This window comes from Brevibacterium sp. HMSC07C04 (assembly GCF_001815905.1).
Classification (GTDB): Bacteria; Actinomycetota; Actinomycetes; order Actinomycetales; family Brevibacteriaceae; genus Brevibacterium.
This window is the reverse complement of the sequence record NZ_KV823267.1, coordinates 1-53,946: the sequence shown is the minus strand read 5'-3', so window position 1 is coordinate 53,946 and position 53,946 is coordinate 1. Positions and strand designations below refer to the sequence as shown.

The 53,946-nt window shown below is 62.8% G+C and carries 48 protein-coding genes, 2 tRNA genes and 1 pseudogene; 29 read left to right on the top strand and 22 right to left on the bottom strand.

The genetic code is table 11. The annotated features are described in order from the left end of the window. Positions 1–185: 185 nt before the first annotated feature. Positions 186–1,109, top strand: coding sequence for a siderophore-interacting protein (locus HMPREF3162_RS07435; RefSeq protein WP_070574804.1), 924 nt, complete (start codon positions 186–188; stop codon positions 1,107–1,109). Here HMPREF3162_RS07435 and HMPREF3162_RS07430 read toward each other — a convergent pair. Genes HMPREF3162_RS07430 through HMPREF3162_RS07415 form a run of 4 tightly spaced genes read right to left on the bottom strand, consistent with a single transcriptional unit; the run spans position 1,106 to position 4,970 of the window. Next, entirely contained in the window at positions 1,106–1,900 is a 795-nt protein-coding gene (locus HMPREF3162_RS07430) for an ABC transporter ATP-binding protein (protein ID WP_070574802.1), read from the bottom strand. The genes HMPREF3162_RS07435 and HMPREF3162_RS07430 overlap by 4 nt on opposite strands. Continuing rightward, positions 1,897–2,940, bottom strand: coding sequence for a FecCD family ABC transporter permease (locus HMPREF3162_RS07425; RefSeq protein WP_070575334.1), 1,044 nt, complete (start codon positions 2,938–2,940; stop codon positions 1,897–1,899). The genes HMPREF3162_RS07430 and HMPREF3162_RS07425 overlap by 4 nt, the downstream gene beginning before the upstream one ends. 5 nt (positions 2,941–2,945) lie before the next feature. Continuing rightward, positions 2,946–3,977 (bottom strand): FecCD family ABC transporter permease, encoded by a 1,032-nt coding sequence (locus HMPREF3162_RS07420; RefSeq protein WP_141759564.1) that lies wholly within the window; start codon positions 3,975–3,977, stop codon positions 2,946–2,948. A gap of 36 nt (positions 3,978–4,013) precedes the next feature. Beyond that, entirely contained in the window at positions 4,014–4,970 is a 957-nt protein-coding gene (locus tag HMPREF3162_RS07415) for an iron-siderophore ABC transporter substrate-binding protein (RefSeq protein ID WP_016421885.1), read from the bottom strand. Between the two features lie 853 nt (positions 4,971–5,823). On the opposite strand from HMPREF3162_RS07415, the pseudogene HMPREF3162_RS07410 reads away from it, so the two are divergent. The 4 genes and pseudogenes from HMPREF3162_RS07410 to HMPREF3162_RS07395 all read left to right on the top strand — a co-directional run. Beyond that, positions 5,824–6,203: pseudogene (locus tag HMPREF3162_RS07410) on the top strand (helix-turn-helix domain-containing protein); the annotation flags it as partial. 98 nt (positions 6,204–6,301) lie between these two features. After that, a tRNA-Thr gene (locus tag HMPREF3162_RS07405) sits at positions 6,302–6,374 on the top strand. Positions 6,375–6,446: 72 nt separating this feature from the next. Further along, complete coding sequence (locus HMPREF3162_RS07400) at positions 6,447–7,916, top strand: NCS2 family permease (protein ID WP_062020561.1); 1,470 nt, start codon at positions 6,447–6,449, stop codon at positions 7,914–7,916. Between the two features lie 146 nt (positions 7,917–8,062). Further along, positions 8,063–9,013, top strand: coding sequence for an SPFH domain-containing protein (locus HMPREF3162_RS07395; RefSeq protein ID WP_070574792.1), 951 nt, complete (start codon positions 8,063–8,065; stop codon positions 9,011–9,013). 122 nt (positions 9,014–9,135) lie between these two features. Here the strand turns inward: HMPREF3162_RS07395 and HMPREF3162_RS07390 are convergent, their stop codons facing one another. Together HMPREF3162_RS07390 and HMPREF3162_RS07385 are read right to left on the bottom strand one after the other, a co-directional pair. After that, positions 9,136–10,101, bottom strand: coding sequence for an SGNH/GDSL hydrolase family protein (locus HMPREF3162_RS07390; protein ID WP_070574788.1), 966 nt, complete (start codon positions 10,099–10,101; stop codon positions 9,136–9,138). Then, positions 10,098–11,168, bottom strand: coding sequence for a ketopantoate reductase family protein (locus tag HMPREF3162_RS07385; RefSeq protein ID WP_070574786.1), 1,071 nt, complete (start codon positions 11,166–11,168; stop codon positions 10,098–10,100). The genes HMPREF3162_RS07390 and HMPREF3162_RS07385 overlap by 4 nt, the downstream gene beginning before the upstream one ends. 22 nt (positions 11,169–11,190) lie before the next feature. On the opposite strand from HMPREF3162_RS07385, the gene HMPREF3162_RS07380 reads away from it, so the two are divergent. Next, entirely contained in the window at positions 11,191–13,260 is a 2,070-nt protein-coding gene (locus tag HMPREF3162_RS07380; protein WP_070574784.1) for a threonine/serine exporter family protein, read from the top strand. A gap of 14 nt (positions 13,261–13,274) precedes the next feature. Here HMPREF3162_RS07380 and HMPREF3162_RS07375 read toward each other — a convergent pair whose 3' ends face one another. Further along, positions 13,275–13,946 carry a uracil-DNA glycosylase gene (locus HMPREF3162_RS07375; protein WP_070574781.1) on the bottom strand — a complete coding sequence of 224 codons (672 nt, stop codon included), beginning with the start codon at positions 13,944–13,946 and terminating at the stop codon, positions 13,275–13,277. A gap of 164 nt (positions 13,947–14,110) precedes the next feature. On the opposite strand from HMPREF3162_RS07375, the gene HMPREF3162_RS07370 reads away from it, so the two are divergent. Next, positions 14,111–15,586 carry an aldehyde dehydrogenase family protein gene (locus tag HMPREF3162_RS07370; RefSeq protein WP_070574780.1) on the top strand — a complete coding sequence of 492 codons (1,476 nt, stop codon included), beginning with the start codon at positions 14,111–14,113 and terminating at the stop codon, positions 15,584–15,586. A gap of 156 nt (positions 15,587–15,742) precedes the next feature. Here the strand turns inward: HMPREF3162_RS07370 and HMPREF3162_RS07365 are convergent, their stop codons facing one another. Then, positions 15,743–16,024 (bottom strand): hypothetical protein, encoded by a 282-nt coding sequence (locus HMPREF3162_RS07365; protein ID WP_070574777.1) that lies wholly within the window; start codon positions 16,022–16,024, stop codon positions 15,743–15,745. Between the two features lie 216 nt (positions 16,025–16,240). On the opposite strand from HMPREF3162_RS07365, the gene HMPREF3162_RS07360 reads away from it, so the two are divergent. From HMPREF3162_RS07360 to groL, 4 genes are all read left to right on the top strand, one after another. Next, positions 16,241–16,492, top strand: a complete 252-nt coding sequence (locus tag HMPREF3162_RS07360; protein ID WP_070574775.1) for a DUF3263 domain-containing protein — start codon at positions 16,241–16,243, stop codon at positions 16,490–16,492. After that, entirely contained in the window at positions 16,492–17,145 is a 654-nt protein-coding gene (locus tag HMPREF3162_RS07355) for a LytR C-terminal domain-containing protein (RefSeq protein ID WP_070574773.1), read from the top strand. Before HMPREF3162_RS07360 ends, HMPREF3162_RS07355 begins: the two co-directional genes overlap by 1 nt. An 82-nt stretch (positions 17,146–17,227) precedes the next feature. Further along, positions 17,228–17,434 carry a cold-shock protein gene (locus tag HMPREF3162_RS07350; protein WP_070574771.1) on the top strand — a complete coding sequence of 69 codons (207 nt, stop codon included), beginning with the start codon at positions 17,228–17,230 and terminating at the stop codon, positions 17,432–17,434. 292 nt (positions 17,435–17,726) lie between these two features. Further along, on the top strand, positions 17,727–19,358 hold the full coding sequence (groL, locus tag HMPREF3162_RS07345) for a chaperonin GroEL (protein WP_070777482.1): 1,632 nt from the start codon (positions 17,727–17,729) through the stop codon (positions 19,356–19,358). A gap of 200 nt (positions 19,359–19,558) precedes the next feature. Here the strand turns inward: groL and HMPREF3162_RS07340 are convergent, their stop codons facing one another. Then, the gene (locus tag HMPREF3162_RS07340) at positions 19,559–20,290 is read right to left on the bottom strand and encodes a TetR/AcrR family transcriptional regulator (RefSeq protein ID WP_226829338.1); all 732 of its coding nucleotides are present in this window, start codon (positions 20,288–20,290) and stop codon (positions 19,559–19,561) included. Between HMPREF3162_RS07340 and HMPREF3162_RS07335 the strand changes: the two genes are divergently transcribed. The 3 genes from HMPREF3162_RS07335 (at position 20,239) to HMPREF3162_RS07325 (ending at position 22,648) form a co-directional block, all read left to right on the top strand. Further along, the gene (locus HMPREF3162_RS07335; protein WP_070574765.1) at positions 20,239–21,435 is read left to right on the top strand and encodes an MFS transporter; all 1,197 of its coding nucleotides are present in this window, start codon (positions 20,239–20,241) and stop codon (positions 21,433–21,435) included. The genes HMPREF3162_RS07340 and HMPREF3162_RS07335 overlap by 52 nt on opposite strands. A 144-nt stretch (positions 21,436–21,579) precedes the next feature. Further along, positions 21,580–22,398 (top strand): hypothetical protein, encoded by an 819-nt coding sequence (locus HMPREF3162_RS07330; protein ID WP_070777480.1) that lies wholly within the window; start codon positions 21,580–21,582, stop codon positions 22,396–22,398. A gap of 31 nt (positions 22,399–22,429) precedes the next feature. Then, positions 22,430–22,648, top strand: coding sequence for an RNA-binding S4 domain-containing protein (locus HMPREF3162_RS07325; protein WP_070777479.1), 219 nt, complete (start codon positions 22,430–22,432; stop codon positions 22,646–22,648). 66 nt (positions 22,649–22,714) lie between these two features. Here the strand turns inward: HMPREF3162_RS07325 and HMPREF3162_RS07320 are convergent, their stop codons facing one another. The 8 genes from HMPREF3162_RS07320 to HMPREF3162_RS07285 all read right to left on the bottom strand — a co-directional run bounded on the left by HMPREF3162_RS07320 (position 22,715) and on the right by HMPREF3162_RS07285 (position 31,887). Next, entirely contained in the window at positions 22,715–23,290 is a 576-nt protein-coding gene (locus HMPREF3162_RS07320) for a PspA-associated protein PspAB (protein WP_070777477.1), read from the bottom strand. A 6-nt stretch (positions 23,291–23,296) separates the two neighbouring features. Continuing rightward, on the bottom strand, positions 23,297–24,199 hold the full coding sequence (htpX, locus tag HMPREF3162_RS07315; RefSeq protein WP_070574758.1) for a zinc metalloprotease HtpX: 903 nt from the start codon (positions 24,197–24,199) through the stop codon (positions 23,297–23,299). A 55-nt stretch (positions 24,200–24,254) separates the two neighbouring features. Continuing rightward, positions 24,255–25,052, bottom strand: coding sequence for a PspA/IM30 family protein (locus HMPREF3162_RS07310; RefSeq protein ID WP_070574756.1), 798 nt, complete (start codon positions 25,050–25,052; stop codon positions 24,255–24,257). A gap of 150 nt (positions 25,053–25,202) precedes the next feature. Continuing rightward, positions 25,203–25,493 (bottom strand): WXG100 family type VII secretion target, encoded by a 291-nt coding sequence (locus HMPREF3162_RS07305; RefSeq protein WP_070574754.1) that lies wholly within the window; start codon positions 25,491–25,493, stop codon positions 25,203–25,205. Between the two features lie 154 nt (positions 25,494–25,647). Next, positions 25,648–26,847, bottom strand: coding sequence for a S1C family serine protease (locus HMPREF3162_RS07300; RefSeq protein ID WP_070777476.1), 1,200 nt, complete (start codon positions 26,845–26,847; stop codon positions 25,648–25,650). 521 nt (positions 26,848–27,368) lie between these two features. Continuing rightward, the gene (locus tag HMPREF3162_RS07295; protein ID WP_070777474.1) at positions 27,369–29,246 is read right to left on the bottom strand and encodes an ATP-binding protein; all 1,878 of its coding nucleotides are present in this window, start codon (positions 29,244–29,246) and stop codon (positions 27,369–27,371) included. A 63-nt stretch (positions 29,247–29,309) separates the two neighbouring features. Continuing rightward, complete coding sequence (locus tag HMPREF3162_RS07290; protein WP_070574750.1) at positions 29,310–30,080, bottom strand: response regulator transcription factor; 771 nt, start codon at positions 30,078–30,080, stop codon at positions 29,310–29,312. A gap of 193 nt (positions 30,081–30,273) precedes the next feature. Beyond that, positions 30,274–31,887: an FMN-binding glutamate synthase family protein gene (locus HMPREF3162_RS07285; RefSeq protein WP_070777473.1), complete on the bottom strand. Its 1,614-nt coding sequence runs from the start codon at positions 31,885–31,887 to the stop codon at positions 30,274–30,276. A gap of 153 nt (positions 31,888–32,040) precedes the next feature. Between HMPREF3162_RS07285 and HMPREF3162_RS07280 the strand changes: the two genes are divergently transcribed. Further along, positions 32,041–33,030, top strand: a complete 990-nt coding sequence (locus tag HMPREF3162_RS07280; RefSeq protein ID WP_226829340.1) for an EamA family transporter — start codon at positions 32,041–32,043, stop codon at positions 33,028–33,030. A 36-nt stretch (positions 33,031–33,066) separates the two neighbouring features. On the opposite strand, the gene HMPREF3162_RS07275 is transcribed toward HMPREF3162_RS07280, so the two are convergent. Next, positions 33,067–34,797, bottom strand: coding sequence for a DNA repair helicase XPB (locus tag HMPREF3162_RS07275; protein WP_070777471.1), 1,731 nt, complete (start codon positions 34,795–34,797; stop codon positions 33,067–33,069). Next, entirely contained in the window at positions 34,794–36,950 is a 2,157-nt protein-coding gene (locus HMPREF3162_RS07270) for a helicase-associated domain-containing protein (RefSeq protein ID WP_070777469.1), read from the bottom strand. Before HMPREF3162_RS07270 ends, HMPREF3162_RS07275 begins: the two co-directional genes overlap by 4 nt. 88 nt (positions 36,951–37,038) lie before the next feature. On the opposite strand from HMPREF3162_RS07270, the gene HMPREF3162_RS07265 reads away from it, so the two are divergent. The 4 genes from HMPREF3162_RS07265 to HMPREF3162_RS07250 all read left to right on the top strand — a co-directional run bounded on the left by HMPREF3162_RS07265 (position 37,039) and on the right by HMPREF3162_RS07250 (position 39,133). Then, entirely contained in the window at positions 37,039–37,260 is a 222-nt protein-coding gene (locus HMPREF3162_RS07265) for an LPXTG cell wall anchor domain-containing protein (RefSeq protein WP_070777467.1), read from the top strand. Between the two features lie 160 nt (positions 37,261–37,420). Continuing rightward, positions 37,421–37,789 carry a cold-shock protein gene (locus tag HMPREF3162_RS07260; RefSeq protein ID WP_070574741.1) on the top strand — a complete coding sequence of 123 codons (369 nt, stop codon included), beginning with the start codon at positions 37,421–37,423 and terminating at the stop codon, positions 37,787–37,789. Then, positions 37,789–38,637, top strand: coding sequence for a DUF3027 domain-containing protein (locus tag HMPREF3162_RS07255; protein ID WP_070777465.1), 849 nt, complete (start codon positions 37,789–37,791; stop codon positions 38,635–38,637). Before HMPREF3162_RS07260 ends, HMPREF3162_RS07255 begins: the two co-directional genes overlap by 1 nt. After that, positions 38,624–39,133: a DUF456 domain-containing protein gene (locus HMPREF3162_RS07250; protein WP_070777463.1), complete on the top strand. Its 510-nt coding sequence runs from the start codon at positions 38,624–38,626 to the stop codon at positions 39,131–39,133. Before HMPREF3162_RS07255 ends, HMPREF3162_RS07250 begins: the two co-directional genes overlap by 14 nt. 280 nt (positions 39,134–39,413) lie before the next feature. Here the strand turns inward: HMPREF3162_RS07250 and serC are convergent, their stop codons facing one another. Beyond that, positions 39,414–40,532, bottom strand: a complete 1,119-nt coding sequence (serC, locus tag HMPREF3162_RS07245) for a phosphoserine transaminase (RefSeq protein WP_141759561.1) — start codon at positions 40,530–40,532, stop codon at positions 39,414–39,416. A gap of 77 nt (positions 40,533–40,609) precedes the next feature. Between serC and pdxH the strand changes: the two genes are divergently transcribed. The 6 genes from pdxH (at position 40,610) to HMPREF3162_RS07215 (ending at position 45,843) form a co-directional block, all read left to right on the top strand. Beyond that, positions 40,610–41,284, top strand: coding sequence for a pyridoxamine 5'-phosphate oxidase (gene pdxH, locus HMPREF3162_RS07240; protein ID WP_070574728.1), 675 nt, complete (start codon positions 40,610–40,612; stop codon positions 41,282–41,284). An 81-nt stretch (positions 41,285–41,365) separates the two neighbouring features. Next, positions 41,366–42,037 (top strand): metal-dependent transcriptional regulator, encoded by a 672-nt coding sequence (locus HMPREF3162_RS07235; RefSeq protein ID WP_070574724.1) that lies wholly within the window; start codon positions 41,366–41,368, stop codon positions 42,035–42,037. Positions 42,038–42,199: 162 nt separating this feature from the next. After that, positions 42,200–43,048: a C40 family peptidase gene (locus HMPREF3162_RS07230; protein ID WP_070575326.1), complete on the top strand. Its 849-nt coding sequence runs from the start codon at positions 42,200–42,202 to the stop codon at positions 43,046–43,048. A 184-nt stretch (positions 43,049–43,232) separates the two neighbouring features. Continuing rightward, positions 43,233–44,045 (top strand): C40 family peptidase, encoded by an 813-nt coding sequence (locus HMPREF3162_RS07225; RefSeq protein ID WP_070574723.1) that lies wholly within the window; start codon positions 43,233–43,235, stop codon positions 44,043–44,045. 185 nt (positions 44,046–44,230) lie between these two features. Beyond that, positions 44,231–44,749: an HNH endonuclease gene (locus HMPREF3162_RS07220; protein ID WP_070575323.1), complete on the top strand. Its 519-nt coding sequence runs from the start codon at positions 44,231–44,233 to the stop codon at positions 44,747–44,749. A gap of 89 nt (positions 44,750–44,838) precedes the next feature. Next, a complete protein-coding gene (locus HMPREF3162_RS07215; protein WP_070777459.1) occupies positions 44,839–45,843 on the top strand; it encodes a universal stress protein in 1,005 nt (334 codons plus the stop codon). Positions 45,844–45,889: 46 nt separating this feature from the next. On the opposite strand, the gene HMPREF3162_RS12140 is transcribed toward HMPREF3162_RS07215, so the two are convergent. Beyond that, on the bottom strand, positions 45,890–45,976 hold the full coding sequence (locus tag HMPREF3162_RS12140; RefSeq protein ID WP_370919393.1) for a hypothetical protein: 87 nt from the start codon (positions 45,974–45,976) through the stop codon (positions 45,890–45,892). On the opposite strand from HMPREF3162_RS12140, the gene HMPREF3162_RS07210 reads away from it, so the two are divergent. Continuing rightward, positions 45,951–47,426, top strand: a complete 1,476-nt coding sequence (locus HMPREF3162_RS07210) for a polysaccharide deacetylase family protein (protein ID WP_070574719.1) — start codon at positions 45,951–45,953, stop codon at positions 47,424–47,426. The genes HMPREF3162_RS12140 and HMPREF3162_RS07210 overlap by 26 nt on opposite strands. Before the next feature lie 104 nt (positions 47,427–47,530). On the opposite strand, the gene HMPREF3162_RS07205 is transcribed toward HMPREF3162_RS07210, so the two are convergent. Beyond that, positions 47,531–47,603, bottom strand: a tRNA-Arg gene (locus HMPREF3162_RS07205). A 163-nt stretch (positions 47,604–47,766) separates the two neighbouring features. Here HMPREF3162_RS07205 and HMPREF3162_RS07200 point away from each other — a divergent pair. From HMPREF3162_RS07200 to HMPREF3162_RS07190, 3 genes are all read left to right on the top strand, one after another. After that, complete coding sequence (locus HMPREF3162_RS07200; protein ID WP_083304170.1) at positions 47,767–48,975, top strand: YkvI family membrane protein; 1,209 nt, start codon at positions 47,767–47,769, stop codon at positions 48,973–48,975. 88 nt (positions 48,976–49,063) lie between these two features. Further along, a complete protein-coding gene (locus HMPREF3162_RS07195; protein ID WP_070574717.1) occupies positions 49,064–53,623 on the top strand; it encodes a DUF4011 domain-containing protein in 4,560 nt (1,519 codons plus the stop codon). Between the two features lie 7 nt (positions 53,624–53,630). After that, positions 53,631–53,855 (top strand): hypothetical protein, encoded by a 225-nt coding sequence (locus tag HMPREF3162_RS07190; RefSeq protein ID WP_176745908.1) that lies wholly within the window; start codon positions 53,631–53,633, stop codon positions 53,853–53,855. Positions 53,856–53,946 lie beyond the last annotated feature (91 nt).

The window sequence follows — 53,946 nt, the reverse complement described above, 5'->3', positions numbered from 1 at the left end:
CTAATAGGGTGTCCACTAAACGTGGGTAACCTCAGCAATATCGAAATCAGACCCTTGAAGCCCTCACCGCCTAGAATTAAACCAGTCCAACTTTCGGGGGCCAGTTCACCTCGGATCCCCGCGGGGCTTTTTCTGCCCCTCACCCTTTCACTTTTGCTTTAGGTAAGGGTAAGTTAACTCCCACTATGACCTCGAACCCAGTTACCCTGAACACTCCGACGAGCACTTCCGCCTACCGCGCGGCCTTTTCTGACCACCTACTCTTGGCCGCCCCTTCTGAACCGCACCATCGAATCATCCGCGCCACTGTTTATGACGTCAGCGCCCCGGCAGAAAACCTGCAGAGGATTGTCATCCGCTCCCCCGAGCTAGTCGGCTTTCAGCTTTCCGGCCCGGACGAATTCTTTGGCCTCTTTATGCCGGCTAAGCCCGGCGAGAATCTCCATTTACCACTCCACGGAGGTGGCGCCAATATCCGCGCAAGCGTTACAGCCATGCCGGAGACCCAACGCCCAAATTTACGTTGGTACACCGTACGCTCACTCGATCCCGAGTGCGGACAGATAACTTTCGACGTGGCGACACATGGCGTCAAAAATCCAAAGGATGAGCACGTCGGACCAGGGCTCGCCTGGGCTCTTGCAACTCGTGTTGGCGACCAGGTAGGCATCTGGACATGCCAGGGCCTCTGGCACCGCGCGCAAAGTTCACAAACACTTATCGCAGACCCATCTGCCGTACCTTCCGTTCGCGCCATTTTGGATTACGCGGATGCGTTTACCCCGGAACAGTTGCGCGACATACACCTCGTAGTGGTCGCCGAGAACCATGGTGACCTCGAGCCATCCCTCGTCGCCGACTGGGAGAGCAAGCTGGGCAGCCTAGAAGTGCTGTTTAGCGCTACAACGGACTTCAGCACGGCAGTGATGTCCCACCTACAGCAACTGGACCGTGCCGAACACCCCGCAACACAGTCGAAGTACGTCTGGGTCGCGGGTGAAGGACAGCTCTGCAAGGAAGTACGGCGCCACGCAATTCACACCTGGGGCCTCAATAGCGAATCCGTGCAGTGGTGCCCCTATTGGTTCCTAGGCAGGGCACGGCCTTAATTAGCCACAATCCCTCGCGGCACAATAATCGGAGCCATACCGCGGGGATCTTCCCACACCTCGGCATTCAGGCCATATGCCTCGCGCAACACATCCACCGTCAGAGCCTCCTTTGGAGAACCCTCGGCGATCTTTTCCCCTTCCTTCATGACGATCATCTCGTCGCTAAAAGTTCCCGCCAGGCCAAGATCATGAAGTACGGTAATCACCGTCTTGCCCTCTTGAGCGAGCTCCCGCACGATACTTAGAATCTCTATCGCATGTGCCGGATCTAGGTAGGTAGTCGGTTCGTCCAACAGCACAATTGGCGTATCCTGCGCCAACACCATCGCCATCCAGACCCGCTGCCGCTGGCCGCCAGAAAGCTCCGCCACGTCGCGGGCAACAAGATGGTCAACCTTCGTCTTCTTCAGCGCCTCGCGCACTTTTTCTTTATCTTCTGACGCCGTCGCTCCCGCACCCCAGAGCGATCGACGATAAGGGTGCCGTCCGCGCTCCACAAGTTCTCCAACGGTCAATCCCGCCGGACACAGCGGGTGTTGTGGCAAAAGCGCAATTAGTTGGGCGGCTTCGCGCGACCGCAAACTATGCACGTCCTTTTTCTCTACAAGAACCCGTCCTTCGGCGGGAGCAAGCAGCCGAGAAAGCGTCTTGAGCAACGTCGACTTGCCACAACCATTGGGGCCTAAGAGCGTGGTGACCTTCCCGGGCTCTGCAGTGAAAGACACGTCCTTAACAATGCTTGGGCCGTCGTTGTAGCCCACGGTGACGTGATCAGCTTGAACGTTCATTGAACCATTCCTTTCAGAGTTCCGCGACGGGCCGCCAACCACACAAGCAACACCAACGCGGGGCCACCGATGATGGCGGTAACCAAACCCACAGGGGATGTAAATGGCAGTGCGCCCGCCACGACGGCGCACGCAGCTAATAGAGCAGCGCCTGCAAAAGTAGAGCACAACGGATGGGGCGTGGGCGTTCCGGCCACCAGCTTGGCCAGCTGAGGAGCCAATAGTGCCACGAATCCAATTGGGCCGACAAAGGAAACCACCACCGCGACAATGCCCGTTGCGGCAATGAGCAAAATAGCGCGCACCCTCGTGACATTTACCCCAAGTGTGGACGCGGTGGCGTCATCATGAGAAAGAAGAGGGACATCGCGCGTAACACAGAGGCCTAAAACTACGAAGGGCAACAGGCCCAACACCATAGGCAACAAAGCTTCCATACGCACAAAGCCGGTAGACCCAGCGAGCCAAGTTTGGGCATCCGTGGCACGAGTTAAGTCAGCCCGGAGCAGGAGATACTGCACTAAAGACTGCGTGAGGAAAGACAGTGCCAGGCCGATGACCACTACGCGCTGCGACGTCCCGAAGCCACCGAGTAGAACGAGCAAACCAACGATCACTAGTGCGCCAAGCAAAGCGAGTGCAGCACGCCACCAGAACGTCGGCACCCCCTCACTCCATGCAGGGCGGGTAACTACGGTGCCCGCCACAACCAAAACCGCCGCGCCGCCGGATACACCGAGAATGTCCGGGCTGGCCAGCGGATTGCGGGCCATGGTCTGAGTCCACGCACCTGCCAGCCCTAGAGCCGCGCCGACCAGAACGGTAGCGATTGCTACAGGCAGGCGGAGATCCCACACCACGTTGATTGCTTGCTGTGTGCCCCCACCGGTGAGAACCTCGATGACTTCCATCGGGCTGAGCTTCACCGCTCCTTGCCCCAGGATTAAGCAGTAACAAAGAGCCGCTATGAGGGCGAACCCTGCCGAAGCCGCCAGGACGCGTCTGCTTCGTGAACGCTTAAGACTACGGATAGACGTCATATCGCTCATATCGTCAGCTCCGAGTCATTCGAGGTCGGTGAACTCTTCTTACGTCGCACCGCCAGAATCATCACTGGGGCACCGACAATAGCTAAGACAATGGACATTTCCAGCTCGTTAGGCTGCAGGACGAAGCGGCCCACAATATCGGCTAGCAACACAGCCGCGCCACCAACAATGCCGGTCGGCAGCAAGAGGCGAGTCAGGGACGGGCCGGTAAACGGGCGTAGTAGGTGTGGCACGGCGAAGCCCACGAATGTCACAAGCCCCACAGTGGCTGTCGCCGAGCCGGCGAGGATGATCACCGCTGCGGCAGCCAACAAGCGGGTTCTCGTGGGCGAGCTGCCAAGGGAACGGGCGGAGTCCTCTCCCATCGCAAGTAGATCCAGCGGGCGTGCTGCAAGCGCACCACATAGAGCACCTAGTGCTAGACCTAAAGCAGCTAAGGCCACGTCTTCCATACCCCGCCCAGCCGTAGAGCCAACGGTCCAGCGGCGGAGCCCTTCCAGGGTGTCGGAAGAATAGAGGCTCAGCATATTCGTGGCTGCTTGCAGGGCGAAGGTAACTCCCACGCCCACGAGTACCAGAGTTAGCGGGTTACGCGATACGCGGGAAATCAACAGCACGATTAAGGCAGCGACGGCCGCCCCGACGAGCCCTACAAGTGTCCGCTCCCCGACCGTCGTTGCCCAGCCCAAGGTCAGTGCCGCAGCGACTGCGAAACTTGCTCCAGCGTTCACGCCGATAATGCCGGGATCTGCCAGGGGGTTGCGGGTCCAGCTCTGAGCAATGGCACCCGCCATAGCCAGGGCTGCGCCTGTGATCACAGCCAAGAGGGTGCGCGGAACGCGCAAGTCCCAAATGATGCCGGACTGTTCAGCATTGATGCCGGATTGCGTAGATGGGTGCGGACCATGCATGAGGATGCTGGTCACTTCGCCAATGGAAAGATCTTTGGAACCCAAGTACAGGGAGGCAAGCAGCAGCAAAGCCAAGCCAACGAGTGCGGCCGAAGTAATCAAACGCCGGGAAAACACCAAAGAATGTCGAGTCCTTGAAACGGACACTTTCAATTAAATTGCGTCAGAGAACTTGTCGACTGCCCAGGGGATGGTCAATGGGTTTGGCATACTCATTGCATTGCCCACGTTTTCGTCCATCCAGCGGACCTTGCCTTCGCGAACAACGTCCAGCTTGCTGAATGTTGGATCCTTCTTCAAGGTATCGGCGGCACCCTGGTAATCAAGGATGAAGAGGTAATCGACGTTGTTGAGGTCGCTGTAGTTCTCAGGTGCGATGTCGCGGTAGAACTCGCCCCCGTTACCTTCGAGCTCCTTCGGGATCTCGAAGCCCAGACTCTTGATAAACTGCCCGCGACCGTCACCGGAGGTGTACAGGCCGATCTTTCCCTGATAAGGCATGACGATAGCCGCACGCTTGCCTTTGAGCTCAGGGTGCTGCTGTTGGAAATCATCGAAGGCCTTCTGCGTTTCTTCGACGAGTTTGTCGCCTTCTTCTTGCTTGTCTACAGCGCCGGCGATCTGGTTGACCTGATCCCGCCAGGGGATCTGCCAGTCCGTGGCACCGTCTGGCTTAACGGTGGTTGGGGCGATGTCATTAAGCGCCTTCTTCGCCTGCGCGTCTACGGCAGAGTTCACCGCAATGATCTTGTCCGGATCAGCGGCGGAGATCTTCTCCAGGATTTCAGCAGTGAATCCGTTGGCAGTACCGTAAACCACTTCAGGCTTGTTGTCGCCGAGCTTTTCGGTAGCCCATGGGCCGACGCCAGACGCATCAACATCTCCCTCAGCACCCCAGGGCGCTACGAGGACTGGTTGGATGCCTAGAGCGAGCAAGGTATCGCTGTCTCCCAGGCCAACTGCGGCGATGCGCTCGTCCCCGGTGCCCTCATTTTTTGACGCCGCCGCGTCGTCGCCTCGGGAGCAACCAGACAGAACAAGAGTGGATGCTGCCAAGACAGCGGCGGTCTTCAGCGCCGCTCGACGGGTCAGCGAATTGTTTCGAAACATGTGAAATCCTAACGCGTAAGGAACTCTTTGAAACGCTGTAAAGTACCCGTAGCCCCAAGAGACTGATGGCCTCTTTCGGCTACGGCCAACACAGCAATCGGGTCGATACTACACAGGTAAGGCTAACCACACAATAGGCTACCCTAAGTTAGTCCGCTTCCTGCTCGGCCGCTACCGACTCCATCGCCACCTTGGCCACCGTCGCCACGCTGGCCACCCTGGCTCTCAGTGCCGAGATGCTCGCGCTATTGCAACTCGTGGCACCAACTGTCGGAAAAGTTGCACTTCGAAGGTCGAAATGTCGCTAGAACGGGAATCTGTCAACACAGGCGCGCCTCCGAATTTTGCGACAATTCCCTGACCTGCAGTTTTGCGGAGCTGCAAATCAGTGTCTTTAACGCATTCCCGTTCTAGCGACATTCACCCCTGCTAGCGCCCCAAATACGGCGCCGTCGGCCACGCATTCCCGGTCTAGCGACATCTGCACATCCTCACGCCGCCAAATAGGGCGCCGGCGCCTCCCGTGACGCAATCCCCCCAGCACTGCGCTCGCACAATCTCACATTTCGCTGGCGCTGCAGCCAAGCGGAAAGCGTGGGCGCCAATAAGAAAAAATAGGCCCCCTACCGCAACAAATGTGAACTGCTCCCCATTAGTTGGACTGAGAAATCAGTTACCGACTAGTGGGGAGTAGTTGTCATTGAGAGCACGAAGTTCGCTAAGTCAGCATCAGCGCGAGCAATTGGTCGAACTATTTGAGCAAGGCATGGGTTATACAGCCGCTGCCAATGCCCTTGGTGTCTCCAAGTATGCCGCCCGTATGCTCTATCGTCGGTTTAAGCTGCATGGCAGGCTATGTCTTGTGGAGAAACCGACAAAGCAGCAGTACTCGTTTGAAATCAAGAAGGAAGTTGTCCAACGCTACCTTGCCGGCGAGACAAGAATGGATCTTGCCCGCGAGTTTGGCCTGTCATCAGACCAGCTCGTCAAAGATTGGACCAGGACATGGCGTACAGGCGGCGATGACGCGTTGAAACCGAAGCCGAAGGGCAGGCCCAAAGGCTCGGCTGCACCGAAGCGGCTTACAGAAGAAGACAAGCTGTGCCGTCAGATTGCGCGGTTGGAAGCGGAAAACGCGTATCTAAAAAAATTGCGGGACTTGAGGAATCAGGGACGCGCCTGAAAGTCCAGGCGATTGTCATCCTCAAGTCGCACCATCGTCTGCAATACCTTTTTGCGGGTAACCCCAGCCGCAGACCGCACGCACACTGATTTGGGCTGTGTGGGCTGTTGGACTAAACTGCTCACGATCGGAGGGAGTCCCTCCGTCCGCCTCCTTAGCTCAGTTGGTAGAGCACCGCTCTTGTAAAGCGAAGGTCGTCAGTTCGAGTCTGACAGGGGGCTCAGCTTCTTCGGGAAGCACCTCAGCACGAGGTGCTTCCCGTTTCTGTTTTGAGTCTCACCTAGACTTCCCGTGTGACGAACGCAGCAGACAGCAGACTCAGCGGCCTTGACCGCTTCTTCAAAATCACTCAGCGCGGCTCCACTGTGGGCACCGAAATCAGGGGTGGTCTGACGACCTTCCTGGCAATGGCCTACATCATCGTGCTCAACCCGATCCTCATCGGTGCGGCCGCTGATTCGACGGGTGCGTTCCTCGGCGGGGGAGACACTCCCAACCTGGCCGCGGTGGCTGCTGCGACATCGCTCATTTCGGGTCTTCTCACCCTGCTTATGGGCCTGGTGGGCAATTTCCCCATGGCGGTGTCCTCAGCTTTGGGCATGAGCGCGTTCATGGCGTTCGGGGTTGTTGTCATTCCAGGTATGACGTGGGCCGATGCGATGGGCCTGGTGGTCATTGAAGGCATTATTCTTCTTCTGCTGGTGGTCACCGGTTTCCGCACCGCGATCTTCAACGCGGTGCCAGGCCAGCTGAAATCCGCAATCGGTGTGGGCATCGGCTTCTTCATTGCGCTCATCGGCATGATCAACGCCGGCTTCATCAGCAACTCCGGCGGCACAGCGCTTGAACTGGGCCAGGGCGGGTCGATTGCCAGCTGGCCGGTGCTGCTGTTCACGGTCGCGCTTCTGCTGCTGTTCGTCCTCTACGCATGGGGCGTGCGCGCCGCGATCCTCTACACGATCCTCATTGCCACCGTCATCGCGTTCGCACTCGAAGCGGTGTTCAACCTGGGACCGAAGACCGGAGCTGACGGCGAGGTCGCCAACCCGGGCGGATGGGGTCTGACGGTGCCGAAGATCGAAGGCGGCTGGTTCCATTCGCCAGACCTGTCGATCCTCGGTTCGTTCAACCTGCTGGGCTCATTCCAGTCGGTTGGCATCATCACCGCTGTTCTCGTGGTGTTCACCCTGCTGCTGACGAACTTCTTCGACCTGCTGGGCACCATGATGGCCGTCGGCACGCAGGCGAAACTCGTTGACGAGTCCGGTCAGGTAGAAGGCGCCAAGCGGATCATGGTGGCCGATGCTCTCGGTGCCATCGTCGGCGGTCTGGGCGGAACCTCGTCGAATTCCGGCTTCGTCGAATCGACCGTGGGTGTTGGCTCTGGTGCTCGCACCGGTCTGGCGAATGTTGTGACCGGTGCGCTGTTCCTGCTGACGGTGTTCCTCGCTCCTCTGGCCGCACTCATCCCCTCCGAGGCGGCAGCGCCGACACTGGTCTTCGTCGGCTTCCTCATGATGCAGCAGGTTGTGCGCATCAACTGGACGGACATTGAGATTGCAGTCCCCGCGTTCCTCACGATCGTTCTCATGCCGTTTTCGTACTCGATCACCAACGGCATCGGTGCGGGCTTCGTGTCCTACGTCGTGCTCAAGGCCGCACGCGGCAAGTTCCGCGAAGTGCACCCGCTCATGTACCTCACTGCCGCACTGTTCATCGTGTACTTCGCATCCGGGCCGATCCAAGCGCTCGTGGCCGGCTGACAGGTCACCGCCCCCAGCTGGCGTTGCCCACAGCGCCGGTTCGGCACCTCGGCGAGTGACACCTGGTCGAACTCGCAGTTCTTTTCGGTGTGAGGCGGCTCCTATAGAGTGTTGCCGTCATCGGAAAACACCATGAGGACGCAGATATGGAACCCCTGTACATTCTGATTCCGCTCATCCCCGTCATCATCATCGTGGTGCTGCTGTTCCTGCTGTTCGGCGGGCTGCGCACATCGATCTTCTTCACCGTCAAAACGCAGGAGCGCGTCATCGTCGAGCGCTTCGGCAAGTACCGCAAAGTCTGCGAACCGGGCCTGAACATGAAGGCGCCGTTCGTCGACACGACCACCAAGCCGATTTCGCTGCGCGTGCACCAGCTCGAAGTCAACATCGAAACCAAAACCCAGGACAACGTGTTCGTCATGGTGCCGGTTGCGGTGCAGTACGTGATCGGCGAAAACCAGGTTGTTGACGCCTACTACCGCCTGTCGAACCCGGAAGAGCAGATCCGCTCCTACGTCTTCGACACCGTCCGTTCGGCACTGTCGACCCTGACCCTGGACTCGGCCTTCGAATCGAAGGACGACATCGCCACCTCGGTCGAACAGCGACTGTCGACATCGATGGCCGCTTACGGCTTCCGGATTGTCAACACGCTCGTGACTGACATCAGCCCGGACTCGCGTGTGCGCGATTCGATGAACTCGATCAACGCCGCACAGCGCGACCGCGTTGCGGCACAGGCCCTGGCTGAAGCTGACAAGGTCAAGCGCGTTACGCAGGCCGAAGCGGAAGCTGAATCGCGTCGCCTTCAGGGTGAGGGCGTCGCCGCCCAGCGCAAGGCAATCGCGAACGGCATTGCCGAACAGTACGAAGCCCTGCGCCGTGTGGGCATTGAGCAGACCGCCGAACAGCTGCTGCTCATGACCCAGTACTTCGACACCATGCAGGACGTTGCGCGCAACGGAAAGTCCAACGTCATGTTCATGCCGAACAACCCCGGGGCAGTGGGCGGTCTCGCGGAGGAAATCCGCAACACGATGCTGGCGACAAACCAGGTCAAAGAGGACGGCCTCGGCGTCGAGCACGACCGCTGACCGCACCGCACTGAGCCCGAGCGGCGCGTAAAGCCGCGCACCGCCTCGGCTGCGGCTGGCCGTAACTCCAGCGAAACGGCTGCTGAGCACATGCTCAGCAGCCGTTTCGCTGTTTCAGTCGATCAGGGCCCCGAACTGCCCGGTGCTTCCGAAGTGCCAGGAGAATCGGGTGCTCCCTGATCTCCCGAGGTGCCGGGCGTCTCCGCGGTGTCGGCAGACGCCGCATCGTCAGCGGCAGCGCGGTGGGCCGCCGGTGACACGTGGTGACCGCTTTGACTGCGCGCTTCGAGAGGAAGCTCGGCAGCACGAACCCATTCGGGGTATTTCGGGTCAAGATAGGCCCCCGACGATGTTCCGCGCAGTCGCCGTCCCACCCACGGGGCCAGGTGCTCTTTGAGCCATTCGGCTTCGTCTTCCATCCGGTCGCGAAGCGGCTTGGAGGTTTTTGACAGACGGAATCCTCGGATGCCCACCCGGTCCTCTTCGAGGACCCCCAGCGCAGACTGGGCGACCATGGTGTGCCCCTGCGTGCTCAGGTGAATGCGGTCGGGTGCCCAGTACTCCTGCGCGTAGATGGGGCGCATGCCCCACAGATCGAGCATGTAGCAGCCGTGGCGTCCGGCCAGGGTCCACATGTGCGCGTTGTACACGGCCACGCGGGGGCGCAGTGCGCGCAGCACGGGGCTGAAGGCGGCTGTGTCGAAGCCGTTGCCCAGCAGCACCTCGATGCCCTCGGCCCGCATTGCCGAGATCGCCCGCTCCAGCTGTTCGGCCAGGCCGTCAACATCGGCGGCTGGGCGCAGCACATCATTGCCTCCGGCCACAAAGGACACGAGGTCGGGCTTGAGATCGAGAGCGACCGGCACCTGTTCGTCGATGATGGCGCCGAGCTGCCGACCCCGGATGGCGTGATTGGCATACAGCAGGTCCGGGCTGCCGACGGGGGACTGGGTCAGGGCGTGCGCAAACCGGTCAGCCCAGCCGATGAAACGGCCGTCTTCCAGTGCGGACTCGTCCATGAGCCCTTCGGAAAACGAATCTCCGAGGGCCAGGTAGGTGCGGATCCGATGGTCGTCGCGTTCAGTCATAGGCTCTCCCGGTCGAGGTGGGTGAAGGCTTCGCGCAGGCTTTCAGCCCGCGCCTTGGGGTCGGCGGGAATGGTCGGATCTCCGGCCATGACACGGCGGCACCACTGCATGACGAGGCTGTTCTTGGGTGCTCGGATGCCGTTCAGGTGGGCCAGGCGGACGATCTCACCGCCGAGGTAGTCAGCTTCTATATTGCCGGTCCCGCGAGCCATGGACTGCCAGGTGGACGACAGGTTCTGCACCCCGTCGATGGGGGCTTGGGGAATGCGGTCGGCAAAGCCGAGCTCCTCGGGAGGGTTCGGGCAGTGCACAATGCCCGCAGCCTGGTAGACGGCGCGGGCTTCGTCCTGCAGCTGCTCCAGCAGGTCGCTGTGGTCGAGGGATCCCACGAGGGCGTCGATGCCGTTGTCGAGGTTCGCCAACAGCTTCCCGTAGGTGTAGGGCGAAGGCTCAGGCACGATGACCGACGCGAAGTTCCCGGCCGTGAAGTCGCCGTCCGCCTGCTGAAGGTACTGCGGCAGGGCTGTGCCGTCAGTCTCGCCAGCCTGCGGTCGGGGCGCGTCCGGTCCGCACACGGGACCGGTGATGAGTCCGGCCCACCGGTCTTCCATGAACACCGCCAGCTGTCCCGGCTCGGTGTAGACCGCCGGTGTGTAGATGACGGTCGTCGATACTGTCGCAAACCAGCGCGGTGCCTGTTCCTGCGCATCCGTGCCGTTGAGGAACAGCATCAGCGGCAGGCGCTCGCCGGCGGTGCCCAGCTGGCTGCCGTGCTCGTCAGTGACGGCAAGGTCAGCCCATTCGGCCAATGCGGTGGGCAGCTGCTGAGTTTTCACTGCCAGGATGATCACATCGCCGGCACGGAGATTCACCTGTGCTGATGAGCGCACTACTGTTGGATGTGCAGTCAGAGTTTCGTGCGGAGTGCGGACTGTCAGCCCCGCCGTTTCGATAGCATCGGCTTGGCTCCCCCGCGCAACCAGCACGTGGTCAACCCCAGCGCGGCAGAATCCCGCGCTGAGCATTCCGCCAATGGCTCCGGCTCCCACAATGATGTATCTGCTCATAGCTCAACAGTACTAGGAAGGCGTGTCGACACTGGATTCTCAGGACCTCAGCGGCTCCGCTTCCGACCGCGGCGCAGAAAGCGGCGACGGCAACGGAAACGGCGGAACCGCCACACCGCACTCGGAGGCATCGACTACAGGGCGAGACCCGCAGCATGAAACTGCGACCGCGTGGAAGTCGAACGAACACGCCTCTGAACCTCCCGCGCGGTCGGCCCGGGCCCGAGACCTCCTGTCTGACCTGAAGAAGGCCGGCGCTTTCGACAAGCCAGCGCAGGAAGTCGAGCACTTCGACGAGGAACCTGCCGCTGACAGCGGCGAACCCGATGCGAAAAGCACCGGTGCCGGTGCCGCTCAGACCGCTTCGCTCAGCGTCGACCAGGTGCGCGAAGGCGTGGCCCGACAGCAGGCCGCCGACCGTGCTGCAGACCGTGCCGCCAGCGTGCCTTCCGCACAGCCCGCAGTGCCGGAACAGCCGACGGCAGCCGGGCAGGCACCTCGGCGCCCTCATGGGGCTGCCCCACGGCCCACCGGCAGTGCTGCCACCGCGAAGTCCAAGGGCACCAAGAAGAGTGCCGGGCAGCAGACACACCGCAGCTCACGTTCAAAGCGTCGGGCCGCGCAGCGCATTGCACAGCGCACGGTGGCGCGCTTCGCTTCTGACCCGGCCCCGACCACCCAGCCGGTGCCGATCGTCAAAGTTCTCGAGGGCACCCCGTACCAGGCGCCGGTGCAGGCGAAGGCGAAGAACGATGCCGAGGCCCGGATGATCTTGGACCTGGCCGTCGACATCGGGGCCATGGTGCTGCGCGCCGGTGGGGGAAGTTCGGATGTCGAGGTCAGCGTCATTGCCGCGTGCACCTCGATGGGTCTGCCGAACGCAGAAGTCGACCTCACCGCCACGGCGCTGACCATCCACTACGCGGACCCGGACGGCAAGCAGATGACGGTGGTGCGGGTTGTGCGCGAACTCTCCCCGCACTTCGCCAAAGTCTCTTCCCTGCACCGACTGGTATCGGACATGGTTGCAGGCAAAGTCGACTACGCACAGGCGCGCAGCAGACTGGACGCCATTCGCGCCCAGCGCAGGCCCTTCCCACAGTGGCTTGTGACACTCGCGTGGGGTGTTCTTGTAGGGTGCTTTGTCACGCTCATCGGCGGTCGCCTGCCGTCAGCTGTTCTGGGCTTCGGCCTGGCTATCTTCATCGACTGGGTGGGCCGGGTGATCGGCAAGACGGGCCTGCCGACGTTCTTCCTCGTCATGGCCCAATCGGCGGTCGCCACGCTGGCAGCGATGCTCGCCCATCACTTCGAGCTCATTTCCTCGCCGCAGTACTCCGTCGCCGCAGGCATCGTTCTGCTGCTGCCGACCCTCGGGCTGGTCTCAGCTGTGCAGGACGCGCTGTCGAACTTCCCGCTGACCGCGGCCGGCCGCATGGTTGAAACGGGCATGGGCTTCGCCGGGATCGTCTCCGGTATTGCCTGCGCCGTTGTCATCGGCAACACACTCGAACTCAAACCCATTGAAATCACAGTGCAGAGCAGCGGTGTGAGCGTTCTGACCACCATCATCGCCGTCATCGCCGCTTTCCTCGTCGGGGCCTGCGGCGCCATTGGGTTCTACTGTGCCCGCAGGCTGGTGATACCGGCTGCGCTCATCGGCCTGGTGGGATTCCTCGTCTACGTGGGCGCCACGCTGTTGGGCATTGAGAACATCCTCGCTCTGCTCATCGCTTCGACGGTTGTCGGTCTGTTCTGCCGACCGGTGGCCTCGCGGCTGGGATCACCGGCGATTGTGCTCATTGTCCCTGCCATCTTCCCGCTGCTGCAGGGCCTGTCGATCTTCGCGTCCGTCTACCGGATGATCCCGGTGCCGGGCGAAGAAGTTCCCCTGGCCGTTGGACTGGGCGCTCTGTTTGCGGCGATCACTGCGAACTCGGCCATTGCCGCCGGTGCTGTGCTCGGTGATTTCCTGTCGCGGCCCATGTCGCGCTACGCGAAGTCCCGCCGTGCCGCGCGGGCTCGCGCAAAAGCCGAAGAGAAACTCGAAGCCCTGCGAGAGGATGCTGGAATTCAGCCGAGTTCCGCCTGATCAGTCCAGCTGCTTCAGTCCAGTTGCCAGTTGATGGGTGCTGCACCCTGTTGTTCCAGCAGCGAATTGCAGCGGCTGAACGGCTTCGAACCGAAGAAGCCGCGGTGGGCGGACAGCGGTGACGGGTGGGGTGAGGCGATGATCGGCACGCTGCCCAGCAGGGGAGTCAGCGTCTGCGCGGGACGGCCCCACAGGATCGCCACCAGCGGCCCGCCCCGGCCGGCGAGTGCGCGCACAGCCTGTTCGGTGACGGCCTCCCAGCCCATGCCGCGGTGCGACCCGGCGTTACCAGCGCGGACTGTGAGCACTCGGTTGAGCAGCATGACTCCCTGGCGCTGCCAGGCCGAAAGGTCGCCGTGCTCGGCCGGGGGTATGCCGAGGTCGTCTGCGAGTTCGCGGTAGATATTGGCCAGCGAGCGCGGCAGCGGCCTGACGTGGCGCTCGGCAGCAAAAGACAGCCCGATGGGGTGCCCGGGTGTGGGGTAGGGGTCTTGGCCCACGATGAGCACTCGCACGTTCGCAAGCGGTTCGAAGAATGCGCGCATGACCTGTTCGGGCCGGGGGAGCACGAGGTGGTGCTGGGCATCGCGCTGGACCGTCTGCTGGAGTTCGCGCACTTTGGCAACGGCGGGACCCAGCGCTTCCAGCCAGTCGGGGCTGACGTTTTCCAACAGGTTGATCGTCATGCACACGACCCTAGCGCGGACGCACACGGGCTGTGCGCAATCGGGCAGACCGCGGCCTGCGTGGACCGCGTGCGCACGGCTATGCTGAGTCCGAGAGTGTTCCCTCCCACATTTTCGGCGGGACACAGCGCTAATGCACGGATGCCGAAAGGACAACGACGACTATGGCACAGGTACGGGACTTCCCCGGGGTCAAAGACTGGAAGATGCTCATCGGCGGCGAATGGGTTGATGCCGCTGACGGTTCGCGGGCTGACGTCATCACCCCGATTGACCGCGACCGCGTGATCGCCCGCGTTCCCGACGGCAAAGAAGAAGACGCCGACCGTGCGGTCAAGGCCGCCCGGGCTGCTTTCCCCGCGTGGTCTGCTCTGCACTTCAAGGAGCGCCAGAAGGCGCTTGGACAGTGCGCGGATGCGCTGGAAGCTCAGGCGGAAGAGCTTGCCCAGCTGACGGCAATCGACACCGGCAATGCCCTGCGCACGCAGGCTCGCCCCGAAGCGCAGACCCTGGTCGACCTGTTCCGCTACATGGCCGGTGTGGCCGGTGAAGTGAAGGGCAACACGCTCCCGGCAGGCGATGCGCAGCTGCAGTTCACCCGCCGTGTTCCGCTGGGCGTTGTGGCCGGCATTCTGCCGTGGAACTCGCCGCTGATGATTGCTGCGTTCAAGACCCCGGCAGCGTTGGCAGCAGGCAACACGATTGTGCTCAAGACTGCCGAGGACGCTCCGCTGACCATTCTCAAAATGGCCGAAATCATCCAGGAGTTCCTGCCCGCCGGTGTTCTCAACGTGGTGACCGGCAAGGGCTCGGTCATCGGTGAGGCTCTTACTCAGCACAACGATGTCGACAAGGTTTCGTTCACCGGTTCGACCGGTGTGGGCCGCCACGTGGCCGAGGTTGCGGGTTCTCGTCTGGCTCATTCCTCGATGGAGCTGGGCGGCAAGAGCCCCAACATCGTGTTCCCGGATGCCAATGACGACTACACGCTCCAGCAGGTGCTGCTGTCGACTCGCTTTGCCCGCCAGGGGCAGTCGTGCACCATGGGTTCGCGCCTGTTCCTGCACGAAGACATCTACGACGACTTCCTGGCCAAGCTCGTTGACGGCGTGGCCCAGATGAAGGTCGGCGATCCGCGCGATGAAGACAGCGACATCGGCTGCGTCATCAACAAAAAACAGTACGACCAGATCGCGAACTACATTGAGATGGGCAAGTCCAACGAGGGCGTCGAAATCGCCTATGACGGCGCTGACAGGCTCGAGGTCGGCGAATCCGGCTTCTACCACGCGCCGATCATCTTCGCCAACGCCAAGAACGAATGGCAGACCTCGCGCGAAGAGATCTTCGGCCCCGTTCTCACCGTCATCAAGTTCAAGACGGAAGAAGAGGTCGTCGAAATGGCCAACGACTCCGACTACGGTCTGGCCGCCTATGTCTTCACCAAGGACGTCGACCGCGCGCTGCGGGTGGCTGACAAGATCGAATCCGGCTGGGTGCAGGTCAACCAGGGTGGCGGCCAGGTTGCAGGCCAGTCCTACGGCGGTATGAAGACTTCCGGCTTCGGCCGCGAAGCATCGCTTGAGGGCATGCTCGAGGGCTTCACCCAGATCAAGCAGATCAACGTCAAGATCAACTGATCTGACTCGCTGAGACAGTAAGTGCCCCGGCGCCTCACACGAAGTGCCGGGGCACTATTCTGTGCCGCCATTCGGCTGCTGTTCAGTTCGGCTGCCGCTTATGTGCTTTTGTCTTTCGGACCGCTCTGGTTGCTGTGCATGCCTGATCGGGGTTCGTCAGTGTGCCCGCGGTGTGGCAGTGTTCCGACCTTGTGAGCCTCCGGCCGGTGAAGAAAAGAAGTTGACGAGGGCCCACACCGCGGAGGCCAGGATCAGCGGAATTGTCATCGCCCACGAAACAAACGCGATGACGGCCTTCGCAACCCAGCCCTCGTCCCCGGCCTGCGACCACACGGTTGCGCCGATGCTGATGAGCAGAAATGCGCCTGCCGCGCAGAGCAGAATAATGAAGACGGTGCGTGCACCCTGTGTCTTCGGCATCATGGTCTTGGCCAGCATTTGAGCCTCCATTCAGTCGGCTGCTGGCCTCGCTGCCAGCATTGCCGTGACACTACATTGCGGGAACGGGACATTGTCGTTCGCCTCCAGTTTTTTTCTTGCCCTTGTGGTTGCCCCTAAACGGCGGGGAAAGTGAACTGCCCGGTCCCATAGTCTCGGACGAGGCCTGGCGGGAAGGTCTGCCGCCGGTATTATTGCGGGTGCAGAGGAGGACGAATGTCACAGGAGCTTTCGGAACTCGAAGCGCAGATTCTGCGCTTCGAAGGACAGTGGCACACCTACGGGGGTGCCAAGGACCACGCGATCCGCGAACAGTTCGACATGTCCGCCGCCCAGTACTTCCAGGTGCTCGGCAGACTCCTCGACAGCCCCGCGGCCCATGCTGAAGATCCCGTTCTCATCAAACGGCTTCGCAGAATCCGCGACTCACGACAGGAAACCGGAGCACAGGCGAGGATCCCGCGCTGATGGCAGACAAACACCAGTACGAAACCCGTGCAGAACGCCGTGCAGCAGACGCTGCAAACCGCCGAGGCGGAGCCCACCGGGCCGTCTCATCGGCAGGCAGCCATAAAGCGGCGACCGCTGTTGTCATCGTTCTTGCGCTGGTGGCTGTTCTCCTGATCGTCGGTGCGGTCAACATCATCCGCTCCGCAGGCTCAGACCCGGAAGCCAAAGTCGAAGAACAGCAGCAGAAGGAACCTGGAGCAGGCGACGATGCCAAGGACAAATCGTCACAGTCAGGCGAGCCCGGTGAGAGCACGCAGAGTGAAAGCACCCCGAGTGACGGCGAATCAACCGGCGGGGGAGTGACGACCGTCGAAGCTGAAAGCGGCGATCCCAATCTGTCGATCCTCAACGCATCCGGCGTCAACGGTGCGGCCAGGAAGTTCGCCGACCAGTATGAAGCACAGGGCTGGAAGATGGGGCGCGTGAGCAACGCGGGCACCCGGGTGTCATCTACGACCGTCTACTATTCGTCCTCGGAGTACAGCGATGCTGCTGAGCGCGTGGCCGAGGGGCTTGGCGGTGTGAGCGTCGAACAGTCCCGTCGCTACCAGGTGGGCGTGACAATCCTCATGGGCCCGGATGTCGCCGACAGCGATCCCGCCGAGGGCTGACCGAGAGCTGGCCTGGAAACCGGGCCGGTGAAGCTCCCTGCGGGCGGTAGACTGAAGTTTCGTTCCACACTTGGGAGATGACATGACACAGGGAACCGTCAAATGGTTCAACGCGGAAAAGGGCTACGGCTTCATCGCCGTAGACGACTCTTCCGACGAAATCTTCGTCCACCATTCGGCAATTCAGATGCAGGGCTACCGGTCGTTGGCCGAAGGCGGTCGCGTGCAGTTCGACATTGTGCAGGGGGATAAGGGCGCGCAGGCTGAGAACGTCGAACCGCTCGACTGACAGCCGCCGCAGCCGAACTGAACTGCTCACGAGGGGGAGGAACAGGTCTTCTGTCCCTCCCCCTCGTCGTGTTCCTTAGACGGGAGCCCAGTGGGCCCTGCGAGGTGCCAGCGGCAGGGGATTGGTATTTGCACTCTCAGGTCGAGAGTGCTAAATCTAGTGGTGGTGAAACGCACTGCCCAGGCAGAGGACGCCGGGCCTGAAGAAGGGATTCAGGCTCTGCTTCCTGCCGTCGCGGGCACCTGGCAGTGCTAGTCAACTGCCACCCCTTACAGGGAGGAAGCCAGCCACTATGGCAAAGCTCATTGCATTCGACGAAGAAGCTCGTCGCGGCCTGGAGACCGGCCTGAACACCCTGGCTGATGCAGTCAAGGTGACGCTCGGTCCCCGCGGACGCAATGTTGTTCTCGAAAAGAAGTGGGGCGCACCCACCATCACGAACGACGGCGTGTCCATCGCCAAGGAAATCGAGCTCGAAGACGCCTACGAAAAGATCGGCGCCGAACTCGTCAAGGAAGTCGCCAAGAAGACCGACGACGTCGCAGGTGACGGTACGACCACCGCTACCGTTCTGGCACAGGCTCTCGTGTCCGAAGGTCTGCGCAACGTCGCAGCCGGTGCAGACCCGCTCAGCCTCAAGCGCGGCATCGAAAAGGCCGTTGAGTCCCTGACCGAAGTTCTGCTCGACTCCGCTAAGGAAATCGAAACCAAGGAACAGATCGCTGCCACCGCCGGCATTTCCGCTGGCGACCCGGCAATCGGCGAACTCATTGCCCAGGCCATCGACAAGGTCGGCAAGGAAGGCGTCGTCACCGTCGAAGAGTCCAACACCTTCGGACTCGAACTCGAACTGACCGAAGGCATGCGCTTCGACAAGGGCTACATCTCCGGTTACTTCGTGTCTGACGCAGAGCGCCAGGAAACAGTGCTCGAGGACCCCTACATCCTCATCGTCAACTCGAAGATCTCGAACGTGAAGGCCCTCCTGCCGGTTCTTGAGAAGATCCAGCAGTCCGGCAAGCCGTTGCTGATCATTGCCGAAGACGTCGAAGGCGAAGCCCTCGCCGTCCTCGTGGTCAACAAGATCCGCGGAACCTTCAAGTCGGTTGCCGTCAAGGCCCCCGGCTTCGGCGACCGCCGCAAGGCCCAGCTTGCAGACATCGCGATCCTCACCGGCGGCCAGGTCATCGCCGAAGAGGTCGGGCTGAAGCTGGAGAACGCATCGCTGGACCTGCTGGGCACCGCCCGCAAGGTCGTTGTCACCAAGGACGAAACCACCATCGTCGAAGGTGCAGGCGACGCCGACGAAATCGCCGGCCGCGTGCAGCAGATCCGCACCGAGATCGAAAACTCGGACTCGGACTACGACCGCGAGAAGCTGCAGGAGCGCCTGGCCAAGCTGGCCGGCGGTGTTGCAGTCATCAAGGCCGGAGCCGCAACCGAAGTCGAACTCAAGGAAACCAAACACCGCATCGAAGATGCCGTCCGCAATGCCAAGGCGGCTGTGGACGAAGGCATCGTCGCCGGCGGTGGTGTGGCCCTCATCCAGGCAAGCGACAAGGCCTTCGAAAACCTCAACCTCGAAGGTGACGAAGCCACCGGTGCTGCCATCGTCAAGGTGGCCATCGAAGCTCCGCTCAAGCAGATCGCCATCAACGCCGGCCTCGAACCCGGAGTTGTGGCCGAAAAGGTGCGCGGACTCGAAACCGGCCACGGTCTCAACGCCGCAACCGGCGAATACGAAGACCTCCTGGCAGCCGGTGTCAACGACCCGGTCAAGGTGACCCGCTCTGCTCTGCAGAACGCCGCCTCGATCGCCGGCCTGTTCCTCACGACGGAAGCCGTCGTGGCCGACAAGCCGGAACCCGCTCCCGCGGGTGATCCCACCGGCGGAATGGGCGACATGGGCGGCATGGGCTTCTGATCCGGCCAACCGTGAACACGCCCTCCTAGGGCACAGGCCGCGGGCGCAGACGAACTGTCTGCGCCCGCGGTTTTTCTGTGTCTGGGGTGGCTGGCTTTTTGTTGGCATCGACCGCGTTCTATGCATTGGCAGTGACCCGGCCTGTGGCACGGCCTCTAGCCTGAATCGCGCTGCGGACGGCGAAGGTGGGCGTCACGAATTCATGGTGTTTTCGCACTCAGAAGGTCCATTGCGGCGTGCTTCGCCGTTTCGAGGCTGCCGCTTTCCGGATTCACCCCGTGTTGGGCTATCCCGCCCTCGAGCAGCAAAAACACATAATCTGCCAGAGCTTCTCCAGCCTCACTGCCAACCTCTTCTGTGACCAAGCGTCGGACTGCACTCAGTACAGCCTGTTTGTGGCTTCGGATGACTTCGATCCCGGGGTGGTTCCCTCGCAACTCAGCTGCCGCATTGAGGAATGCGCATCCGTGAACAGCGCCGTCAGCATCGTCGGTGTAAGCCTCGAATACAGCGTTGATCCGTGGGCGCGGCGCTTCGGCCAACCGGTTGTCCAGGCGTGTCTGCCAGCGTTGATTGCGCTGCTGAAGATAGGCCTCCACCAGGCGCTCTTTGGACCCGAATCGATTGTAGAGAGTGCGCTTTGTCATGCCCGCTTCCGCGGCGATGGCTTCAACCCCCACAGCGTGGATGCCATGGGTGTAGAACAGCCGCTCAGCGGCATCGAGAATACGGTGCGCCCCGGGGGTGAGGTTGGTCAGGGCACTGCGGTCCATATGCACTCCTCGGTTGTTTTCACTGACCAGTGTACCTAGAATCAGTTTCACTGATCGGTAAAGGTGGCTCGAATTGTCTACCTTCGCACGAAGGGAGTTGCGCTTTGGTGCAGGTCGCAGAATCTGAGGGCGATAAGCAGCCTCTTTCCATTTGCTCAACAGCTGCATTGGGTGCTGCGGGAGCGTGCCTCATAGCTGTCTGCTACGGGCTTGCCCGATTCGCCTACGGACTGTATTTGCCTGCGTTTCAGGACGATCTTGAACTCGGGTCAACGGCTTCTGGGGTGATCGCAGCCGCCAGCTATGCCGCCTACTGCGCCGGTATAGCAGCCTCAACTGCCCTGACTGCACGGTTCGGCGCACGTACGGTCGCCGTGTCTGCTGGGCTGCTTGCGACGGCTGGCTGTGCTGCAATTGCTGCCGCACCTTCAGCGCTGGTGCTTGGAATAGGCGTGACTGTCGCAGGGTCCAGTACGGGCGTGGCCTCACCCCCTTTGGCCAGGGCGGTCGCAGACCATGTTGCAGCGCGACGGCAGGATCGAGTCCAGACCGTGGTAAACGCCGGAACCGGTTTCGGCGTGGCAGTCTCAGGTCCTGTCGCTCTGCTCACGCATGAGCACTGGCGCGCAGGCTGGTGGGCCTTTGCTTTGGCGGCCGCCGTGGTGTCGTTCTGGACGTGGAAGGCGGTTCCCGCTGGCCCGATCGGTGCAGCTCGCTCGGCAGGTGCAGAGGGTCAAGGCGAGTGGCGCGGTCTATTCCCCGCTGGCGCGTGGGCTTTGCTTGGCGGGTCAATGATCATGGGGGCAGCCAGCACGGCCGGTTGGACGTTCGGACCGGCCCTGCTGCAGGACGCTGGCGGTCATGGTCCGAGTCTGACCACGGCAGCGTGGATTGTCCTGGGAGTGTGCGGGTTGGCAGGTGCAGCCGCTGGGGATCTGGTGGCACGTCTATCTCTGCAGACCGCGTGGCGGGTGTTGATGATCGCACTTTCCGGGGCAACGGTGGTATGGGCGCTATGGCCCCACAGCGCTGTGGTTGCAGTGGTGGCATCAGGCGTGTTCGGTGCGGTCTACATCGCTTTAACCGGTGTGCTGCTCGTTTGGGGAACCCGGTTGTATCGCGGTCGAGCGTCAACGGGGGTCGGCTTGGCCTTTCTGGCAATTGCTGCAGGCCAGTCTCTGTCAGCCTTTGTCCTCGGCGGGTTGGCTGACCTTGCAGATTTGCAGGCAGCGTTTTTAGCAGCCGCGGGCATGGGTGTGCTTGGTGGATTGATTCGGCCAGTGCGGACCCGAGTTCAATGGTGAGTGTTCTCGTTCTGGTTGGGTGCACTGTCTGCGCCCGCGGTTTTTCTGTTGTCTACACGAGCGGCACAGATGTGAGGCTCAGTTTCTTCGCAGATTCGGTGACCATAATGAGCCCCGTACACCGCACGCGGAGAAGGGACTTTCATGGGCTTCGCTTTCCTCGTCATTCTGGTTGTGGGAGGTGCTGCGGCGTTTGCCATCGCACGCAGCAACAAGAAGAACGAAGAAGCAGCTCGGCAAAGCGAACTGGCAATCGTTGCCAAAGCGTCAGAAGAAGACGTCACGCAGTTCGGTGAAGAAGTTCAGGCTCTTGATCTTGAAACCGCCGGCGTGGATCTCGGCGACGGGGGTCGGCAGGACTACCAAAAGGCAATCAGCTGCTACGACCTCGCAAAGGATCTTCTGAGCAAGGTCAACCGGCCCGAAGACATCCGCCACGTGACAGAAGCCCTGGAAGACGGCCGCTACGCCGCCAGCTGCGTCCGTGCCCGCGTGGAAGGCAAACCGCTGCCCACTCGCCGCCCTCCGTGCTTCTTCAATCCGCAGCACGGTCCCAGTGTTGAAGACATCGACTGGGCGCCCGCCGGTGGACAGCCGCGCCCGATTCCCGTGTGCGCCGCAGACGCCGAGCGCGTTGCAGTCGGGGCCGAGCCCTCAGTGCGCAAGGTGACGCTCGCAGACGGAATGTCGCGCAGAGCCTACTGGGAAGCCGGTCCGGCCTATGCCGAATACAACCGCGGCTACTATTCGAACTACGCGGGTTCCGGCATGCTTCCGGGTGTGCTCATGGGTGCGATGCTCATGGGGCCGATGATGGGCGGCATGGGAGCTTGGGACGGCTCCTACGCCGACGGCTACCAGGACGGTCTGGCCGCTGACGGCGGTATCGGCGATGGCGGCGACATGGGCGGAGACATGGGTGATTTCGGCGGAGGCTTCGGCGATTTCGACTTCGGCTTCTGATTGACTGATATCAGACAGCAGAAGGAGAACAGTGGAAGAAGTCTGGATTCGCGACGACAGCATTCGCCTGGGCCAAGTGCTCAAACTCTCTGGCTTCGTTGAAGACGGAGTCATGGCCAAGGAGCTCATTCAGGACGGTCAGGTGTTCGTCAACGGCGACCTCAATTCGCGACGCAGCTCAAGCGTCAACGTCGGCGATGTCATAGCCGTGCCCGCACTCGACGTCGAATTCACAATCACACGGGGCTGAGGCCGCCGCGCAGGCAAGCGGGCGCATTTGCCCAGCGCTGCGTGTCAGCTGAGCCCTCAGCCGACCTCAGTCGTTCATACCCGGCGCGTCCCACAGGGGAGACCACTTGGAGATGTCTTCCTCAAAGCGGAGGTCCGCGCCGATTGCCGCTTTGATGTTGAACTCTTCTGCGTTGTCCCTGCGGTGCGGTCTCGTCTGCACAAACGGGTAGAACGTCCCGCGCTTGTACAGGTAGACCAGAGCGGCACGCGCACCGGCGGGCGTGCTGAAGTACAGGGACGAACACAGCAGCATGGGGCCGAATCCCGCGTTTTCAATTGAGCTGTTCACGGCGTGAAGGTTCGTCACCAAGCCGGGGATGTCCCGTGCCGGGCTTTTCAATACGTGCCACGAATAGCCATAGTCGTCCTGGTCGGTGCGGACCTCTAGTTCGGCATCTTTGGCTATGAGCGCCGATGCTTCGCGCACAGCATCGGCAGATGCACCGCCTTCAACTGCACGGTAGGCCACGGACGCAACACCCGTGGGTGCGTAGTCGGTTGCGGCCTCCAGGGTCAGTGCTGCCGGGGGCAGGCCGAAAAGAGCATCGAGGTTTGGCTTGACCGGCTTGGAGCGTCCCAGCAGAGCGTCGAAGAATCCCATGAGGCCTCAGCGCTGTGAAAGGCTGCGGGCGATGTCCTGCAGCTGGGCCAGGCGCTTCTCCAGGCTGGGGTGGGTGGAGAACAGCTGGCTGACGGACTTTCCGTTGACGGCGGGAATGAGTGCGAGGTGATTGGCCGCCCCTGCTTCTCGCAGGTCTTGGTCAGGCACCTTGGTCATCTGACCGGAGATCTTCATAAGAGCGCTGGCCAGTGTTGACGGCTGCCCCGTGAGATAGGCGGCGGCACGGTCAGCGGCCAGTTCGCGGTACCGGCTGAGGGTGCGGATGAGCACAAAGCTGATGCCGTAGACGACGGCTCCCACCAGCATCATGGCGATCATGACGGCCGCGCCGTTGTTGTTGCGCCCGCCATAGCGGACGTACATGCCGGAGCGAACCATGAGGCCTGCGACGACGCCGGTGACTCCGGCGACGGTCATGACGGTGACATCACGGTGGGCAACGTGGGCAAGTTCGTGGGCGAGCACCACTTCGACTTCTGCCGGTTCGAGAGTTTCCAGCAGGCCGCGGGTTACGCACACGACGGAGTGCTGGGGCGAGCGGCCGGTGGCAAAGGCGTTGGGCACGGGAGTGTCTGCGAAGGCGACGCGCGGCTTGGGGGAGTCGGCCAGCTGAGTCAGCCGGTCGACGATGGCGTGCAGTTCCGGTGCTTGTTCGGCAGAGACTTCGTAGGCGCCCATGGCGCGCATGGCGAGTTTGTCAGATGAGTACCACTGGAAGAAGAAAGCGCCGAAGCTGATGAGCAGCGCGATCACCACACCGCCCAGGGACTGCCCCAGGATCCACCAAATGGCCAGAATCAGGATGACGTAGATCAGGCCGTTGAGAAAGATAGCCCACCCCATGCGGATGGACAGCCCGCGGTCTTTGACGAACCTGTTTCTGGCCACTGTGCTCCTCTTGGTGTGCGCGGCGGGCCGATGTCCCGGCCCGCCGCGCTGTGTGTCAGCCCTGCTGGGTGTTGTTCTCTTCTGCCGAAGCGCCGGTCGGCTGGTCGGCTTCTTCTGCGTCCTGAACGTCTTCGAGCTGTCCCTGCGGCTTGGACGCCGGAAGGGATTCGCGCATGCGCTGCAGTTCCATTTCGACGTCGTTATCGGAGCTCATGGCCGCCAGCTGACGGTCGATGTCGTCACCGCCGGTGCCGCTGAAGTCTTCCAGCGCGCCGGTTTCGAGCAGTTCGTTCATCGCCCCGGCACGCGCCTGAAGTTCGTTGGTCTTGTCTTCTGCGCGCTGGATGGCCAGGCCGACATCACCGAATTCGTCGGAAATGCCGCTGAAGGCTTCGCTGACCTTGGTCTGGGCTTCGGCGGCGTTGTAGTTAGCTTTGAGGGTTTCCTTGCGGGTGCGGAACGATTCGACCTTAGTCTGCAGACGCTGAGAGGCCTGCGTGAGCTTCTGCTCTTCCGCCTGCAGGTTCTGGTGCTGCGCCTGGAGGTCTTCGATCTGCTGCGCCAGCCCGGACTTGCGGGTCAGGGCTTCGCGGGCGAGGTCTTCACGGCCCATTTCAAGAGCTTTCTGGGCCTGGCCCTGCAGTTTGGCCGACTGCGATTCAAGCTGGCTGATCTGCAGTTCCAGGCGTTTGCGGCTGGTGGCGACATCGGCAACACCGCGGCGGACCTTCTGCAGCAGGTCGAGCTGCTTCTGGTACGAGTAGTCGAGGGTTTCATTGGGGTTCTCAGCGCGGTCGAGGGCCTTGTTGGCCTTGGCGCCGAAGATCATCTTGATCCGCTGGATAATGCTCATGGGCGCAGATTACTCCTTGCAGTGACTGCCTGGCATGTCTTCTGCCCAAGCCTAACGGTCCCGGCTGAGAAAACCCGAGTTCTGCTCAGCCGGGACCGTGATTTTGTGCATTCAGCGAAACCTGTGTCCGGTCGATAGGCCTCCGGAAGGTCAGGCGCGGAAGAGTTTGGTGTTGGCGCTTTCGACCTCCGCATACTGCTGGCCTGCAAGAGCCAGCGCTTTCTGAATTTCCGTGAGCGATTCGTGGACTTTGGTCTGCACCTGCTGCCAGTCGGCCACCACGGTTTGGAAGCCGGCGGATGCTGTGCCGGTCCAACATTCCTGGAGCGCGCGCAGCTGGTGCATCAGCCGATCGACTTCGCTGTGCAGATTGGCTGCGCTGTGCGAAGCGCTGGAAGCGGCTTGGGTGATGCGTTCGGCGTCAATGTTGATAGTGGACATGAGGCTCCTTCTTTGTCGATGAGCACCGGGTGGTGTCATCACGAGAATGCGCCGGGCACCCAAGGCAGGAAAAGGCAAGAAGAAAGGCTGTGGAAACAGTCCCGTGTCTCCACAGCCTTTCGCGCGCAAGTGGCCCGTGCCGCAAGCGGCCGGCTCAGCGGGCCTTGAGTGAAACGGTGACTTCTTTTGTCTTGCCGTCGCGGATGATCGTCAAGGGCAGTTCCTGCCCGTCTTTCTGCGCTCGGACAAGAGCCTGCAGTGATATGGCGGAGTTGACGGTGGTGCCGCCGGCTTTGACGATGGCGTCGTCCTTGCGCACACCTGCAGCGGCTGCGGGGGAGCCGTCTTCAACCTTTGACACGACGGCTGCGCCCATCGTGATCCCGTCGTTTTCCACAGATCCCGACGTGATGTTCACGCCGAGGTAGGCGTGTTTGGCCTTCCCTGAGCTGATGAGCTGATCGGCGATGTACACCGCCTGTGTGGCGGGGATTGCGAAGCCGATGCCGATCGACCCGGCCTGCTCTCCTTCGGAAGTGGGCATGGTGGCAATTGACGAGTTCACGCCGACGAACTTGCCTGCCGCATTGATGAGCGGCCCGCCGGAGTTTCCGGGGTTGATGGCTGCATCGACCTGAATGGCGTTGGTGATCGTCGAAATGTCCGCTTCGCCGCCGGAACCCTTTTGCTGGGTGGCGACCGGACGGTTGAGCGCGGACACGATCCCTGTGGTGACGGTGTCAGCAAGACCGAGTGGATTGCCCAGCGCCATTACGGGCTCACCGACTGTGAGGCCGCTGCTGTCGCCGATCGGCAGAGGGGACAGCCCCTCGGGCTTGGTGGACAGCTTCAGCACCGCGATGTCGGTGATGGGGTCGCGTCCGACGATTTTCGCGGCAACGGAGGACCCGTTGCTGAACACCACGCTGATCTGCGACTGTGCGGAATCGCCGGGGGCAACCACGTGGTTGTTGGTCACAATGTGGTCGTCCTTGTACACGAAGCCCGAACCGAGGGCTTCGCCTTCGGCACCGCGGGCTTGGATCGAGACGACTGACTTCGACGCGTCAGCAGCGACCGCCGTCCAGTCGGGGCTGTCGACGGTTTTGACTTCCTGGTCACTGGTTGACGTCTCGATTTCCGAATGTCCATCGCGGCTGCCGCCGATTCCGCCTGTTGCCGCGGTGACACCCACTGCCGTGCCGCCGCCGATGAGTGCCGCGATGACGCCGGTGGCGATGAGCGCTCCCCAGCCGGGCCCGCGTCGAGGAGGCTGAGCCGGACGCGGCGGGACGGGAGGCGGCCCCTGTGGGCCGAAAGGCGGACGGCCGCCCGGTTGAGGGGTGGGCTGCAAAGGTCGATTGCCCTGCTGCTGTCCCGCATGCGGAGGATGCTGAGTGGCCCGCGGAGGGACTTGACTGCCCACTTGCTGCCGGGCGTGAGGAGCCTGGCTGCTTGGGTGGTGGGCGCGAGGGTTCGGCCCGGGGGCGTGCGGCAGAGCCGGGTTGCCCGGCTGCTGGCCCTGCTGCGGGTGCCCGGCGGGCCCAGGCGGTTGATTTCCAAAGCCTCCGGCCTGCCCTCCGGGCTGTCGTCCGGCGGGGGCTGCAGCCCCCGCCGGACGTTGTTGCCCTGCTGGTTGATCTGGCCCCGCTGCCCCTGTCGGGTGTTCTTGCCCTGCCGGACGCCCTGGCCCTGCCGGCTGATTCGGCTTGGACGGCTGTTCTGGCTTTTCCTGTTGGGCCTGCCCCGCTGGCTTGCCTGGGTTCGCCCGGCCCTGCTGGCCGACTCGCGGTGGCTGTTGAGAGCTGCTGTTCTGCGGGCGCTCGCCTGTGCCGTGCGTGCCGTCGTTGGGCTTATCGGGGTGGCGCGGATCGGTCATGAGCGGTCCTTTCTGGTGGTTTCAGGCAGCACGCCCTCCGGCGGAATGGGCAGGTCGACGCGGAACGTTGCTCCGCCGCCGGGAGTTTCGTGGACGGAGATTTCGCCCTTATGGGAGTCGATTATCGCCTTGACGATTGACAGCCCCAAGCCGGACCCGCCGGTGGAGCGGTCGCGGGATGAGTCCAGACGGTAGAACCTTTCGAACACTCGGGGAGCTATCTCAGGATCAATTCCCTCGCCGTGGTCGCGCACTTCAATGCGCACGCGTCCCGCGGGGAATCCTTCGAGAATGTCGGGAACGATGATGCCCCCGGTGCCCGGCGGTGCCAGCGGCTGTTCGCCGGCAGCCGTCTGCGCCTCGGCAGTCGCACTTGCGCTGTTGTCTGCAGCAGTGCTCGTCTTCTGGCCTGCCGAGCTGGCCTGGGCCTTTTCCGGAGCTTTTGCCGTGTTTGTCGCACCGTTCTTCGCTGTGGCCTTGTCCTGAGCCTTGCTTTGGCCCTTGCCCTGGGTTTTGGCGTCGGTGCGGCTGCTGTCGCGTTTGAATATGCGGACCGGCCCGGTGACGAAATCAAGTGCACCGCGGGACTGCTTGGCTGTTTCGTCAGTATTGTCGGCAGCGTCGCTGCTTTCGGGAACATCTACGACTCCGACGGCGAAGTCGATTGCGACATCGTCCGCCGTGTGCCGCAGGGCATTGCCCGCCAGGTTGCTGACGACTTGTCGGAGTTTGGAATCAGCGCCTTCGATGAGCGGAAGTTCGGGTGCGTCTTCGCCGTCGAGGCCTATGAACGAGATTTCGCGCTGGGGTGCCTGGGCGGCAGTGTCGGCTGCGGTGTCGCGGACGGCGGCGGCCATGTCTACGGGACCGATTTCAGCGCGGCGCTCGCTGTCGAGCCGGGCAAGCACCACGAGGTCTTCGACGAGATCGCCCATGCGGATGGACTCAGCTTCGATCCGGCCCATGATCTGGCCGACGTCTTCGGGCTTCTGCACAGCACCCTGCCGGTAGAGCTCCGCGTAGCCGCGGATGGTGACAAGCGGTGTGCGCAGTTCGTGGGACGCGTCCGAAACGAATTGTCGGATGCGCTTTTCGGAGGCTTTGCGCCCGTCAAAGGAGTCCTCAATGTGCCCGAGCATGGTGTTCAGGGCACTGGACAGGCGCCCGAGCTCTGTGGAGCTGGGGTATTCAGTCACGCGCTGCGAGAGGTCGCCGGCGGCAATGCGGGAGGCCGTTTTTTCGATGTCGCGCAGAGGACGGAAGGTGTTGGTGATGGCGAAATAGCCGACGCCGCCGACGATCGCCAGCGCCAGTACGCCGATGCCGATCATCGTATTGCGGGCGTACTCGCTGATGTCGTCGATGTCCTTGTCAAACGGAAGGGCGATTGCCACGAGCATGTCGGAGTTCTTCAGCGGCAGGGTGCGCACCCGCCACTGCGACGTGCTTCCGGGAACGGTGAATGGCTGGCTGCGGTTCTCTGCAACCGTCTTCGTGTTGACTTCCGGCAGGTAGGGAACGTTGGTCTCCGAGGGGGCGACCGGGTCATATGCTTTGCGGCCGTCTGCCGTGTAGAACTGCACGTAGTAGGTTCCCGGCAGCATTGAGCTGATGATCTGGTCTTGCGAGGTGTTCTGCAGCGGGGTGCGCGTCATGACTTCGTCGGCAGCTTTGATGGCCAGTGCCTGCGATGTGGTGACCAGGCGCTGGTCTGTGCGCTCGATGAGCGATGCGCGAAGGTTCTCAAGGACCCATGCGCTCGTGCCGGTGAGTACGAGCAGCATGAGGGTCATCATGATCGCCAGCAGCTTGCCGGTGAGCGACCAGTCTTGCCACAGGACGTGTGATGAGCGGCGCTGAGCGGGGGTGGTCAAAGTCAGTGTGCTTTCCAATGCAAAGGGGCGAGCCTGTCGGTCCCGCCCCTTGTCGATGCATGTTTACTTGGAGTCTGTCGTGCGCAGCATGTATCCCACGCCCCGTTTGGTCTGGATCATGGGAGTCCATTCGAGGTCGATGGGGTTGCCGGCTTCGTCTGTCTTGGGGGCTACGTCGATCTTGCGGCGCAGATACGAAATATAGGATTCCACGATTCCGGTGTCGCCGCCGAAGTCGTACTCCCACACGTGGTCGAGGATCTGCGATTTCGACAGCACGCGGTTGGCGTTGAGCATGAGGTAGCGCAGCAGTTTGAATTCGGTGGGGGACAGGTCGATGAGGATGCCCGCGCGGCGCACTTCGTGGGTGTCGTCGTCGAGTTCGAGTTCGCCGACTTCGATGACGGCGGTCTCTTCTTCTTCTGCGGCGTGGGTGCGGCGCAGGACCGCCCGGATGCGAGCGACGACCTCTTCGAGGCTGAACGGCTTGGTCACATAGTCGTCACCGCCGACGGTCAGGCCCGTGATCTTGTCCGAGGTGTCATCGCGGGCGGTGAGGAACACCACCGGAATGTGGAGGCCGGACTGGCGCAGACGGCGGGTGACGGTGAACCCGTCCATGTCGGGGAGCATGACGTCGAGCACCAGGAGGTCCGGCACCTGCTGTTCAGCCAGGCGCAGGGCTTCGGCCCCGTTGGCTGCCGAAATGACTTCGAAGCCGGCAAACCGCAGGCTGGTGGACAGCAGTTCGCGAATATTGGGTTCATCGTCGACAACGAGCAGGGTCGCTTCGACTTCCTGCGTGTCCTGGTCTGGGGTGATGGGAGTCGTCATGCCATCAGTCTGCTCTTCAAGTCTGAATGTTTGCTGGAAGCTGCCTGAATATCATTGTTGCATGGATCACATTGAGTGCGTATTCGTTCAGTGCTGTGCATGCAGGGGCCCATCTGTGGACCAGGTTGAGAGCGCGGCACACAGAAAAGGCTCGGAGTCTAAGAGGATTCTCAAACTCCGAGCCCCGGCAGCCTTAGGCGGACCCGCGGAAGCCAGCGGAAATGGGCGGGCCGAACCGGTGCGGGTCGGCGTGGTTCCAGTCTTCGGCCCAGCTGCGGCGCGGTGTGCCCAGAAGTTCGCCTTCTTCCAGCCAGTCATAGGCCTCGGCGTAGGACTCGGTGCGCGACTGCGAAACGCGGCGGAACACGTGCGAGGGGCGAAGCTGATCGGGACTGTCCAAGCCGATCGTGGCTATCATCTGCGCTGTTTCTGCAACGGTCGACTTGTGATAGTGGTACACCTGCTCGGCCTTGTCATCGACATCGAGCCCGCGGTACAGGTGCGGGTTCTGCGTGGCCACGCCGGTGGGGCACTTGTTGGTGTGGCAGCGCTGGGCCTGAATGCAGCCGGTGGCCATCATCATGGCGCGCGCAGCCAGGCAGTAGTCAGCGCCCTGGGCAATGCGGCGGATGATGTCGGTGCCGGCGACGATCTTGCCAGCCGCGCCGATCTTGATGTGTTTGCGAAGTCCCGCACCCACGAGCGCGTTGTGCATGAGGATGAGGCCCTCGGTCAGCGGCGTGCCCACGTGGTCTTCGTATTCCAGCGGGGCGGCGCCTGTTCCGCCCTCGGAGCCGTCAATCACGATGAAGTCCGGCAGGATGCCGGTTTCCAGCATGGCCTTGACGATTGCCAGAACGTCCGTGCGCAGGCCCACGCACAGTTTGAAGCCGATCGGCTTGCCGCCGGACAGTTCGCGCAGCTGACCGACGAACTGCATGAGTTCGGTCGGAGTTGTGAAGGCCGTGTGCGATGGCGGGGAGATGCAGTCTTTGCCGGGCACTACACCGCGGGCCTCAACGATTTCAGGCGTGATCTTCTCAGCCGGCAGAACACCGCCGAGGCCGGGTTTAGCGCCCTGTGACAGTTTGATGAGCACGCCCTTGATGTGGGGGTGGACGACCCTCTGGGCGAACATTTCGGGGTTGAAGTTGCCTTCGGGAGTACGGCAGCCGAAGTAGCCGGATCCGAACTCCCACACGATGTCCGCCCCGGATTCCAGGTGGTAGCGAGTCACACCGCCCTCACCGGTTTCCTGGAAGAATCCGCCCTTGTGGGCCCCGCGGTTCATGGCGCGCACCGCGTTGACGGACAGAGCACCGTAGGACATGGAGGCGATGTTCAGCAGCGAAACGTCGAACGGCTGGGAACACTGCGGTCCGCCGATGACCACCCGGTGTTCGCCTTGGGGGCGCTTGCCGGGGACAACGGAGTGCAGCAGGTATTCGTAGCCGGAGTCGCGGACTTCCAGTTCCGTTCCGAAGGACTTTTCAGCGTGGATGCCGCGTGCGCGTTCGTAGATGAGGGCGCGGGCGTCGGCGTCGTAGGGCCGACCGTCCCAGTTCCTTTCCACAAAGTACTGCTGGATCATGGGGCGGATCTCTTCCATGAGGTACCGCATGTGGCCCAGCAGGGGGTAGATGCGCAGCACGGCTAGTCGGGGTTGGACGACGTCGTAGATCGCCAGCGCCAGCAGAGCCCCGAAGATGACGACGGCTATGAGCCACCAGAGAGTGTGGAGAATTGCCAGTGCGATGCTGCCGAGGAACAGCAGCGCGACAGCTGTGATCGTGAGAATGGCAAACATGGGTACAACGTTACCGCCCGACGGTGACTTTCACCCCGTCGAGTCCGGGCCGATTTCGGCAGTACCTCAGCGGGGCTTCTCAGGCGTGATGTCGGGGAAGTGCGGCCTCCACCCGTCTTGACTTCAACTCGGGCCAGCCCCCACGATGATTCGGTGAATCGGAACTTCATTCTCGGCCTGCTCATCACGCTGGTGTCGTGCTTTCTGTTCGCCATCTGCGCACCCTTGGGCAAGCTCATGTATGCGGGTGACTGGACTCCGGGGCCGGTGACGTTTGTGCGCCTGGCCGGAAGCTGCCTCCTGCTGGCGATTCCGATGTTCATTCAGATGCGCGGCCGCTGGCGCGAAGTGTGGCAGGCCCGCTGGTACGTGCTGACCTACGGTGTCGTCTGCATGGCCGGTGTGCAGCTGCTGTTCTTTTTGGCGATTGAGCGCATGAGCCCGCCTATTGCGCTGCTTCTGGAGATGACCGCCCCGCTCATGATTGTGCTGTGGGTGTGGGCGAGCACCCGCTTCCGCCCGTCCACTCTGACGTTCATCGGCATTGTCGCCGCGGCGGTGGGCCTGCTCATCATCCTGGATCCGCGCGGTTCTTCCGTTGATCTGCTGGGTGTGTTCTTCGCTCTGTCTGCTGCGGTGTGCCTGGCCGCGTTCTTCGTCATGTCCGCCAAGGCCGATCTCAGCTTTCCGTCGGTGACTCTCATCTGCATCACAATGGGCATCGGCGCTGTTGTAGTCGCTCTCATCACAGCGGTGGGCCTCATCCCGGCAGGTATGACCACGCAGGATCTCGACGCCAACGGCACCGTCCTTCCCTGGTGGGCGGTTGCGCTGGCTCTGCTGCTGTGCACAGGCGGGGCCTACACCACGGCGGTTGTGGGCGTGCGCTACATCGGTTCGACCATTTCAAGCTTCATGAACCTGATTGAGGTTCCGATGTCGGTGGTCATGGCCTGGATTCTGCTGGGCGACCTTCCCGTTGCCGTTCAGGCCATCGGCGGTGTTTTTGTGCTCATCGGCGTGGTCTTCGTCAAGCTCGGCGAGAAGCGACAGGAGCGCCGCCGAGTGATTGCCCGGACGAACGTTCACCCGGATACCGCGGAAATTCACTTGGTCGTCGAAGAAGAGGCCCCGGAGAGCTGACGGCTCTGCTCTGGTCAGGTGGACAGCGCGGTGGCTTCAGGCATTGCTGATGGTGTAGCTGTAGCCCTGTTCTGTGAGGAACCTCCGGCGGTGGCCGGCGAACTGCTCGTCGACCGTTTCGGCTGCCACGACGGTGTAGAACGATGCCGCTTGGCGGCTTTCCTTGGGCCGCAGGATCCGCCCGAGCCGCTGTGCTTCTTCCTGGCGTGAGCCGAAGGACCCTGACACCTGGATGGCGACGGAGGCCTCTGGCAGGTCGACGGAGAAGTTGGCGACCTTTGACACCACGAGCACCGAGATTTCGCCCGTGCGGAACGCTTCGTAGAGTCTTTCGCGTTCTGCTTCGCCGGTTTTGCCCGTCAGCACGGGCGCGTTCAGCTCTTCGCCGAGTTCTTCCAGCTGATCGAGGTACTGGCCGATGACGAGCACCTGCTGATCACGGTGATTCTCCACCAAGCGGCGAACCACGGGAAGTTTGACATCGCTGGTGGCGGCCAGCCGGTAGCGGTCTTCGCCTTCGGCACTGGCATAGGCCACTCGGGTTGAACGGTCCAGGCGGACCCGCACTTCTTCGCAGTGGGCGGTGGCGATGTAGCCGGCGGCTTCGATTTCCTTCCACGGAACTTCGAACTGCTTGGGGCCGATGAGGCTGAAGACCTCGTCTTCACGGCCGTCCTCGCGCACGAGCGTCGCAGTCAGGCCCAGGCGGCGGCGCGCCTGCAGGCCCGCGGTCAGGCGGAAGACGGGTGCCGGCAGCAGGTGGACTTCGTCGTAGATGACCAGGCCCCAGTCACGAGCGTCGAGCAGCTCCAGGTGCAGGTAGGAGCCTTTGCGGCGGGTGGTGAGCACCTGGTAGGTGGCGATGGTGACAGGTCGGATCTCTTTGACCGCCCCGGAGTATTCGCCGATTTCGTCTTCTGTCAGGTTGGTGCGGCGCAGCAGTTCGGCCTTCCACTGCTTGGCGGACACCGAATTGGTCACCAGGATGAGAGTGGTGGTGCGCACCTGCGCCATCGTCGCTGCGCCCACGATTGTTTTGCCCGCACCGCAGGGCAGGACGACAACACCGGATTCACCGCGCATAAACGTCTGCACAGCGTCTTCTTGATAGGGCCGCAGGCGCCACTCTTCGCCACCAGAAGGGCCACCTGCGGCACCTGCGCTCTCATGAGCCTCACCGGAGCCTCCCGACCCCTCACGGGAGTCGGGGGAACCAGCGGCCCCTGACGGCGCCTCGTGGTAGTTCAGTTCGATGGTGTGTGCCTCACCGTCGACGTAGCCGGCGTGGTCGGCCACCGGGTGGCCCAGTTTGAGCAGGCGGAACTTCAGTTCGCCGCGTTCGGAGGGGTACACCTCGATGGTGCCGGGGTCGATCCGGGTGCCGAAGATGCCCTGGAGCTCGGGCTGTTCGGCCAGGTTCTCCAGCAGTGCGGTGTCTGAGGATTCGAGCACCAGACCGTGCACCGGCGAACTGGTCAGCACCAGCACCCCAAAACGGTCCATGAGATCGACGATCTCCAGCAGCAGTTCGTGGGGGACGGGGTATTTGGCGTATTCGAGCAGGGTGTCGATGACGGATTCGGCATCGTGGCCGGAAGCGCGGGCATTCCACAGTCCCAGCGGTGTGATGGTGTACGTGTGAATGTACTCGGGCGTGCGCGCCAGCTGGGCGAACGGGGCGATTGCCGCTGCGGCTTCGGCGGCGTCGGGATGGCCTGATTCCAGCAGGATTGTGCTGTCGGACTGGACGACGAGGGGGCCTGTCACTGTGTGCCTTCCTCGGCGGGGGAGACGCTGATGATCCGCGACAGTGAGGCTGCGATTTCACTGCCGTTGCGGATTCCGCGCACTCGCCCGCCGGTGATTGCCGTTGGGGTCAGAGTGATGGTGGTGCTGCTGCCGTCGGCGCGGGCGAGTGTGACGGTGACGCTCTGCTGCCGGTCGATGGCTGCGCGCAGAATGCCCGAGGTGGATGCCGGGTCGCCCTCGGTCGCTTCTGCTGTGCTGCGAACTCCGGCAATGTAGCGGCCGAGGTCGGCATCTGCAATGCGGGCGGTGCGCCGGGTGACGGCTGGTGCGGTTTGTCTGGGGGCGCGCCGCGGCTGTGCTGAGGGGGCTTCGGTCAGGGTCGATGTGCCCGCGCCTTCCAGCAGGGCGCGCAGGCGGTCGGAGCTGATGCCGGACAGCGCGACGGTGGGCGCCACACGGGTCAGCTGGGCCGGGGTGAGCAGCGGGTCGGCCAGCATGGCGTCGAGTTCGTCGGGGTCGTCGACGATGACGGCGCCGCGAGCGCCTGCCACCTGCACGCGGTTGAGCCGGGAGGCGACCCCGTCGATGAGGAATTCCAGCGGCTGCGGTACCCCGGTTGAGGAGCATTCGCGCAGAGTGTCGGCGATGTCTGTGCGGTTCAGCCCCGCGCGCAGGGCCCGTTCGATGCTCTTTTCGGTGAACCGGTACACGGTTCCCTGGCCGCGGGTTTCTATGTCTGCAATCGAATCGAGTTTCTGTGCCAGGTCCGGGTGGACGGGGCCGGTGGCCACAGCGGTGAGGTCGGACTGGATGACGACGCTTACGGCGTAGTCCGGCAGGAGCTGCCCAACTGTTTCGGGGAAGTCGGCTGGCACTGTGGCGGCTGATCCGGCGTAGTCCAGCGGCTGGGCGGCCGCGGGCAGGGACGCATCCAGGTGTTCGGCCAGTGCGCGGCCCAAAGGAGTCAGCCCACAGGAATCGGGGGCGCTCAGGGGTGTGGCGACAAGGCCGAGGAACTCCGCTTCGGTCAGCATTTGGGCGAGGGTGTCGCGGTTGAACGCGGGTGCCAGGGGATAGCGCCACCGGAGTGCCGCCGTGAGGTCGGCAAGCCGGATGCTCAGAGCTGTCGAGGTGCCGGAGTCTGCCGAGGTCCCGGCTGCGGTGGCGCTGCCGTGCCGGGGCAGCAGTGACTCTGGCGAGTGCAGGGCCCGCAGCAGGCGGAAGCGGGTTGAGCGGACTGGCGGCAGGGCCGAGGGGTGGCCGCCGTAGGGATTGGCGGTGGTGGGTTTGACAACGGAGTTAAGCGGGTGCACGCGGTCACCGCGAGGGGTGTGACCGGCGGCGATGTGGGTGATGTCTTCACCCATGCGCAGCCAGGCGCGCACGAGTGCTGCGTGCAGGCTGCCGCGGTCGGTGCGCTTGAGGACGTCGTATTCGGCCGTGGGCAGCCACACGGGGTCGATGTTGGAGCTGTCGACGCCGACGAGGTTGAGAGAACCGCACAGTTCGAGCACGAAGATCGTCTGCGCGTATTCGAGGTCAAGGGCTGATGACAGTCGCTGCACATCGCGTTTGCCGACACCGCCGGACATCAGCTGGCTGGGCGGGTCCGCTTCGATTGCGCGCACAGCAGCTGCGATTGTGCCGCCTGCAGCCCCGGCGGCAGCCGCCTGGGCGTTGCGGGCAACAGACTCGGGGATAGGGGTGAGGACGGGTTCATTCGGCTGGGTGTACTCCGTCCACTCCGGCGGGTGGGCGGATTCCGCCGCAGAAGTGGGCAGCAGGGCAATTGCCTCGGACTGGAAGCCGAAGGCCTCGGCATCGCCCGGGTCGCTCTGTTCAGCCTCCCCTGTGCTGCCAGTGTGTGCGGGCCACAGCAGGCCCAGAAGAATCAGACGGCTGAGAACATCCGAACCGGCGTTGAGTTCCCCACGGGGAACAACGGGATCAACACGCGCCGCCTTCGCTGCACGCAGAGCCGCCTGCAGCTCATCGGCGTTGAGCGCTTCCAGGGCAACGGCCACCCCTTTGCGAGTGGAGGCCGAACCGGCCAGGCGGCTGAGCGCTGCCGTATCGGATCGAACCAGATCGCGCCGAGTGCGGACAAAATCCGCAAACCAGTCGGCAGGAGCACTGCCCAGCCAGCCGGTGAAAGTCTGAAAGCCCTTCATCCCTCCGAGTCTAGACGGCACCCGAAAAACAGGCGGCTAGAATGGGTGGTTCACCCGTCGGCAGAGACACAACACCGAAAGGCCCACAGTGACACCCAGCACGAACGAGCAGCGCACATCGTGGACGCTGATCGCCGCGCTTGCGCTCATGCTCCTGGGTGCCATCGCGCTGGTCGTGGTGATTGTCCAAGGCCTCACCGTCGGGCATCCCTCGAAGGTGCTGACCTGGGTGGGAATGATTGCCCCGAGCGCATCGTTCATCCTGTTCCTGGCGTGGCTGACAAGCGCGTTCTTCCGCCGCCGCACCTAGAGCACACACCTAGACCAGGCGGGAACGCCCCGCGGGCGCCGTACTCGCCGATCCCAGGCACACCCCAACATGCAAGCGGACCGAACCGGCGCCTCGTAAGCTCCGGCCCGCATACACCCCAACAGATCCGCACGAAAGTGCGTTGAGAAAAGGACTGACAATGCCCACAGGACGCGTGAAGTGGTTTGACCCGGACAAGGGATTCGGCTTCGTCACCGGTGACGACGGTGAAGAGTTCTTTATGCACTCGTCGTCGCTGCCCGACGGCGTGACCGTGCACAAAGGGTCTCGTCTGGACTTCGACATCGTGGACTCCCGCCGAGGCCGTCAGGTGCTGCGGGCCCGCCTGCTGGACGCCCCTCCGCGCGTGCGTCCCAACCCGGACAAGACGGCAGATATGATTGAAGACGTCATCACAATGCTCGATGACACACTGGCCGGACTGCGACAGGGCCGTTACCCGGACGCGGAATTCTCCGCAAAAGTCGCCGAGGTCCTGCGCCACGTTGCCGACGACCTGGAGGGCTGATGACCAGCTGCTACGCCGAATGGAGAGCCGCGCTGGGGGAGATCAACCCGATCTTGGCCCAGGCGGTCGACACCGCGCGCACAGCGATTGCCGACATGACCGACGAATCGTCCATCGGCGAGCACCTGGGCGTGGTGGCCGAAGGCGCCTACGCGGCTTCCCACATCTTTCAGTGCCGCACCCCGGGCTACCCGGGCTGGTATTGGACGGCGATCCTCGCACTGGCACCGGGCTCGGAGCGCGTCACGGTGTCCGAAACCGCTCTGCTGCCCGGCGAAGACGCACTGGTGGCACCCGACTGGGTGCCGTGGAAAGACAGACTGCGCCCCTCCGACATCGGCGCTCGCGACGTTCTGCCGAAAGACGAAGACGACCCGAACCTCGAACTGGGTTTGGAGCAGGTCAAGGTCGAAGCCGAGGACGACATCGACCAGATCCCCAATTTTGAGTTCGGCCTGGGGCGCAAGCGCGTGCTGTCCCGCGATGGCATTGCCGCTGCGGCAGCCCGCTGGGCGGAATCCGATTCCGGCCCGGACTCCGAATACGCTTCCGAAGCGTCTGCCAAATGCCGCACCTGCGGTTTCCTCATGCCCATCGCTGGCTCTGTGCGCACCCAGTTCGGCCTGTGCGCCAACGCCGCATCACCGTTTGACGGGCGCGTGGTTTCCCTGAACAACGGCTGCGGAGCGCACTCAGAAACCGATGTCCGCAAACACGACGACACTGCCGAACCCGTTATCGACGACCGCGCCGAAGACTTCGAAATGGTCGGCGGCGAGGCTGCTGATAAGGGCGGCGGCACCTCGGCTGCCGATGCCGAACACGAAGGCCATAATGCTGAGCACTGACGCTCAGGTCTGGGCCACTGTCATCGCCTATGTCGGCCTGGTGATCGGGTGCGCCGGCATTATCGTGCCGGTGATTCCGGGCTCGATTCTGAATCTGTTTGTGCTCATCGGCTGGGGTGTTGCAGTGAACTCCACTATGGGCTGGTCGGGTGCTGCAGGTGGGATCCTTCTGACGATCATCGGCATAGCGGCATCGTGGGTGTTGACGGGCAATCGGCTGAAAAAGCTCGAGGTGCCCAACCGTGTGATCGCGATAGCCGCGCTCAGCGCTGTTGTCGGCATGTTCGCGCTGCCGGGGCCGGGGCTGGTCATCGGCTTTGTCGTCGGCCTGTTCATTGCCGAATGGGTGCGGCACTCAACGGCGCGTGAAGCTCTCGCAACCACGAAGGGCACCCTCGTTGCCGTCGGCATTGGCCTGGGCATTGAACTCCTGTGCGCCGGTGCGGCTTTCATCGCGCTGACAATGGGTGTTTTCCTGCACTTCACCACTGTGTGAGCCGGGGGCGGGTGTGGCGTGTGGCCCAGCCGGTGGAGCGTTCGCAACCTTGCCGGCACCTCGCTGGGGTGAGTGGCCCGTCCTTACCCCGCCGGCACCTCGTCCCCTGAGCCCTCCCGGCCGCCAAAAGTTACTCTGCCGTCTAGTCGACAAAACGAGGCGATCCGTGCGTTTTTGCCTCAGTATTCCGACTAGATTGCAGAAACCCCGGCTTGAGCAGGCAAAAATGGCGAGGCCCCCCAATATCGGGAGCCTCGCCAATTCTGCGCCTGACGCGACGTCAGCCGCGCAGGGCGCTGAGTGTGAAGTCGATGCAGTCGAGCAGCGCCTTGACGTCTTCCGGGGGGACCGAAACGAAAGTGGCGATCCGCAGCTGGTTGCGGCCGAGCTTGCGGTAGGGCTCGACATCGACAACTCCGCTCGCGCGCAGAGTCTTGGCGATCTCGGCTGCGTCGACGGAATCGTCAAAGTCAACAGTGCACACGACGTTGGAACGGTCAGCCGGGTCACTCACGAACGGTCGGGCGACATCGCTCTTTTCGGCCCAGTCGTAGACCAGGCTGGCTGAAGTGCTGGTGCGTTCGGCAGCCCAGGCCAGTCCGCCGTTGCCGTTGATCCAGTCGATCTGCTCGGCCAGCATGATGAGCGTGGCCACGGCCGGGGTGTTGTACGTCTGGTTCTTTGCCGAATTGTCGATCGCCGTCACCAAGTCCAGCGAAGCGGGAATCCACCGGCCGAAGCTCTTGAGCGATCGAGCGCGCTCGATTGCCCGCGGGCTCATAATGGCGATCCACAGACCGCCGTCAGAGCCCATGTTCTTCTGCGGCGCGAAGTAGTAGACATCGGCTTGGGCAATGTCGACGTTCAGACCGCCGGCGGCTGAAGTCGCGTCGATGACGACGAGAGCGTCATCGGCAATGCCCTCTGGCCGCTTCACCGGTGCGGCTGCTCCCGTCGAAGTTTCATTGTGGGGCCACGCGTAGAGGTCAGCGCCGTCGACCGCGGTGGGAACGGCAACCGAGCCCGGCTGTGCTTCGAATACAGCGGAATCGTCGAGGAAAGGAGTCGTGTCGGTGGCCTTTGCGAACTTGCTGCCGAACTCGCCGAAAGAACCGTGGGCTGCTTTTCTGCGCACGAGTCCGAAGGAAGCGGCGTCCCAGAAGGCGGTGGAACCGCCGTTGCCGAGCACCACCTCGTACCCTTCGGGAAGGTTGTACAGTTCGGTCAGTCCGGCGCGGATGCGCCCGACGATGTTCTTCACGGGCGCCTGGCGGTGCGAGGTGCCCATAACGGTTGTGGCAGCGTCTGCCAGGGCGGTCATCTGTTCGGGGCGAATGCGAGCGGGGCCAGCGCCGAAACGGCCGTCGGCGGGCAGCAGCTCTTCTGGAATTGTGATCACGCTTTTATCGTAGTCAGGCACAGCCCGCCGACCGGACAGCCCCCGGAGGCCAGTGGGCGCGCGGGTAGTCTGGAGCCATGATCGACATCCCGGATTCCCTGGCCGAACTCGCACAGCAGCGCATTGAATACGGTGCTGACGATCTTGACCATCTTGAGGACACCCCGTTTGAGCAGTTTGCCGCGTGGTACGACTGTGCCCACGAAAACCTGCGCGAACCCAATGCGATGGTCGTGGCGACCGCGGACGACACGGGGCCGACTGCCCGTCTGGTGCTGTTGAAGAGCTTTGATGAGCGCGGCTTTGTCTTCTACACCCACTACACGTCCGCCAAGGGTGCGCAGCTTGCTCAGTCACCGCGCGCCTCGCTCGTGTTCCCGTGGCACGAACTCAGCAGGCAGGTGCGGGTGCGCGGTGTTGTCGAAAAGGTCTCGCCGGAAGAATCGGACGCCTATTTCGCTAAGCGTCCGCGTGGTTCGCAGATCGGCGCGGTTGCTTCACACCAGTCCCAGCCGGTGCGCAGCAGGTCGGTTCTTCAGCAGCGCTATCAGGATGTCGAGGCGGAGCTTGCCGGCCGCCCGGTTGAACGGCCGGACTCGTGGGGCGGGTACCTGCTTCGTCCGTTCGAAGTGGAGTTTTGGCAGGGCATGGAGAACCGAATGCACGACAGGTGTGTTTTCACCAGCCGTTCTGGGGCACCGGCCGATCTGGCGGATGCTTCCCAGTGGTCGACTGCCCGTCTGGAGCCCTAGGCGGCGTTGCCGATGTGATTCATCAGCCTGTGCGTATATTTGTATTGCCAGCCCCTCGGACACAGCCGTGAACGGAGAATCATGCAGGATCTGATTGACACAACGGAGATGTATCTCAAGGCCATCACGGAGCTCGAGGAGCAGAAGGTTGTGCCGCTGCGCGCTCGCATTGCTGAGCGTCTGGACCATTCGGGTCCGACCGTGTCGCAGACGGTGGCCCGCTTGGAGCGCGACGGCCTGCTGGTTGTCGGCCGCGACCGCCGTTTGGAGCTGACTGCCGAAGGGCGGGAGCTGGCCACGAGCGTTATGCGCAAGCACCGTCTTGCTGAACGGCTGCTGTCGGACGTCATCGGCCTGGAATGGCCCAAGGTGCATAACGAAGCGTGCCGGTGGGAGCACGTGATGAGCGACGAAGTGACGGAAAAGCTCGTCGATATTCTACCGGATGCGTCCACCAGCCCGTATGGCAATCCGATTCCCGGTGCTGATGTTGCACTTGAGGACTCCGCGGTCCCGGCTTCTGAATTGGCACTGCGCGCAGATGCGAAGACGGTGCGGATCGTATGCTTTGCCGAGCCGCTGCAGGTTGATGAAAACCTGTTGGCTCAGTGTGAGCGCACGGGAATTGTTCCCGGTGCCGAGGTGACGGTCTCGGCAAGCGGGGACTACGTGACCTTTGCCGTCTCCGGGGCGGACGAGGTGCTGGATCTCCCTGCGGAAATGGCTGAAAACGTCCTCGTTATCGTTGTGTAACAAGAATTACACGACCTTTATAAAGACTCTGACCTGCGAAAATGCTGCTCTGAGCAAGCTCACAGCCTCTCCCGCGTTGCTTAAATGTGACTTTCGGGTCTCAGTTGTGTAACGTTTGGTTCTGTACTTCAGTAGGATTCTCGACCATTCAGGGAGATGCACGTGGCTCAGAAGAAGCGCGGACGCAGGGCGGCTGACACCAAGGTCAGGACCCCGCTGTCTGACCTGACGGACCTCCTCCGTTCCGACTCGAATGTTCTCGGCAAGCGCGCCGCAGTTGCGGCGGCCGGTGCGGGACTGGCTCTGAGTGTTGCTGTTCCCACGATGTCAGAGGCCGGTAGCGAAGCGGAGGCCGAGGCGGTCTCCACCACTCCGGTGGAAGACGACTTCAAGGCGCAGGACAAGGTCGTTGCCGAAGGTGAGGCCGACGGCGCACTTGCCGGCGCTGCGGAGGTCTCAGCTGTCACCGCCGCGAAGGCTCCGGAGCCTGAGCCGGAGCCAGAACCCGAACCTGAGCCGAGCGCGTCGAGCTCTTCGAGCGAGTCGAGCAGCGCTTCCTCTTCGGAAGCTTCTTCTTCGCGCAGTTCTGGCTCGACAGACTCGACTGGCTCCGCCGAGAAGGCTTCGTCGAAGCGTTCCGAGTCCTCGGGCAATGTGGCTGCCCCGTCGGGTACAAAAGCTCAGAAAGTCGTGTCGATCGCCAAGAGCTACGTGGGTACTCCCTATGTGTGGGGCGGAACATCGCCGTCTGGCTGGGACTGCTCGGGCTTCACCAGCTACGTCTACCGCCAGGTGGGTGTGAACCTGCCGCGAAGCTCGGGGGCGCAGAAGGGCGCGGGCAAGGTCGTGCCGCGCTCGCAGGCAAAGCCCGGTGACCTCATGTGGCATCCCGGCCACGTGGGCATCTACACCGGCAACGGCAAGATGGTCGACGCCCGCAATAAGCGCAAGGGCACGGTGCACACCTCGGCGTCGTGGATGAGCGATGCCGTCTACATCAGGGTTCTGTGACGCAATTCTCAGGACGCGCGTCCAACTGCGAAGAGAGTGCAGACAGGCCCGAATATCCGGGCTGAAAGCCTGAGAGATTTTCACTTCCTGTGATCTGAACGTGACTTTTAGTTGCAAGTCCGTTACTGTCTGACAGGTGCCAGCTAATGCCCGCTAGGGCCAGCGAACAAGGTTTGGAGAACACGTGGCTGTAAAGAAGCGAGGACGTCGCGCCGCCGACACCAAGGTCAAGACGCCTCTGACTGAGATTACAGAAGCTCTGAGCGCCAATTCGGGTGCTCTCGGCAAGCGCGCAGCCATTGCGGCTGCCACCGGTGGTCTTTTGGTTGCCGCTGTTATCCCGTCGCATTCCGACGGTGAAGCCAATGCGGAAGCGCAGAACGAGCGCACGGAGGGGGATTCGCTCGAGACCGTTTCGCAGTCCGGCTTTACGGTCGACACTGCCGACTCGAAGGCTTCGGTCGACGGTGCTGCTGTCGCGGCTCCCGTGACTGCTACGAAGGCTCCGGAGGCTCCTTCCAATGCTCCGCAGGGCGGCAGTGCTTCCGATAATGACGGTGCCAACGCCCAGCCTGCCTCGAACAGCGGTTCGTCCTCGAAGGACGCTAAGAAGTCCAGCGGCGAGTCCAAGAGCGTGTCGGTGCCGGATGGCCCGAAGGCGCAGCAGGTCATCAGCATCGCCAAGCAGTACGTGGGTACGCCCTATGTCTCCGGTGGAACCTCACCTTCCGGCTGGGACTGCTCTGGCTTCACCAGCTACGTCTACGGCAAGGTCGGCGTGAACCTCCCGCGCACCTCGGGTGCGCAGAAGGGTGCGGGTCCCACTGTGCCGCGTTCGGCAGCCAAGCCCGGCGACATCATCTGGTCGCCCGGCCACGTGGGCATCTACGCTGGCAACGGCATGATGTACGACGCAGGTAACCCGTCAGTTGACACCACCTACCGTTCCATCGACTGGATGACCAAGCAGGGCGCACAGTTCATTCGCGTTCTCTGATCAGAGTTTCCAGTCACCTGATCTTCAGCACAGACCCCGAGCCTCGCGCTCGGGGTTTTTGCTGTCTGTGCGGTTATTCGACACCTGTCGTTTACGTCGATGTCGTCGACGCCGACGGTGGCGTGTGTAACGTGGTCTTCGTCACGTCGTGCTGGCCGAGTACGACCTGAACCTAGGTGGAACTGATGAAGACCCTCGTTCTCAACGCCGGATACGAACCGATGTCGGTAGTGTCCTTTAAGCGGGCGGTGGTTCTGGTTCTGGCAGGCCGCGCCACGGTCCTGGCAGCTTCTGGAGCCCGCGTTCGCAGCGAACACCTCGACATTGAACAGCCAGCCGTTATCCTCCTGACTCGTTACATTCGCCCGCCTGCAGGACGAATCGCGCAGCCGTCGCGCAAAGCCGTGCTGCGCAGAGACCACAACAGCTGCGGATACTGCGGAAAGCCCGCGGGCACCATCGACCACATCCTTCCGCGCTCTCGCGGCGGTCAGAACACGTGGGAAAACCTCGTTGCCTGCTGCCGTGACTGCAATAACCGCAAAGCGGACAGGACCCCGCAGGAAATGGGCTGGCAGCTGCAGAGTACGCCGCGGGCACCGGAGTACCGGGGCTGCTGGCTGCGTGAGCTCGAGAGGCCCGCGCCGGCTTGGCAGCCGTTCCTCAACCTCGCCGATCACAGTGAGTTGACCTCGGTCGCATAGTGAGCGACCGCGCACGCGGTCTGTCCGGCCGATAGAATCGAAGCATCAGCAGGCGCATGCCTGAGCCAACCAATCTAAGAGGACCTGCCGTGTCACCTGAGAACAATCTTCCGGACGTCGCAGACGCCCAGGCCATCGTCGTCGGCATCGACGGTTCCGAAGCGAGCCTCAATGCTCTCGACTTCGCCATCGGCGAAGCAAAGGCCACGGGCCGTTCCATCCGACTGGTCGGCGCCTACACCATCCCGTCCGTCGCCGCAGCGACAATCGATGTGTCCTATGTGCCGATTGACGATTCTGCCGTGCGGGCAGCTGTCACCGAATCACTGAAGTCCGCGGCTGAAAAGGTCAAGGCCGCAGGAGTGTCAGTAGAGGCAGTCATTGAGATCGGCGATGCCGCGGGTGTTTTGGTAGACGAATCCGCGCAGGCTTCGCTCGCAGTCGTCGGTTCACGCGGCCGCGGCGGCTTCGCAGGTCGCCTGCTGGGTACAGTCTCCTCGGCTCTGCCTGCACACTCGCACTGCCCGACGATTGTGGTTCCCGTGGGCTGGTCAAAAGACCAGGAGCGTGCACCCAAGCAGACCTCGTCGTTCCCACTGGCAGATTCCGCCGCTACACACTTTGAGTTCGACGAAGACTCCGAAACGATCGAAGGGCCGAACTTCGCTGGCCGTGTTGTCGTGGGTGTGGATGCCATGGGCAAGGAATCGCCCGCGCTGTGGAAAGCAGCGGAGCTCGCTGAGGAACGCGGTACCCCGCTGACCGTTATGGGCGTCATCACCACCTCGATTGTCGGCCCGGAATGGCTGCCGAGCACAGATGAGCTCAAGAAGTTCGTTGAGCGCGGAACTGAGAAACTCGAGGCTGCCTGCAAGGCTGTGCGCGACAAGCACCCGAACCTCGAAGCCGGCTGGATGCTGCTGGACGGACAGCCTTCAGAAGCGCTTGTCCGCGCCTCTGATACAGCAGACGTCCTCGTAGTCGGCACCCGCGGTCGCGGCGGTTTTGCCGGTCTCCTGCTGGGTTCGACCTCGCAGTCTGTGCTGCCGTACTCGCACTGCCCGACCATGGTTGTGAGCGTCAAGCGCGACTGACTCTGAGCTTAAGAGAAGCCGACCGGTGGACACCGGTCGGCTTCTCTTAAGCTTCCGGGAGTACAGTTGCTTCCGACCCCAACCCTCCCTTTTCAGTAGGATCCGCTGTGCGCTTTTCTTCTGTTGCCTGCATTCTTGCAGCTTCGCTCGTCTTCACCGGCTGCGCTGCCAAAGACGATGACAAACCAGAAGCTCACGTGCCGAAGAGTGAGGTGACGATCCCAGCTGAGCAGGTCAAAGACGAACTTCCCAAGGTGCTGCGCAGCTACGCGGTGCAGACACCGGAAGCGGCAGTCCACCTGTTCGGCATTCCGGGGCAGGATTCACTCAACGAGACCCTAGAGGAGGCCACACTCAAAGCCCTGGAACAAGCCGGTGCTTTCAAGGGGCGGAAGGCGTTCCAGCCCGAGGTCACACCGCCGAAGGAGCGCTGGGGTGAGGCCGACTATCTTGCTTTTGAAGGGCACTCGCCCGAAAGCGAAAGCACAGAAGGCGAGGACGCAGAAGGTCAGCAGTCCGGCAGCGGTGACGATAAGGCCAGCAGCGTCGAGTCGCACATCGTCGGTGCCGGTGGCGACTTTCTCGTCACTCAGCTCGACGTGCGCTCCGGTGGGCAGACTGCCAGCCGACAGTTTCTGACCGACACCAAGAACAACGCCACCAAGCCCATAGATTCGATCAAAGCCGAAGGCGTTGAAGGTGAGATTGCCGTTGCGGGGGACAAGATCACTGTCGACGGTGAAGATGCCGATGATGAGGTTCTCAGCGAGTCCGGGCACAACCTCGCCGCGGTGCTGGGCGAGGACCTGACGATTGAGGCCGAGGAAAGCCCGTACCTGCCGGATTTCACGTGCGCTCTTCTGCCGTGTGCGGCTATGACCTACGACGACGGCCCGGCTGATGACGCGCTGACAAAGCGCTTGGCCGATGCGCTTGACAAGGCGAAGGTGCGTGCAACGTTCTTTGAGATCGGGCGCATTGTGGAGGCACTGCCGGAGAACTCGCGCCTGCTGCGTGAAGCCGGCCACGAAGTCGAAAACCACTCGTTCACCCACCCGGTGCTGAGCAAGCTGACACCTGACAAGCAGAAGTCCGAGGTGGACAAGACCGACAAGGCCATTCACGACGCTGGCGGTGAATATCCGACAATGCTGCGCCCGCCCTACGGTGCTTCGAACAAGCGCTTGGACACCGTGGCGCAGGGCAGCGGTGAATCGGGCGACCCAGCCGGTGGTAAGGCCAAGAAAGCCGACGGTGAGAAGGCCGAGCACGGAAAAGCGATCATCATGTGGGACGTCGACACTCTCGACTGGAAGCACCGTAACGCTGATCGGGTCAAGAAAGCAGCGCTGGCGAACACCAAACCGGGCTCGATTGTGCTCATGCACGCCATCCACCCGACGACGGTGGATGCTTCGCCCGAAATCTTCTCCGGCCTGCAGGACAGGGGCTTCTACCTGGTTCCAGTCGGCTACATGTTCAAGGGCATGAAGCTCGAACCGGGCAAAGAATACTTCTGCCGCGGCTACCACGACGAACTGTGCTCCACGCCGGAACACCCGTTCGCCGAAAAGGACAGCTAAGCCCGTTGGGTGATGGTGGCGCGGCTCGTGGGCCGGATGTGAGACTTTCGGGCTGACAGTGCCCGGTCTTCTGCGTTTGGGAGTTTCCCCTGGTGAGAGTTCGGCGCCCCCGGCAGGATTCGAACCTGCGACACCCGCTTTAGGAGAGCGGTGCTCTATCCCCTGAGCTACGGGGGCAACGCGGAACAGTTTAGCGGACGTGCCCGGTGGGAATGACACCGCGGTCGCTGAACGCCTAATGGGGATACTGAGAGCACCGACCGCTGCAGTCGACTACGCTATGGGGTCGGAGTGCGGCGCTGCTGTTTCTGCGCCTGCCCTGTGAAGCAAGGAGATTCTCATGGCTGATCCTGCAGCCGGTTCGCATTCTGCCGGCAGTGCCGGTGGCGATAGCCCCGAACCGACAACCGTCGAAGCCGCGACCGCCAACGCGGCGCCCGTCAAGCCTGAGTCTAAGCAGGTGCGCTGGACGAATGTCGGGCGTTTTGCGGGCGCTTCGATCGCGTACCTGATCGGCTCTGGCTTTGCGACAGGCCAGGAGACCCTTCAGTTCTTCGCATCCTTTGGGATCGTGGGTCTGCTGGGCGGAGTCATTTCGACCCTGCTGTTCATAGTGGTCGGTGCGCTCATCATGCGCAAGGGCCACGAACTGCAGCTGGAACTGTCCTCCGAGGTGTTCAGCGCTTACGTCGGCCGGTTTCTGGGCACAGCGCTTGAGTGGTTTGCCGTTCTGTACTCATTCTCTGTTGCCGTCATCATGGTCTCCGGTTCGGGCGCGGTGTTCAACCAGCTGACCGGCCTGCCCAACTGGGTGGGCGTTGTCGGCATGGGCCTGCTGGGCTTTGCCACGGTTCTGGCCGGTCTTGAGCGTCTGGTGGACATCATCGGCACCATCGGCCCGATCATCATTGTGTTCACGGTGATTGTGGGAACCATCATCTTCGTTCGCGACTTCGGGCAACTGGGCAGCCAGCCGATCTTCGGCAACCTGCCGCAGGCTGCTGTTGAAGACGTTCAGGTGACGGGCAACTTTGTGGTGTCGGCCGTTCTGTACGTCAGCTTCAACATGCTGTTGGGCATGGTGTTCTTCTCCCAGCTGGGCAAGGAGGCCACGAGCAAGCGCGAAGCGGGGATCGCCGGTGCTGTCGGCGGACTCGGTCTGGGCGTCGGCGTCCTCATGATCACCTTGGCCATCCTGACGAACTTCACCCTGGCCCTCGACAAGGAGGTTCCGACCCTCGTCCTCGGGCAGACGATCCATCCGGCCGTTGGGGTGGCCTTCGGCGTCATCGTCATGCTGGGCATCTATTCGACAGCGACCCCGCTGTACTGGGTGGTGAAGAACCAGGCAATGGCGTTTGCGCCGCGTTCGTGGAACTTCGCGGTCACCGCCGCCATCTGTGCGGTTCTGATCGCCTGCGGCTTCTTGCCGTTCGGCGTCCTGGTGGACAAGGTCTACGGCACTGTCGGCTATGTGGGCTGTGCGCTTATCGTCGTGATCTTCGCGCGCACCATCTACGACGCGGTGCGCAGGCGCCGCGCGGCCTGATCCCATACGCGGTGCTGCTGCGCGGCTGAGAGCCGCCACGCTCTTTGGCTTAGGAAGTTTCCCGCGCCGGCCCGGTTAGGGTGGATGCGTGGCAGATCAAGCAGATACGCAGAGGGGAATCAGCGACGTCTTCGCTGAATGGATATCGCGTGCCGAAAAGCTCGGCGGGCGTGACACCATGCTACGCTATCGAGACTCCCGCGACGGTTCGCTTGACCTGACGACCGCCCACCCCTCGGGCATGGCGCAGCTCATGGCGGGCAGACCCACTCGGCTGGCCAGCCTCATTCGCGACGATGAACAGCGTCAGGACGCCGGTCGACGCGCCCGCTTGATTGCGGAGAAGGCCAGAGAGCTGCGCAATGAGCGCAGCTTTTCCGCCGCCTGCCTCGCCATCGGAGCGGTGCGCCTTTCGGCGCCTCTTACCAGTCCGGATGAGCAGCTGCACGCCCCGCTGGTGCTGCGGCGGGTGGAGATCCGCACAGTGGGCCGCCGCGAAGACGATGTTGAGCTGACCCTTGACGACACGATCGTCATCAATCCTGCTTTTGTCGCGTATCTGCGTTCTGAACTGGGCATCGAAGTTGATGTTGACGAATGGCTGGAGTCCACCGGCGGGCCGCGTCGCTTTGACGCCCGTCCGGTTTTGGAACGGGTGCGGGCCGCTGTCGCTGACTATCCGGCGCTGAGCGCTGAGTACTGCCTGTTTGTGTCGACTTTTGCCAATGTCGCTTCTGCCGTCGGGACGGTTGACCTTCCGCGAAAGCACCCAATCTTGGCCCGCATGGCGCAGGCTGTTCTCGATGCCGAAAAGGCAGACCGGGAATCCGTTGCCGCTGCGGAGAAGCACAACGTCGGCAAAGCCCTCGGAGCGTGGGGCGATGCCGCGGGGACAGAGCCGCACGATTCTTCTCAGTACGACACGCACCCGCTGCTCAACGGCGGGGTCAACCCGGATGATTCGGCCTTCGCTGACGACGATGAAGGCCGGACGCGGACGGTCGACACCGCCTCGACCGCGGACACGCTCTCTGCCTCACTGAGCGCTTCCGCCGCGGCAGGAGCCCAAGATGTCGGCATTGCCGGGCAGCGGGGTGCCGAGGCTTCCAGACCGGAACCGGATGACTCAGCCGAGGTCGGAACAGCCGAAGACGGCCCGCGCGGCACTGCGCGCAGCCTCGACATTCGACCCCTGGAAGACCGCGATCCGCGCGAAGAGTTCCTCGCGCTTGACGTTGACGGCGACCAGCAGGCGGTTGTCAACGCGGTCATGGAGCACTCTTCCGCAGCCGTTGACACTCCCGCCGGCACCGGGGCGACCCAGGTGGCTGTTGCGGCGGCGACGAGTTTGGCCTTTGTCGGCCGTTCCAGCCTCTTTGTGGCGAATGACTCCGACACGCTCGATGACTACCGGGACCGCTTCGCCTCTGCGGGGCTGGCGGGCTTTGTCGTGGATGCACGCCGCAGCCAATCGGCGGTGAAGAAGCAGCTGATCGCCATGATTTCGCAGGTGGAAAAAGCCGCGGAACCGGACATCGGCGAACTGGTCTCGCGTCTGCGCAAACAGCGCAAGAAGCTGACAAAGCACGCCAGGTCGCTTCACGAACCGCGGCGCCCGTGGGGTATTTCGGTGTACTCCACGATTGAGCACCTGGCGGATCTGACATCTGGAGAGAACAGCCCGCGGACGGAAGTGCGCCTGCCCGCTGGTGTTATGCGGATGTCGCAGGAGGAGCGCTCAGAACTGCGCGCGCAGCTGATTCAGTTGGCGCAGCTGGGCGAATTCACCCTTGGCGTCGAAGACACCGTGTGGTTCGGTGCGCGCTTCGACACTGCCGCGCAGGCAGAAAAAGCGCGTGTTACGGCAGAACGCTGTGCTGACGCACTGCCCAAGCTTACCCGCATGATGCGCACAGCGTTGGAAGAAGCCGGTGTGACGCCCGGGTGGACGATGGTCGAATGGGCCGACAGCCTGGCCCTGCTGCGCTCTGTTGAGAGCAGCATGGCCACTTTCGTGCCGGAGTCCTACCGCGAAGACCTCGACCAGCTGATCGATGCGACCGGTTCGGTTGAATACCGGCGTGATCACGATGTCGATATGGGTGTTTTCGAACGCAGCAAACTCAAGCGCCACGCCCGCTCCCTGGTGCGCAGCGACTTGGCTGACGTTGATCTGCACGGCGGTTTGAAAGTGATGCGGGATCAGCTGAAGCAGGCCGAGCGCATCACCGGCCGGCCGCGCATCCCCAGTCTGCCGTCGAACCTTGCGGAAGTGTCGGAACTGTACGAGCGCGTGGCCGCGGACATCGATGCCCTCGCCCTCATCCTGGCGGAAACCCCGGACGGGGGAGACCTCGATGCTATGCACATTGGGGAACTCGAATCGCGCTTGGCCGCTATGGCTGACGATCGTGCCGCCCTGGGCGATCTTCCCCACCGCACCGCCCTGTGCCGTGATCTCGAAGCGGCGGGTCTGCGTGAGCTGATGGACGATCTGCGCAGTCGTCGTGTTCTCCCAGAAGAGGTCGGCAGCGAATTCGACCTTGCCTACTGGGCGACGGTTCTGCAGCAGATGGCCGCCGCTGATCCGCAGGTCGGTGAGCACGACGGCGACGCTCTGCACCGCCTGGCTGCTGATTTCCGGCGCACTGACGCGGCGTTCGTGTCCGCTGGTGCTTCCCGCCTGCAGTACGCGCGCGCCCAGGCCTGGGAGAGCGCAATTGAGGAATATCCGGAAGAAGCAGCCCTGCTGCGCGCTGAACTGCTCAGCGACGGGCTGAACCTGAACCGTTTGGCCGTCCGCGCGCCGCACGTTCTGCTGGCCCTGGCACCGGTGTGGATGATGAGCCCGGTGAGTGTCCCCGACACCTTCGGCCAGACCCTGTCCACCGTGACGGACCGCGCAAAGGCGACCGGCGCCTCGGATGCGGACTTCCCCTTCCGCGATGACAGCTTCGACGATGAGTTCTCCGGTGAGTTCGGCACGGACCCCGCACTCGTGGCACACGCCCTGTTCGACACGGTGATCATCGGCGATGCCGCCCGGGTGTCCGTCCCAGAAGCACTCGTGCCGATCGCAATGGCCAAGCACACTCTGGCACTGGGAGATGACAAGCTGCTGGGGCCTACGGAGTTCTCCGTAGCGGCCCACCGCAGGGCAGGCACACAGCCGGAATCAGCAGGCTTCAGCGTGTTTGAGGCGCTCACCCCGGTTGTGCCCAGGATGCGGCTGCACACAAACCATCGGGTTGTTCCGCAGGAGATTGCGGGGCTGCTCAACGATGTCATCTACGATGACAAGCTCGTGTCCTTGCCGATTGCGGACACCGGAAGCACCACCGGTCTGTCGTTCATCCACGTGGATGGGGGAGAGGGCAGCCCCGATTCGGCTACCGGCCAGGTGGAGAGCCCCGATGTCGAGGTCGCCGAGGTGGTGCGGCTGGTTTTCGAACACGCGCGCACCTCCCCGGAGCAGACACTGGGCGTCATTGCACTCACGCAGTGGCACGCTCGGCGGATTGCGCTCGCGGTTGCCCGGCAGCTGCCCCGCTATCCGGAACTGAAGAGCTTCTTCACCGGTGACGGCAACGAGCCGTTTGTCATCACTGACGCCCACAGGGCCCAGACCCTTTCGCGCGATGCGGTGATCTTCACGGTCGGTTGGGGGCGCTCGCTGGCAGGGCGGGTGCTCTACAGTTTCGGCGAACTGTCTCAGCCGGGTGGGCAGAAGGTGGTCGCCGCTGCGGTTACACCGGCTAAGCAGCGTTTGACGATTGTTTCGTGCCTGCGCCCGGACGAACTGGACCGATCACGGCTGCGGTACGGAGCGGCGCTTCTGCCGGTGCTGTTTGAGGCCGCTCGGTCGGGTTCGTCGTTTATTGAGAAGTCGCAGGAGGAGCGGGGACGTTCACCGCTCATGGCCGATCTTTCTGCCCGCGTCGAGGCGAAGGGTCTGGAGCCCATTGCCAACTACGGCGGACTGGATCTGGCTGTGCCGCTGGTTTCGCAGGCGGGTTCGCGCATGGTGCTCGCTGTCGAAGCGGACGGTCTTGACTACACGACCGCGCCGTCGCTGCGGCAGCGCGAACGGCTGCGTCCGCTGAGTTTTGCGCGCCGGGGCTGGACGTTCTTGCGCGTGTGGTCGACCGATGCGTTTGTCGACCCGCAGGGACAGACCGAGCGGATCTACCAGGTGTGGGCTGGTATTGCCGCGGACGAAGACCCCGAGGCTCTCAAGAGGGCCGACGAAGAGGCCGAACGCTATGCTGCCGAGATCCGCGCTGCCGAAGACGCTGAAGCTGCCGCCGGTGCTGACAGTCAAGGCGCTGACGGTCGAGGTGCCGGTCCGGGGTCGGCCGGTGCTGCCGGACAGCAGTCGCGATCGGCCGGTGCGCAGTCTGGATCAGTCAAGAAGCGGGCTCAGACGCCTGCAGAGCAGGCGGCATCGCTCGCCGCCCTGCCCGAGGGAGCTGTCGAAGACCAGATTATGCCGGCCTATGACACGGGCTTGCTGCGCGAAGCCGATCTCATTGACGCCGGTCTGCGTGACGACGAGCCAGCTCAGCCCGGCAGAGCTTTAGACAGCGGCCGGAACAATGATTCTGCTGAAACCGGCAGCAGTCACGACTCCGGTGCCGACCGGGACTGAGCGCGCAGTGGCTGAAGAATCGGCGGGAGCCCCGCACCGAAACAGCGATCCGTCCGGTGCCGAGTCGACCCGCGATGAGGTTGACCACGAGCGGCGACGGGCGCGTATAGCCGCCGCCAAAGAAGCCTACCGGCGTACGGTCCGCAATGAGTCCGGACAGAGCGCCGGAGGGGCGAATGACGAACGGCTTCTGGCTGACCGCCCACCCCACTGGGCTCCGAAAAGCCGCTGAGTGCACGCGCGGGGCTCATTGAGATTGCCTGTGCTGAGTGCACAGAAGCGGATACAGAAAAGGCTGATGCCCCAAGCCGCGGCTTGGGGCA

Excerpts from the sequence above, each read along its gene's own strand:
- HMPREF3162_RS07255 (WP_070777465.1), top strand. The coding sequence starts at position 37,789 with ATGACCAGCTGCTACGCCGAATGGAGAGCCGCGCTGGGGGAGATCAAC.
- HMPREF3162_RS07305 (WP_070574754.1), bottom strand. The coding sequence starts at position 25,493 with ATGTCCACTATCAACATTGACGCCGAACGCATCACCCAAGCCGCTTCC.
- HMPREF3162_RS07350 (WP_070574771.1), top strand. The coding sequence starts at position 17,228 with ATGACACAGGGAACCGTCAAATGGTTCAACGCGGAAAAGGGCTACGGC.
- HMPREF3162_RS07310 (WP_070574756.1), bottom strand. The coding sequence starts at position 25,052 with ATGAGCATTATCCAGCGGATCAAGATGATCTTCGGCGCCAAGGCCAAC.
- HMPREF3162_RS07220 (WP_070575323.1), top strand. The coding sequence starts at position 44,231 with ATGAAGACCCTCGTTCTCAACGCCGGATACGAACCGATGTCGGTAGTG.
- HMPREF3162_RS07290 (WP_070574750.1), bottom strand. The coding sequence starts at position 30,080 with ATGACGACTCCCATCACCCCAGACCAGGACACGCAGGAAGTCGAAGCG.
- HMPREF3162_RS07425 (WP_070575334.1), bottom strand. The coding sequence starts at position 2,940 with ATGACGTCTATCCGTAGTCTTAAGCGTTCACGAAGCAGACGCGTCCTG.
- pdxH (WP_070574728.1), top strand. The coding sequence starts at position 40,610 with ATGATCGACATCCCGGATTCCCTGGCCGAACTCGCACAGCAGCGCATT.
- HMPREF3162_RS07415 (WP_016421885.1), bottom strand. The coding sequence starts at position 4,970 with ATGTTTCGAAACAATTCGCTGACCCGTCGAGCGGCGCTGAAGACCGCC.
- HMPREF3162_RS07235 (WP_070574724.1), top strand. The coding sequence starts at position 41,366 with ATGCAGGATCTGATTGACACAACGGAGATGTATCTCAAGGCCATCACG.
- groL (WP_070777482.1), top strand. The coding sequence starts at position 17,727 with ATGGCAAAGCTCATTGCATTCGACGAAGAAGCTCGTCGCGGCCTGGAG.
- HMPREF3162_RS07360 (WP_070574775.1), top strand. The coding sequence starts at position 16,241 with ATGTCACAGGAGCTTTCGGAACTCGAAGCGCAGATTCTGCGCTTCGAA.
- HMPREF3162_RS07435 (WP_070574804.1), top strand. The coding sequence starts at position 186 with ATGACCTCGAACCCAGTTACCCTGAACACTCCGACGAGCACTTCCGCC.
- HMPREF3162_RS07355 (WP_070574773.1), top strand. The coding sequence starts at position 16,492 with ATGGCAGACAAACACCAGTACGAAACCCGTGCAGAACGCCGTGCAGCA.
- HMPREF3162_RS07375 (WP_070574781.1), bottom strand. The coding sequence starts at position 13,946 with ATGACGATCAACCTGTTGGAAAACGTCAGCCCCGACTGGCTGGAAGCG.
- HMPREF3162_RS07250 (WP_070777463.1), top strand. The coding sequence starts at position 38,624 with ATGCTGAGCACTGACGCTCAGGTCTGGGCCACTGTCATCGCCTATGTC.
- HMPREF3162_RS07365 (WP_070574777.1), bottom strand. The coding sequence starts at position 16,024 with ATGCTGGCCAAGACCATGATGCCGAAGACACAGGGTGCACGCACCGTC.
- HMPREF3162_RS07200 (WP_083304170.1), top strand. The coding sequence starts at position 47,767 with ATGGCTGATCCTGCAGCCGGTTCGCATTCTGCCGGCAGTGCCGGTGGC.
- HMPREF3162_RS07430 (WP_070574802.1), bottom strand. The coding sequence starts at position 1,900 with ATGAACGTTCAAGCTGATCACGTCACCGTGGGCTACAACGACGGCCCA.
- HMPREF3162_RS07285 (WP_070777473.1), bottom strand. The coding sequence starts at position 31,887 with ATGTTTGCCATTCTCACGATCACAGCTGTCGCGCTGCTGTTCCTCGGC.
- HMPREF3162_RS07320 (WP_070777477.1), bottom strand. The coding sequence starts at position 23,290 with ATGGGATTCTTCGACGCTCTGCTGGGACGCTCCAAGCCGGTCAAGCCA.
- HMPREF3162_RS07330 (WP_070777480.1), top strand. The coding sequence starts at position 21,580 with ATGGGCTTCGCTTTCCTCGTCATTCTGGTTGTGGGAGGTGCTGCGGCG.
- HMPREF3162_RS07385 (WP_070574786.1), bottom strand. The coding sequence starts at position 11,168 with ATGAGCAGATACATCATTGTGGGAGCCGGAGCCATTGGCGGAATGCTC.
- HMPREF3162_RS07260 (WP_070574741.1), top strand. The coding sequence starts at position 37,421 with ATGCCCACAGGACGCGTGAAGTGGTTTGACCCGGACAAGGGATTCGGC.
- HMPREF3162_RS07395 (WP_070574792.1), top strand. The coding sequence starts at position 8,063 with ATGGAACCCCTGTACATTCTGATTCCGCTCATCCCCGTCATCATCATC.
- HMPREF3162_RS07390 (WP_070574788.1), bottom strand. The coding sequence starts at position 10,101 with ATGACTGAACGCGACGACCATCGGATCCGCACCTACCTGGCCCTCGGA.
- HMPREF3162_RS07370 (WP_070574780.1), top strand. The coding sequence starts at position 14,111 with ATGGCACAGGTACGGGACTTCCCCGGGGTCAAAGACTGGAAGATGCTC.
- HMPREF3162_RS07270 (WP_070777469.1), bottom strand. The coding sequence starts at position 36,950 with ATGAAGGGCTTTCAGACTTTCACCGGCTGGCTGGGCAGTGCTCCTGCC.
- HMPREF3162_RS12140 (WP_370919393.1), bottom strand. The coding sequence starts at position 45,976 with ATGCAGGCAACAGAAGAAAAGCGCACAGCGGATCCTACTGAAAAGGGA.